The 57671-nt window shown below is 35.3% G+C and carries 46 protein-coding genes and 2 pseudogenes (1 of these 48 only partly in view); 22 read left to right on the top strand and 26 right to left on the bottom strand.

Annotated features, from left to right (window positions below; translation table 11 throughout):
* Together PSA_RS22750 and PSA_RS22745 are read left to right on the top strand one after the other, a co-directional pair.
* On the top strand, positions 1 to 2033 hold the 3' portion of the coding sequence (locus PSA_RS22750; RefSeq protein ID WP_042152361.1) for a TonB-dependent receptor domain-containing protein. Its footprint begins 160 nt before the window's first position; 2033 of the gene's 2193 nt are visible here — the last part of the coding sequence; the start codon falls outside the window, past its left edge; its stop codon occupies positions 2031 to 2033.
* A 125-nt stretch (positions 2034 to 2158) separates the two neighbouring features.
* Complete coding sequence (locus PSA_RS22745) at positions 2159 to 3109, top strand: sterol desaturase family protein (RefSeq protein WP_042152422.1); 951 nt, start codon at positions 2159 to 2161, stop codon at positions 3107 to 3109.
* On the opposite strand, the gene PSA_RS22740 is transcribed toward PSA_RS22745, so the two are convergent.
* On the bottom strand, positions 3110 to 3481 hold the full coding sequence (locus PSA_RS22740) for a response regulator (protein WP_042152359.1): 372 nt from the start codon (positions 3479 to 3481) through the stop codon (positions 3110 to 3112).
* A gap of 519 nt (positions 3482 to 4000) precedes the next feature.
* Between PSA_RS22740 and PSA_RS22735 the strand changes: the two genes are divergently transcribed.
* From PSA_RS22735 to PSA_RS22725, 3 genes and pseudogenes are all read left to right on the top strand, one after another.
* Positions 4001 to 4987 (top strand): SPFH domain-containing protein, encoded by a 987-nt coding sequence (locus tag PSA_RS22735; RefSeq protein ID WP_042152357.1) that lies wholly within the window; start codon positions 4001 to 4003, stop codon positions 4985 to 4987.
* Between the two features lie 15 nt (positions 4988 to 5002).
* Complete coding sequence (locus tag PSA_RS22730; RefSeq protein WP_042152354.1) at positions 5003 to 5464, top strand: NfeD family protein; 462 nt, start codon at positions 5003 to 5005, stop codon at positions 5462 to 5464.
* Positions 5465 to 5605: 141 nt separating this feature from the next.
* Positions 5606 to 6209, top strand: a pseudogene (locus tag PSA_RS22725) (IS6 family transposase).
* Positions 6210 to 6549: 340 nt separating this feature from the next.
* Here PSA_RS22725 and PSA_RS22720 read toward each other — a convergent pair.
* The 4 genes and pseudogenes from PSA_RS22720 to PSA_RS22705 all read right to left on the bottom strand — a co-directional run bounded on the left by PSA_RS22720 (position 6550) and on the right by PSA_RS22705 (position 23987).
* Positions 6550 to 13494 (bottom strand): leucine-rich repeat domain-containing protein, encoded by a 6945-nt coding sequence (locus PSA_RS22720; RefSeq protein WP_059365051.1) that lies wholly within the window; start codon positions 13492 to 13494, stop codon positions 6550 to 6552.
* A 235-nt stretch (positions 13495 to 13729) separates the two neighbouring features.
* Positions 13730 to 14013: pseudogene (locus PSA_RS26965) on the bottom strand (DDE-type integrase/transposase/recombinase); the annotation flags it as partial.
* 87 nt (positions 14014 to 14100) lie between these two features.
* Complete coding sequence (locus PSA_RS22710; RefSeq protein WP_042152987.1) at positions 14101 to 14781, bottom strand: outer membrane beta-barrel protein; 681 nt, start codon at positions 14779 to 14781, stop codon at positions 14101 to 14103.
* Positions 14781 to 23987, bottom strand: a complete 9207-nt coding sequence (locus PSA_RS22705; RefSeq protein WP_059365049.1) for an Ig-like domain-containing protein — start codon at positions 23985 to 23987, stop codon at positions 14781 to 14783. The genes PSA_RS22710 and PSA_RS22705 overlap by 1 nt, the downstream gene beginning before the upstream one ends.
* Before the next feature lie 608 nt (positions 23988 to 24595).
* Between PSA_RS22705 and PSA_RS22700 the strand changes: the two genes are divergently transcribed.
* The 4 genes from PSA_RS22700 (at position 24596) to PSA_RS22685 (ending at position 29424) form a co-directional block, all read left to right on the top strand.
* Complete coding sequence (locus PSA_RS22700; RefSeq protein WP_052380270.1) at positions 24596 to 26863, top strand: endonuclease; 2268 nt, start codon at positions 24596 to 24598, stop codon at positions 26861 to 26863.
* A 221-nt stretch (positions 26864 to 27084) separates the two neighbouring features.
* The gene (locus PSA_RS24945; RefSeq protein WP_082305875.1) at positions 27085 to 27483 is read left to right on the top strand and encodes a MerC domain-containing protein; all 399 of its coding nucleotides are present in this window, start codon (positions 27085 to 27087) and stop codon (positions 27481 to 27483) included.
* Between the two features lie 68 nt (positions 27484 to 27551).
* Positions 27552 to 28460, top strand: coding sequence for a GTP cyclohydrolase FolE2 (gene folE2, locus PSA_RS22690; protein WP_042152952.1), 909 nt, complete (start codon positions 27552 to 27554; stop codon positions 28458 to 28460).
* On the top strand, positions 28453 to 29424 hold the full coding sequence (locus PSA_RS22685; protein WP_052380269.1) for an endonuclease/exonuclease/phosphatase family protein: 972 nt from the start codon (positions 28453 to 28455) through the stop codon (positions 29422 to 29424). The genes folE2 and PSA_RS22685 overlap by 8 nt, the downstream gene beginning before the upstream one ends.
* Before the next feature lie 100 nt (positions 29425 to 29524).
* Here PSA_RS22685 and PSA_RS22680 read toward each other — a convergent pair whose 3' ends face one another.
* Positions 29525 to 29815, bottom strand: a complete 291-nt coding sequence (locus tag PSA_RS22680; protein ID WP_042152949.1) for a hypothetical protein — start codon at positions 29813 to 29815, stop codon at positions 29525 to 29527.
* Between the two features lie 434 nt (positions 29816 to 30249).
* Between PSA_RS22680 and PSA_RS22670 the strand changes: the two genes are divergently transcribed.
* From PSA_RS22670 to PSA_RS22655, 4 genes are all read left to right on the top strand, one after another.
* Positions 30250 to 30438 carry a hypothetical protein gene (locus PSA_RS22670; protein WP_042152942.1) on the top strand — a complete coding sequence of 63 codons (189 nt, stop codon included), beginning with the start codon at positions 30250 to 30252 and terminating at the stop codon, positions 30436 to 30438.
* A gap of 639 nt (positions 30439 to 31077) precedes the next feature.
* On the top strand, positions 31078 to 31443 hold the full coding sequence (locus PSA_RS22665) for a hypothetical protein (RefSeq protein WP_042152939.1): 366 nt from the start codon (positions 31078 to 31080) through the stop codon (positions 31441 to 31443).
* A 192-nt stretch (positions 31444 to 31635) separates the two neighbouring features.
* Positions 31636 to 32058, top strand: a complete 423-nt coding sequence (locus tag PSA_RS22660) for a rhodanese-like domain-containing protein (protein WP_042152936.1) — start codon at positions 31636 to 31638, stop codon at positions 32056 to 32058.
* 99 nt (positions 32059 to 32157) lie between these two features.
* Entirely contained in the window at positions 32158 to 32604 is a 447-nt protein-coding gene (locus PSA_RS22655) for a GNAT family N-acetyltransferase (protein ID WP_042152933.1), read from the top strand.
* A 572-nt stretch (positions 32605 to 33176) separates the two neighbouring features.
* On the opposite strand, the gene PSA_RS22650 is transcribed toward PSA_RS22655, so the two are convergent.
* The 3 genes from PSA_RS22650 to PSA_RS22640 all read right to left on the bottom strand — a co-directional run bounded on the left by PSA_RS22650 (position 33177) and on the right by PSA_RS22640 (position 35112).
* Positions 33177 to 33914, bottom strand: a complete 738-nt coding sequence (locus PSA_RS22650; protein WP_042152930.1) for a hypothetical protein — start codon at positions 33912 to 33914, stop codon at positions 33177 to 33179.
* Positions 33915 to 34158: 244 nt separating this feature from the next.
* On the bottom strand, positions 34159 to 34392 hold the full coding sequence (locus tag PSA_RS22645; RefSeq protein WP_042152928.1) for a hypothetical protein: 234 nt from the start codon (positions 34390 to 34392) through the stop codon (positions 34159 to 34161).
* A gap of 111 nt (positions 34393 to 34503) precedes the next feature.
* A complete protein-coding gene (locus PSA_RS22640) occupies positions 34504 to 35112 on the bottom strand; it encodes a hypothetical protein (RefSeq protein WP_042152924.1) in 609 nt (202 codons plus the stop codon).
* Between the two features lie 100 nt (positions 35113 to 35212).
* On the opposite strand from PSA_RS22640, the gene PSA_RS22635 reads away from it, so the two are divergent.
* Positions 35213 to 36238, top strand: a complete 1026-nt coding sequence (locus PSA_RS22635; protein WP_059364957.1) for an IS110 family transposase — start codon at positions 35213 to 35215, stop codon at positions 36236 to 36238.
* Positions 36239 to 36680: 442 nt separating this feature from the next.
* Positions 36681 to 37724, top strand: a complete 1044-nt coding sequence (locus PSA_RS22630; RefSeq protein ID WP_059365048.1) for an IS110 family transposase — start codon at positions 36681 to 36683, stop codon at positions 37722 to 37724.
* A 125-nt stretch (positions 37725 to 37849) separates the two neighbouring features.
* On the opposite strand, the gene PSA_RS25615 is transcribed toward PSA_RS22630, so the two are convergent.
* The 8 genes from PSA_RS25615 to PSA_RS22600 all read right to left on the bottom strand — a co-directional run bounded on the left by PSA_RS25615 (position 37850) and on the right by PSA_RS22600 (position 41725).
* Positions 37850 to 38008: a hypothetical protein gene (locus PSA_RS25615; RefSeq protein ID WP_157575823.1), complete on the bottom strand. Its 159-nt coding sequence runs from the start codon at positions 38006 to 38008 to the stop codon at positions 37850 to 37852.
* Positions 38009 to 38264: 256 nt separating this feature from the next.
* Positions 38265 to 38708: a hypothetical protein gene (locus PSA_RS22625; RefSeq protein ID WP_042148287.1), complete on the bottom strand. Its 444-nt coding sequence runs from the start codon at positions 38706 to 38708 to the stop codon at positions 38265 to 38267.
* A gap of 313 nt (positions 38709 to 39021) precedes the next feature.
* On the bottom strand, positions 39022 to 39189 hold the full coding sequence (locus PSA_RS25610; RefSeq protein ID WP_157575822.1) for a hypothetical protein: 168 nt from the start codon (positions 39187 to 39189) through the stop codon (positions 39022 to 39024).
* 481 nt (positions 39190 to 39670) lie between these two features.
* Entirely contained in the window at positions 39671 to 39946 is a 276-nt protein-coding gene (locus tag PSA_RS22620; RefSeq protein WP_042148291.1) for a hypothetical protein, read from the bottom strand.
* Positions 39947 to 40231: 285 nt separating this feature from the next.
* Positions 40232 to 40567: a type II toxin-antitoxin system RelE/ParE family toxin gene (locus PSA_RS22615; RefSeq protein ID WP_042148294.1), complete on the bottom strand. Its 336-nt coding sequence runs from the start codon at positions 40565 to 40567 to the stop codon at positions 40232 to 40234.
* A 12-nt stretch (positions 40568 to 40579) separates the two neighbouring features.
* A complete protein-coding gene (locus tag PSA_RS22610) occupies positions 40580 to 40816 on the bottom strand; it encodes a type II toxin-antitoxin system Phd/YefM family antitoxin (RefSeq protein ID WP_042148296.1) in 237 nt (78 codons plus the stop codon).
* 426 nt (positions 40817 to 41242) lie between these two features.
* Positions 41243 to 41470: a hypothetical protein gene (locus PSA_RS22605; protein ID WP_042148300.1), complete on the bottom strand. Its 228-nt coding sequence runs from the start codon at positions 41468 to 41470 to the stop codon at positions 41243 to 41245.
* A gap of 42 nt (positions 41471 to 41512) precedes the next feature.
* Positions 41513 to 41725 (bottom strand): hypothetical protein, encoded by a 213-nt coding sequence (locus PSA_RS22600; protein ID WP_231665494.1) that lies wholly within the window; start codon positions 41723 to 41725, stop codon positions 41513 to 41515.
* Between the two features lie 80 nt (positions 41726 to 41805).
* On the opposite strand from PSA_RS22600, the gene PSA_RS22595 reads away from it, so the two are divergent.
* Both PSA_RS22595 and PSA_RS25605 read left to right on the top strand, forming a co-directional pair.
* A complete protein-coding gene (locus PSA_RS22595; RefSeq protein ID WP_231665492.1) occupies positions 41806 to 42120 on the top strand; it encodes a disulfide bond formation protein B in 315 nt (104 codons plus the stop codon).
* A 446-nt stretch (positions 42121 to 42566) separates the two neighbouring features.
* Positions 42567 to 42728 (top strand): hypothetical protein, encoded by a 162-nt coding sequence (locus PSA_RS25605; protein WP_157575821.1) that lies wholly within the window; start codon positions 42567 to 42569, stop codon positions 42726 to 42728.
* A 63-nt stretch (positions 42729 to 42791) separates the two neighbouring features.
* Here the strand turns inward: PSA_RS25605 and PSA_RS22585 are convergent, their stop codons facing one another.
* Positions 42792 to 42989, bottom strand: coding sequence for a hypothetical protein (locus PSA_RS22585; protein ID WP_042148305.1), 198 nt, complete (start codon positions 42987 to 42989; stop codon positions 42792 to 42794).
* A gap of 170 nt (positions 42990 to 43159) precedes the next feature.
* Between PSA_RS22585 and sdhC the strand changes: the two genes are divergently transcribed.
* The 3 genes from sdhC (at position 43160) to PSA_RS22570 (ending at position 44824) form a co-directional block, all read left to right on the top strand.
* Positions 43160 to 43540 carry a succinate dehydrogenase, cytochrome b556 subunit gene (sdhC, locus tag PSA_RS22580; RefSeq protein WP_042148307.1) on the top strand — a complete coding sequence of 127 codons (381 nt, stop codon included), beginning with the start codon at positions 43160 to 43162 and terminating at the stop codon, positions 43538 to 43540.
* A gap of 2 nt (positions 43541 to 43542) precedes the next feature.
* Complete coding sequence (gene sdhD / locus PSA_RS22575) at positions 43543 to 43878, top strand: succinate dehydrogenase, hydrophobic membrane anchor protein (RefSeq protein WP_052380099.1); 336 nt, start codon at positions 43543 to 43545, stop codon at positions 43876 to 43878.
* Positions 43879 to 43984: 106 nt separating this feature from the next.
* Positions 43985 to 44824 (top strand): hypothetical protein, encoded by an 840-nt coding sequence (locus PSA_RS22570; RefSeq protein WP_042148313.1) that lies wholly within the window; start codon positions 43985 to 43987, stop codon positions 44822 to 44824.
* Positions 44825 to 44971: 147 nt separating this feature from the next.
* On the opposite strand, the gene PSA_RS22565 is transcribed toward PSA_RS22570, so the two are convergent.
* The 8 genes from PSA_RS22565 to PSA_RS22530 form a co-directional block, all read right to left on the bottom strand.
* Positions 44972 to 46111, bottom strand: a complete 1140-nt coding sequence (locus PSA_RS22565; protein WP_042148316.1) for a porin — start codon at positions 46109 to 46111, stop codon at positions 44972 to 44974.
* Positions 46112 to 46210: 99 nt separating this feature from the next.
* On the bottom strand, positions 46211 to 48082 hold the full coding sequence (locus PSA_RS22560; RefSeq protein WP_042148319.1) for a methyl-accepting chemotaxis protein: 1872 nt from the start codon (positions 48080 to 48082) through the stop codon (positions 46211 to 46213).
* A gap of 1212 nt (positions 48083 to 49294) precedes the next feature.
* Entirely contained in the window at positions 49295 to 49867 is a 573-nt protein-coding gene (locus PSA_RS22555; protein WP_052380100.1) for a LemA family protein, read from the bottom strand.
* Entirely contained in the window at positions 49868 to 50836 is a 969-nt protein-coding gene (locus tag PSA_RS22550; protein WP_052380101.1) for a hypothetical protein, read from the bottom strand. It lies immediately after the preceding gene.
* 159 nt (positions 50837 to 50995) lie between these two features.
* On the bottom strand, positions 50996 to 52375 hold the full coding sequence (locus PSA_RS22545; protein WP_042148321.1) for a hypothetical protein: 1380 nt from the start codon (positions 52373 to 52375) through the stop codon (positions 50996 to 50998).
* Complete coding sequence (locus PSA_RS22540; protein ID WP_042148324.1) at positions 52329 to 53246, bottom strand: AAA family ATPase; 918 nt, start codon at positions 53244 to 53246, stop codon at positions 52329 to 52331. The genes PSA_RS22545 and PSA_RS22540 overlap by 47 nt, the downstream gene beginning before the upstream one ends.
* Positions 53243 to 55309, bottom strand: coding sequence for a hypothetical protein (locus tag PSA_RS22535; protein WP_042148327.1), 2067 nt, complete (start codon positions 55307 to 55309; stop codon positions 53243 to 53245). Before PSA_RS22535 ends, PSA_RS22540 begins: the two co-directional genes overlap by 4 nt.
* Positions 55309 to 55911, bottom strand: a complete 603-nt coding sequence (locus PSA_RS22530; RefSeq protein WP_042148331.1) for a hypothetical protein — start codon at positions 55909 to 55911, stop codon at positions 55309 to 55311. The genes PSA_RS22535 and PSA_RS22530 overlap by 1 nt, the downstream gene beginning before the upstream one ends.
* Before the next feature lie 1052 nt (positions 55912 to 56963).
* Here PSA_RS22530 and PSA_RS26060 point away from each other — a divergent pair.
* On the top strand, positions 56964 to 57170 hold the full coding sequence (locus tag PSA_RS26060) for a hypothetical protein (protein WP_042148334.1): 207 nt from the start codon (positions 56964 to 56966) through the stop codon (positions 57168 to 57170).
* Positions 57171 to 57353: 183 nt separating this feature from the next.
* Positions 57354 to 57602, top strand: a complete 249-nt coding sequence (locus tag PSA_RS22520; protein ID WP_042148337.1) for a hypothetical protein — start codon at positions 57354 to 57356, stop codon at positions 57600 to 57602.
* The last annotated feature ends 69 nt before the right edge of the window (positions 57603 to 57671 follow it).

The raw sequence follows: 57671 nt of genomic DNA, 5'->3' as shown, positions 1-57671 counted from the left end.
TATTAACAGAGCTTGAACTTGAAAAACATGAGTATGATGATATCCATCGAATATTAGCATCAGTGCCAGGTGTAAATATTCGTGAAGAAGACGGTTTTGGTTTAAGACCTAATATAGGCTTTCGTGGTGTAAATCCGGAACGTAGTAAAAAAATTACAATACTAGAAGATGGTATTTTAATTGGCCCGGCGCCCTACTCAGCCCCTGCAGCTTATTACTTCCCAATTACGACCCGTATGACAGCGGTAGAAGTATTCAAAGGCCCATCTGCAATCAAACATGGTCCGCAAACTGTTGCGGGCACTTTAAATTTAGTGACCAGACAAATACCCATTCATAATGAAGGCGGATTAGATTTAGCTCTAGGTACTGAAGGTTATGCTAAGGCGCATGCCTACTTTGGTGAAACTCATGATAATTTAGGTACTTTATTTGAAGCCGTTCATTTAGAGGCTGATGGTTTTAAAGATTTAGATGGTGGTGGCAATACTGGTTTTGAAAAAAATGACTTTTTAGTCAAAGTTAATTACTTGATAGCGGGTAACAAGTTTGATCAAACGGTTGAGCTTAAATTATCTTACGCAGATGAAATATCAAATGAGACATACCTTGGTTTAACTGATGAAGATTTCGAAATAAATCCATATCGCAGATATGCAGCTAGTCAGCCAGCAAAAATGGATACAGAACATAAACAAATTATGTTTACTCATAATATTCATAATGATGACTTTAGTTTTACTACGCGAATTTACAGAAATGAATATCAAAGAGCATGGAAAAAGCTAAATGGTTTAACAAACACAAATATAAGTTTGTCTGAAATCCTAGCTAACCCAGATGATAATGAGCGTGAGTATAATGTAATATCAGGTCAAGAAAACTCTAATCAAAACGGCGGTGGTAACAATACGTTTTTAATTATGGGCACTAATGATAGATCTTATGTGTCACAAGGCATTCAACTTAACGCTGATTATGCTGTTAAACTTTTTGATTTAGAGCATGACATCTCTGTTGGTGTGCGTTTGCATGAAGATGAGATAAACCGTAGTCACTTTGAAGAAATCTACAGTATGCAAGATGGTACGGCAGTGTTTAATGAAGGTTCTGCTTATGATACTTCACATAATATTGAGTCAACAAAAGCCCTTTCTATTTATGTAGAAGATAGCATCACAATAGATAAGTTAACTTTATCTGCAGGTTTACGTAGTGAGTATATGGATATGCACTACAATGACAAAGTTAAAACAGATGATTGGCAAGACAAAACGACCAGTATTTTATTACCTGGATTAAGTGGTTTTTATAAACTATCTGAAAACGCAGGTTTGTTAGCGGGTGTTTATCAAGGATTTTCACCAAGTAGTCCTAAACAAGGAGCAGAAATAGAAGTTGAAAAAAGTATAAACTATGAATTCGGTGGTCGTTATAATAACAATAATACTCAATTAGAAGTTGTTGCTTTTTATAATGATTATGACAACCTTAAAGGCAGCTGTTCACAATCTAACTGTTCGGGTGAATTAGACCAAGAATTCAACGGTGGTAAAGCTGTTGTTTATGGATTAGAAAATCAGTTAAATCATTCATTCACTCTAAACTCTAGTATAGATATACCTGTAGGTTTAGTTTATACCTATACACAAAGTGAATTTAAGGAAGAGTTTGTTTCTGAGTTTGAGCCTTGGGGTCATGTTATGGTCGGTGATGAATTACCAGATTTGGCTGAGCACCAAGCAACTTTAAATATTGGACTTGATAATAGTAATTGGCAAGTAAATTTGGCAGTTAAATTTGTAGGTGAAATGTTATCAAGCGCTGGTGATAGAAGTGATGACACTGTTAACCGCACTGAAGGTACAACTATATTAGATTTATCTGCAAGTTATGAGTTAGGTGATTATGGTCGTATCTATGGTAAAATTGATAACTTAACAGATGAAGCTTCAATTGTGAGTCATAGACCTTATGGTGTTCGTCCTGGTAAACCAAGATTGATGTCTATTGGTTATAAATATCAGTTTTAGCTGATAATTTATAAAGCTGATAAATTAAAAAGGCAGCTTTCGCTGTCTTTTTAATTTAAATCATGCAAGTTTAAATTTTAATGTTGGACTTGGTTTGTTACTTATTCAATTTAATCGAGAAAGTTGTGTTAGATATCCTATCAAAAAGTTTATTGGAGCTACCTTTATATTTGACTGATGCAAATAAACGCATATTTGGTGTATATTTAATTTCAGCAATAGCATTATCACTTCCGGTCTTTATTAAAGTTTCTAATACAAAATCTTTACCTGCGTTTTTTAAATTTCTATTTCCAAAAAATATTTGGTTACACGATAGCGCAAAACAAGATTATAAACTTTGGGTTTTAAATAAAGTATTAAAAGCATTTTTATTTGGGCCTATAGTGTTAACTATGGTACCAATAGCACTGGGTTTATCTGGTTTTTTAGAAACAAGTTTCGGAAATTTTGAACCTTATGTTTTAGCACATTGGCAAATAGTCGCTATATTTACCACCGCTTTATTTTTAGTTGATGATTTCACGCGTTTTTTATTACATTGGATTTTGCATAAAGTGCCTTTTTTATGGGAATTTCACAAGGTACACCACTCTGCAAAAGTATTAACACCTTTTACGATATATCGTTCACACCCAGTCGAAAGCTATTTTTATGCTTGTAGAATGGCGATAGTTCAAGGAATAGTTGTTGGCGTAGGCTATTATTTATTTGGTGCTACATTAAGCATGTATGATGTTTTAGGTGCAAATTTATTTGTCTTTATTTTTAATTTCTTTGGTTCAAATTTACGTCATTCGCATGTTTGGTTAAGTTGGGGTGATACATTAGAATCTGTGTTCATCAGCCCTGCTCAACATCAAGTACATCATAGTAATAATCCAATTCATTTTGACAGAAATTTGGGTTCAGCACTTGCTATTTGGGATCGTTTATTTGGTACACTGATAAAAGCATCAGCTGCAGGAAAAATATCTATAGGCGTAGGTAAATATGATGCTGGTCACGACAGTATTATAGCTATTTATTTAAAACCTTTTTCTAAAGCATTTAAGTCTTTAAAAATAAAAAAATAATTAAACAATACACTTGTCAATCTTATGAATTTTCTTTTCTAATGTATTGTAATTAAATGGCTTTACAATAAAACCAGTAACTTTTGCTGCTATGATTTCTTTTATTTTACTACATTCATCTTCAGTTGATATCATTAATACAGGAATTTTTGATAATTCAGATTCCGAGCGGACTTTCTCAAGCAATTGTTTGCCATCTAATTTTGGCATATGTAAATCTGTGATCAGCAAGTCATAATGATTTTTATACAACAGCGATAAAGCTTGTAAACCATCAATAGCTTCATCACAATCTACATGACCTAAATCGCGCAGCATATGTAATATCACATGACGCATAGAAGCCATGTCATCAACAACTAAGATCTTCATATTCTACAAATCCTTTTGCGTACATAATTGCCATTAACTGTAGTTTAGTTATCTTTTTTTGCAAATTTATAATAGATTAAATAGGTATGGGTTAATTATGCTGTTTGAACACTAAAAGGTTCAGCCCTATCACCCATTTTATCTAGACATTAACAGCGCCCTAACTGATTGCAATAATTGATTTTCCGCTATAATATTTATTAGGTATGTTAACTCTACCATTATCAATTTGAGGAAAATAATACAGATAGCATTAATTTTTTATGCTGTTGTCTTATCTCCCCTAGCAATTTATACACGAGGTAAAAAATTTAAAAGTAAAGAAAATTAAAATTTTGATGTATTTCATAACAATTCTTAATTAAGTTTGAATAACAAATAAAGTATCATTTATTTTTTGTTTGAATTATGAGCAGCTAATAATCAATAATGCAGGAAGTTACATTTTAAAGTGACTGTCTTGACCCTTTTTATGATACTGTTTGACGATAATAATTATTAAATAGGAATTTACATATTATGGAAGCATTTATCCCTTTACTAGCCAATCCGGTTTTATGGATCACTATAGTTTTAATTTACACCTTAAAAAAAGGCATTTATTTTGTGCCTCAAAATAGAGGTTATGTAATTTATACACTAGGTAAATATGATAAAACCTTATCTGCAGGTTTAAATTTTATCATCCCTTTTATTCAATCAGTCGCAGCAGATCGTAACCTAAAAGAACAATCATTAGATATCTCTTCTCAATCGGCTATCACTAAAGATAATATCTCATTAGAGCTTGATGGTATTTTATTTATGAAAGTAACTGATGCTGCAGCTGCGACCAATAATGTCACTGATTATAAAATGTCTGTCACACAATTGGCGATGACAACAATGCGTAATGCTATTGGTTCTATGGAACTTGATGAGTGTTTTCAATCCAGAGATACCATAAACGCAACAATTTTAGCTGCTATGACAGAAGCGACAGCACCTTGGGGTGTGATGGTGACCCGTTACGAAATTAGAGACATCAGCCCACCGCAAAGTATTCGTGAAGATATGGAAAAGCAAATGACAGCAGAACGTGAAAAGCGCTCTGTTATACTGACAGCTGAAGGAGTCAAAACTGCAGCTATTACAGAGGCAGAAGGTTTAAAGGCAGCAAGAGTATTAGATGCAGAAGCGTCAAAAGCAGAACAAGTTCTTAATGCTGAAGCAGAAAAAGAAAAGCAAATTTTAGAAGCCACGGGTAAAGCTGAAGCGATCCGTTTAGTAGCTAACGCAGAAGCTTCAGCATTAACAACTGTAGGTAACGCAGCAGATACTCATGAAGGTCAAGCAGCTGTTACTTTAACACTTGCACAAGATACAATTGCAGCCCACAAAGCAATTGCAGCCGAAAGCACAGTTGTATTAACTGATGGTAAAACAGGTGAAAATATTGCGAATACAGTTGCACAAGCAATTGCAGTTTCAAGCTCACTAAAATTACTAAATTCAGAACAACAATAATTAAATAGGATACTTATGGATATCATTAATTATTTTACTACCCATCATGCTCAATTTTTTTATGTACTAGCAGGTATAAGCTTTATAGTTGAACTATCAGTGTTAGGTATGAGTGGTCCTTTGTTATTTTTTGCAATTGCCTGTTTAAAAACCGGTGTATTAGTTCACTTGGGTTTAATTTCAGGTTGGGAAACCGAAGTGTTAACAGTAGGTATCCTTAGCGTGTTAATTACATTAGTATTATGGAAACCTTTCAAGAATTTTCAAAACATAGGTGGCGGTCGAGACACGAGTAGTGACATGATAGGCAAAAAAGTATCAAGCGTTGGTAAAATCACGCATACAGCCGGTCATATCCGTTATTCGGGTATTGATTGGAATGCTAGATTAGACAGCGATGACCAAACGATTGAAGATAATACACAATGTATTATAACTGCCGTAGAAGGTAATACAATGTTAGTAAAACGTATTTAGCATCTTAATAAATAAACGCTTATCCATTATATAGCGTTTATTTTTGATAATTAACTCAATTCACTAAAATAGGTTCTGTCGCAAAAATTAAAGGTTTAAGTTATCATTTTATTATTTTCTAATTCAATATACCTAAATTAAATGTTTAACGGCTGCCATTTTCCTTTTGATGTTATTCTCGAAACTGTTCGATACTATCTCGCTTACAAGCTCAGTTATCGTGAAATTGAAGAAATTCAACTTGAACGAGGCGTGAAAGTCGATCATGCAACCATTAACCGATGGGTTATCAAATTCACGCCTATTTTGGAGCATACTCTACGACGTAAGAAAAAAGTGGTGTCAGGCTCATGGCGAATGGATGTAACCTACATCAAAGCCAAAGGTGATTGGCTTTATTACTGTCGACCCGTTGATAAATTTGGTGATGTGATTGATTATTATCTCAGTCATAAGCGAGATGAGGCAGCAGCCAAAGCCTTTTTAAATAAGGCGATAACTCAAAATGGGCTCCCTGAGAAAGTTGTGGTAGATGCGATGAATGTACAACTTTGGCTCACTGGCTATTTTATGCTGTCACTTATAGAGCTCATTGACGTAAAATATCTGAACAATATTGTGGAGCAGAGTCACCGATGGGTGAAACAAAAAACACGTCAAGCACTGGGTTGGAAGTAAGTTGAAGGAGCAAAAGCAAGTCTTCATGGTCGTGAAATGTGGACGATGCTCAAAAGAGGACAAATAGAGCTTGAAGGGGAGACTGCCTTTGAGCGTTTTTACGCGCTCTCAGAATAATTGTATTTAGCGTAAGGGCGTCTCTCGTATAAATATTAATTTGCGACAAACCCGTGGGTTTAACGTTCGGTTGATGTATGCTGACATTCTACGGTCATTCATGCATTCACCCTTTTCGTTAATCATTTCATGTTGTCCTGTTAACCATGCCCGATATAAATATTTAGGTTTGTCTGAAGTGTTATTGGTTGCTATAAGTGTTCTATCATTGGTTCGCTATATGTTTGTATATTCGCGTGGGGCAGTTTCCCCACGCGTTTATTTAAAATAACGCTCTTAAAATCAAAGTTTTATGGTCTTTTATTGCAAACACTGCCTTCACAATTAACATCTGATCCAATCAATAACTTTTCTATCTTTTGATTATAAGTTAAATCAATACTGGTCAGTTTGTTTTCTTGAATCCAAAGCCTAATTAACTCGGTGTTCCTGGAAACATCAATTCTGCTAAGTTCATTATCATTAAGGTCAAGATAAGTCAACTCGTTGTGCCTGGAAACATTAATACTGCTCAGTTCGTTCTTATGAAGGTCAAGATAAGTCAACTCGGAGTAGTCGCCCCTGGAAACCTTAATACTGCTCAGTTCGTTCTCATGAAGGTCAAGATAAGTCAACGCGGGGTTGAAAGAAACATCAATACTGCTCAGTTCGTTCTTATGAAGGTCAAGCTTAGTTAACGATTTTAGGCGACCAATTCCATAAATATTGGTCAGTTTGTTATTACTAAGGTTAAGTTCAGTTAACGATATTAGTAGTTCAAGACCCTCTGTGGACTTTATAGATTTATCTGTACAACTTAGTATTTTTAGGTCTACTGCATAAACTAAGTCATATTCTGAGCCTGTATTTAGCACACATTGCTTAAGAATAGCATCTGCAATGTCAATACTTTCGTCGAGTTTAACTTTAATAGGGCAAGGACTGCCTGTACAATCAACATCTGATCCTCCAATTAATAAGCCTTGTATCTTTTGATTATGAGTTAAATCAATACTGGTCAGTTTGTTTTCTTGAATGTTAAGCACAATTAACTCGATGTTCTTGGTAACATTAATAACGGTCAGTTCGTTCTTTTGAAGCCTAAGAAACATCAACTCTTTGTTATAGGATACATCAATACTGATCAGTTTGTTATCACTAAGGAAAAGATTAGTTAACGATTTTAGTTCTTTAATTCCAATAATTTCGGTCAGTTTGTTCTTTTCAAGGGCAATAAGAGTCAACTTGGTGTTCTTTGATACATCAATACAGCTCAGTTTGTTATCAATAATGTCAAGATAAGTCAACTCTTTGTTATTGGAAACATCAATACTGGTCAGTTCGTTCTTACTAAGTTCAAGCATAGTCAATATGGCTAGTTGATCAAGTCCAACAATACTGCTCGGTTTGTTTTTACAAAGGTTAAGTTCATTCAACGCGGTGTTATAGGACACATTAATATTATCAAATTTGTTTTTACTAAGGTTAAGTTCATTCAACGCGGTGTTATAGGACACATTAATATTATCAAGTTGGTTTCCACTAAGGTTAAGCTTAGTCAATATGGCTAGTTCGTTAAGTCCAACAATTCTGCTCAGTTTGTTATTACTAAGGTTAAGTTCATTCAACGCGGTGTTATAGGACACATCAATATTAGCAAGTTGGTTTCCACTAATGTCAAGATAAGTCAACCTGTGTAGTTGTTCAAGACCATCAATACTGCTCAGTTTGTTATCACCAATGTCAAGATAAGTCAACCTGTCTAGTTGTTCAAGACCATTAATACTGCTCAGTTCGTTATTACCAAGGTCAAGATAAGTCAACCTGTCTAGTTGTTCAAGACCATCAATACTGGTCAGTTTGTTACGATTAAGTTCAAGTGAAGTTAACGAGTATAGTTTTCCAAGACCCACAGTGGACTCTATAGATTTATCTGTACAACTTAGTATTTTTAGGTCTTCTACATAATATAAGTCATAATCTACGCGTGTTTTTTCCACACATTCTTGAAGATATTTATCATCAAAGGTAATACTTGTGAGTTTTAATCGATTTCCAGGAGGGCAAATATCGCCTCTACAAATAACATTTGATCCAATAAAAAAATAGTCTATATTTGTATTATCTCTTACATCAATTTTGGTCAGTTTGTTTCCAAGAACACCAAGCCGTTCCAACTTGGTGTTAAAGGAAACATCAATCTCGTTCAGTTCGTTATGATTAATGTCAAAATAGCTCAACTCTTTGTTATTGGATACATTAATATTTTTCAGTTTGTTATGACTAAGTTGAAGATCCTTCAACTTTTCGTTATTGGAAACATCAATAACCCCCAGTTCGTTCTCATGAAGGTAAAGACTAGTTAACTCTTTGTTCTTGGATACATTAATATTTTTCAGTTTGTTCTGATGAAGGCCAAGCCAAGTCAACTCTTTGTTATTGGAAACATTAATATCTTCCAGTTTGTTATCACCAAGGTCAAGAGTAGTCAACGCGGTGTTTTTGGATACATCAATATCTTTCAGTTGGTTTCCACTAAGGTAAAGTTCATTCAACGCGGTGTTTTTGGATACATCAATATCTTTCAGTTGGTTTCCACTAAGGTAAAGTTCATTCAACGCGGTTAGTTGTTTAAGACCATCAATACTGCTCAGTATGTTATCACTAAGGTTAAGATAAATTAACGATTTTAGTAGTTCAAGACCCCCTGTGGACTCTATAGATTTATCTATACAACTTAGTTTTTTTAGGTCTACTACATATACTATGCCTGTATTTTGCACACATTGTTTAAGATTATCATCTTTAAAGTTAATACTTGTGAGTTTAGTCTTTTTAAATTTAGCGTCAACAGAGCAAGTGGCGGTCACTGGGGCTGTTGTGTAAAGATTGCCTGATAGTTTACCCTTACACCCGCTCACTTCATCTATTTCAAACCCTTCATTAGCTTCCAGTGTAAAGGTTGTTGTTGCACCGTGTTCAACGGTTACATTAGGTGATGTGATACTGCCGTTACCATCGCTTTTAGCGGTTACTGTGTATCGGATTTTTTTAAATTTAGCGTCAACAGAGCAAGCGGTGGTCACTGGGGCTGTTGTGTAAAGATTGCCTGATAGTTTACCCTTACACCCGCTCACTTTATCTATTTCAAACCATTCATTAGCTTCCAGTGTAAAGGTTGTTGTTGCACCGTGTTCAACGGTTACATTAGGTGGTGTGATACTGCCGTTGCCATCGCTTTTAGCGGTTACTGTGTATCGGATTTTTTTAAATTTAGCGTCAACAGAGCAAGCGGTGGTCACTGGGACTGTTGTGTAAAGATTGCCTGATAGCTTACCCTTACACCCGCTCACTTTATCTATTTCAAATCCTTCATTAGCTTCCAGTGTAAAGGTTGTCGTTGCACCGTGTTCAACGGTTACATTAGGTGGTGTGATACTGCCGTTGCCATCGCTTTTAGCGGTTACTGTGTATCGGATTTTTTTAAATTTAGCGTCAACAGAGCAAGCGGCGGTCACTGGGACTGTTGTGTAAAGATTGCCTGATAGTTTACCCTTACACCCGCTCACTTCATCTATTTCAAATCCTTCATTAGCTTTCACTGTAAAGGTTGTTGTTGCACCGTGTTCAACGGTTACATTAGGTGGTGTGATACTGCCGTTGCCATCGCTTTTAGCGGTTACTGTGTATCGGATTTTTTTAAATTTAGCGTCAACAGAGCAAACGGTGGTCACTGGGGCTGTTGTGTAAAGATTGCCTGATAGTTTACCCTTACACCCGCTCACTTCATCTATTTCAAATCCTTCATTAGCTTCCAGTGTAAAGGTTGTCGTTGCACCGTGTTTAACGGTTACATTAGGTGGTGTGATATTGCCGTTGCCATCGCTTTTAGCGGTTACTGTGTATCGGATTTTTTTAAATTTAGCGTCAACAGAGCAAGTGGCGGTCATTGGAGCTGTTGTGTAAAGATTGCCTGATAGTTTACCCTTACACCCGCTCACTTCATCTATTTCAAACCCTTCATTAGCTTCCAGTGTAAAGGTCGTTGTTGCACCGTGTTCAACGGTTACATTAGGTGGTGTGATACTGCCGTTGCCATCGCTTTTAGCGGTTACTGTGTATCGGATTTTTTTAAATTTAGCGTCAACAGAGCAAGTGGCGGTCACTGGAGCTGTTGTGTAAAGATTGCCTGATAGTTTACCCTTACACCCGCTCACTCCATCTATTTCAAACCCTTCATTAGCTTCCAGTGTAAAGGTCGTTGTTGCACCGTGTTCAACGGTTACATTAGGTGGTGTGATACTGCCGTTGCCATCGCTTTTAGCGGTTACTGTGTATCGGATTTTTTTAAATTTAGCGTCAACAGAGCAAGTGGCGGTCACTGGGGCTGTTGTGTAAAGATTGCCTGATAGCTTACCCTTACACCCGCTCACTTTATCTATTTCAAATCCTTCATTAGCTTCCAGTGTAAAGGTTGTTGTTGCACCGTGTTCAACGGTTACATTAGGTGGTGTGATACTGCCGTTGCCATCGCTTTTAGCGGTTACTGTGTATCGGATTTTTTTAAATTTAGCGTCAACAGAGCAAGCGGCGGTCACTGGGACTGTTGTGTAAAGATTGCCTGATAGCTTACCCTTACACCCGCTCACTTTATCTATTTCAAATCCTTCATTAGCTTCCAGTGTAAAGGTTGTTGTTGCACCGTGTTCAACGGTTACATTAGGTGGTGTGATACTGCCGTTGCCATCGCTTTTAGCGGTTACTGTGTATCGGATTTTTTTAAATTTAGCGTCAACAGAGCAAGCGGCGGTCACTGGGACTGTTGTGTAAAGATTGCCTGATAGTTTACCCTTACACCCGCTCACTTCATCTATTTCAAACCCTTCATTAGCTTCCAGTGTAAAGGTCGTTGTTGCACCGTGTTCAACGGTTACATTAGGTGGTGTGATACTGCCGTTGCCATCGCTTTTAGCGGTTACTGTATATCGGATTTTTTTAAATTTAGCGTCAACAGAGCAAACGGTGGTCACTGGGGCTGTTGTGTAAAGATTGCCTGATAGTTTACCCTTACACCCGCTCACTTCATCTATTTCAAACCCTTCATTAGCTTCCAGTGTAAAGGTCGTTGTTTCACCTGGTTCAACTTTTACGGTTGCAGTTGCACTTGGTTCAATGGTTACATTAGATGGTGTGATATTGCCGTTGATATCACCTTTATAGGTTACCGTGTAATAATTGCAGTCCTCAATGCCGTTGCTTATGCAAGAACGAAGAGGGTTGTTTTGTACATAAATTTCCTCCAACGCGGTGTTATGGGATACATCAATACCGGTCAGATCGTTATCAATAAGGTAAAGAGTAGTCAACGCGGTGTTTTTGGATACATCAATATAAGCAAGTTGGTTATCACTAAGGTAAAGAGTAGTCAACGCGGTGTTTTTGGATACGTCAATACTGGTCAGTTGATTATCGTATAGGTAAAGCCTAGTCAACGCGGTGTTTTTGGATACATCAATATCGGTCAGATCGTTATCATTAAGGTAAAGAGTAGTCAACGCGGTGTTTTTGGATACGTCAATACTGGTTAGTTGATTATCGTATAGGTAAAGCCTAGTCAACGCGGTGTTTTTGGATACATCAATATCGATCAGTTGATTTTTAATAATGCTAAGCTCAGTCAACTTGGTTAGTTGTTCAAGACCATCAATACTGTTCAGTTCGTTATTATAACTCAGGGAAAGCCAAATCAACTCGGTGTTCTTGGAAACATCAATACTGGTCAGTTCGTTATCATTAAGGTAAAGAGTAGTCAACGCGGTGTTTTTGGATACGTCAATACTGGTTAGTTGATTATCGTATAGGTAAAGCCTAGTCAACGCGGTGTTTTTGGATACATCAATATCGATCAGTTGATTTTTAATAATGCTAAGCTCAGTCAACTTGGTTAGTTGTTCAAGACCATCAATACTGGTCAGTTCGTTATCATTAAGGTAAAGAGTAGTCAACACGGTGTTTTTGGATACATCAATATCAGCAAGTTGGTTATCACTAAGGTCAAGAGTAGTCAACGCGGTGTTTTTGGATACATCAATATCAGCAAGTTGGTTATCACTAAGGTCAAGAGTAGTCAACGCGGTTAGTTGCTCAATACCTACAGTGGACTCTATAAATTTATCTACACAACTTAGTTGTTTTAGGCCTACTATATATTCTAAGCCTGTATTTAGCACACATTGTTTAAGATTATCATCTTTAAAGTTAATACTTGTGAGTTTAGTCTTTTTAAATTTAGCGTCAACAGAGCAATCGGCGGTCACTGGAGCTGTTGTGTAACGATTGCCTGATAGTTTACCCTTACACCCGCTCACTTCATCTATTTCAAACCATTCATTAGCTTTAACTGTAAAGGTTGTTGTTTCACCGTGTTCAACGGTTACATTATCTAATGTGATACTGCCGTTGCCATCGCTTTTAGCGGTTACTGTGTATCGGATTTTTTTAAATTTAGCGTCAACAGAGCAAGCGGTGGTCACTGGGGCTGTTGTGTAACGATTGCCTGATAGTTCACCATTACACCCGCTCACTTTATCTATTTCAAACCCTTCATTAGCTTCCAGTGTAAAGGTTGTCGTTGCACCGTGTTCAACGGTTACATTAGGTGGTGTGATACTGCCGTTGCCATCGCTTTTAGCGGTTACTGTGTATCGGATTTTTTTAAATTTAGCGTCAACAGAGCAAGCGGTGGTCACTGGGGCTATTGTGTAACGATTGCCTGATAGTTTACCCTTACACCCGCTCACTTCATCTATTTCAAATCCTTCATTAGCTTCCAGTGTAACGGTCGTTGTTGCACCGTGTTCAACGGTTACATTAGGTGATGTGATACTGCCGTTACCATCGCTTTTAGCGGTTACTGTGTATCGGATTTTTTTAAATTTAGCGTCAACAGAGCAAGCTGTTGTCACTGGGGCTGTTGTGTAAAGATTGCCTGATAGCTTACCCTTACACCCGCTCACTTCATCTATTTCAAACCCTTCATTACCTTTCACTGTAAAGGTTGTCGTTGCACCGTGTTCAACGGTTACATTAGGTGGTGTGATACTGCCGTTGTTATCGCTTTGAGTGGTTACGTTGTATTCCTTTGTTTGATTGACTTTGTTGGTAATTGTTTTTTCATCAGAATCATCTCCACACCCCGAGAGGATAGATATGAATGATAAAATGATTAATAATTTTGATTTTGAAATACACCACATTTAAAAAAATTCCTTAATATTTATTAGACTTAGGGATAGGTTCTGTCGCAAATTAATATTTATACGAGAGACGCCCTTACGCTAGGTAAAATTATTCTGATATCGCGTAAAAACGCTCAAAGGCAGTCTCTCCTTCAAGCTCTATTTGCCCTCTTTTGAGCATCTTCCACATTTCACGACCATGAAGACTTGCTTTTGCTCCTTCAACTGACTTCCAACCCAGTACTTGACGTGTTTTTTGTTTCACCCATCGGTGACTCTGCTCCACAATATTGTTCGATATTTTACGTTAATGAGCTCTATAAGTGACAACATAAAATAGCAAGTGAGCCAAAGTTGTACATTCATCGCATCTATTGCTGCATGATTACTTTGACCCCCATCTACCACAACTTTTTCAGGGAGCCCATTTTGAGTTATCGCCTTATTTAAAAAGGCTTTGGCTGCTGCCTCATCTCGCTTATGACTGAGATAATAATCAATCGCATCACCAAATTTATCGACGGCTCGATAGTAATATTGCAGTATAAATTACTGATAACTCCTCGCCATGCTAGCCTTGTTAACCACCTTAAAAGTATTTTAAACAGGCACATATTCATTGATTTAAAACTGATATCTCGTACCAACTGACCACATTTGTGAAGTATCATTACCAAGTTTAAATTGTTGCCATGTTAATAATAAAGAAAAACTACTGGTTATTTTATAACCACCACTTAGACCGTAACTTAAATCAAGACCATTGCGATTATCAGAACTTAATGCTTTACCTTTTATCATGTCATACGTATTAAAATGGCTATACCATTTAAACAAACCAACACTGGCCGATAAATCATAGCTGTCATTAAAATCATATCGATATACTGTATCAATCGTAAAACCATTCGCAGAATGAGGGTGCACCGTTGCAGCATCTTTAATAAATAAATCAGGATCGGATACAACAGCAGTCAACTCTAACTTAACATCATTTAAATCTAAGTAGCCCAATTCAATAGCAAAACTATCATTAACTTCATAGCCTAAGTTCAGCTTAAAACCCATGCGGTTATTATCAATGTCAATATGAGTTACTGTAATATCATTTTTAGATAAATCTTTGCTGTATTGAGCCACAGAGCGGCTTCCAGATACGTTACCCAATCCAGCATTCAAATACCAATTTGTATCTTGATTAGCTTGTGCTACCGAAGATACGATACACATTAACACTGTTGTATAAACTGGAGTATTAGCCCACATCTTTGTATTAATAATTTTATTTTTTTGTATATTTTTCATTAGCATTCACCTTTAAACTCGGATTTTTGCCTGTAAAAGCGTCTAAGCAAATGAAGGAACCATAAAGCAATGATAAATTGCCAAAATAAAGTACCTCCACCAGATGTTTGAGTAGTGACTGTTGTGGTACTAGAGTCTACGGTAATTATAACCGTACCAGAACTTTGTGCTCCGAATACATCTTGGATACTGTATTTAACGATATCAACCCCTGTAAAATCTTTATTAGATTGATATCTCAAGGTATTGTCACTATTAATCATCACAGAACCATTTTCAGCTTCAGCAGTTTTTATACTGAGAGTATCATTTTCGGGATCACTGTCATTCGCTAAGACATCTATTGTGATCTCTTGACCTGATATAGCTTTAGCATTATCTTCCTCTGTTACAGGGGCTAAATTTTCTCGCGTTTTGACTGTTAATTTTGCAAATGCAACTCCGCCATGACCATCAGAAATACCATAAATAACGGTATCAGTACCAAAGAACCCTAGTGCAGGTTGATAATCCAAGCGATTATTATCGATAAGTACACTGCCAAAAATCGCATTGGCGGAATTAATAAACAGCTCATCACCATCGCTGTCACTGTCATTGACTAATACATCTATGATAATTTGTGTATCAATCCGTGTTTGGACTGTATCATCTAGCGCTATGGGTAAATGGTTGTTGTCTAACATAACAGCTACACCACCGGGATCAACTATAGTGCCATTTGCTTGACCATCATGATCATTAGGACCGCCGTCTGTGATCGTTAATTGGATACACCAACCGCCCTCCAGTAATCCTCGTTGCCAACGGCTGTCACCTGGAGGCGGACAGAAACCAAATTCTCCTTCTGCAGACCATACTTGCTCAGTGTCATTTTGAACAAAATCAGTCCATTTTCCCGTCTCCACTTTTTTTCGATAAATAGCTTGTGTTGGGATTGGCTGTACCTGGGGTATTACAATGCTATAGGCTTGCCCTTGTATTGGTAAAGGAGAAGCAATAAAATCAAATACGCCACCTATGTTCTTGGCACTAGTATCATCATTATCATTAAGAAGTAGACGTGCGCCATTTGAACCATGAAATAAAGCTTCGTTACCCAAACTTAAACATACACCAGGTTGACCCTCAAGTAAGAATGAGTCAGATACTCCGACTAATTGAGGAATCACATTACACTCAGTAATACTATCTTTGTAATCAACAATACCATTTTTATCAGTGTCAGATAGGCCTTCAACATTATCAGGTATGCCATCATTATCAATATCCGCATTACTTAGTACCGCTGCTGATTTATCTAACTTGAAAGTGACCTTTTTCTCTACTTGATATGTGGGGTCATCGAGATCTGTCACTTTAAGTAACGCATGATACAAGCCAGTTTCAAGATCAGTCGGTTCAAAACTAAAACGATCACTTGTTGGATCCTGATCACTCAAAATTTGTTGGTCACTTGACCATTCATAGCTGAATTTTTTATCGGGATTTGGGTGGTTGATTTGCGCTTTTATTACTACAAGTCCATCTTCTTGGTTGACTAATAAACGTGGTTCATTCATCTGTTCAACTAAGACTTCAACTGTTGGGCTTACATTGTCTTCACTGATAGTAATCGTCTGGCGATATTTACTCCCTAAATTAAGTGCGTTATCGAGCTCAATAATAATCGTTTCTGCATCTTCAGGTATATCATCAGCATAAATTTTGAAACGAATACTACCTTCAATACCTGATTTTATCAGCAAAGTACCATCTGTCAGGTTGTGGTCAACGCCAGCTTGCGCACTCCCTTTTATAGTATAAGGAATTGATATTGGGTAAGTTGGTGCGACCCCATTAAGATAAATATTGATTGAAGCAGTAAAGCCCTCTAGTGCCATTTCATCTTTTCCTAATGAAATCAGAGGATTAACTTTAACAGTTTGACTTGCTAACGCCGTGCGATGTTGACTGTCAGTAGCTTGCCATAGAACCGTATTGATCCCAGGTTTTAAAAAGGGACTACTGTTTGACAAAGCAACAGCTAGCGGATGACCATTTTTATCAACCGCTGTTGCGACACCTAAATCAACTTTAGTCAACAAAGCAGTCGCATTCACTTCAATATTACTAGGTAAAGTGATCACGGGTAAATCTGTATCGTCGATATTAATATCAATCAATACTAAGGCCCTTGACGATGCGCCCTTTATATCAGTAATAATATATTGGATCACATCTGAACCTTCAAATCCATCCTGAGGTGTATAACGTATTAACGTATCCGTCCACTCTACTGAACCATTATTCACAGTGGCACCTATAATACTGAGTTTATCACCATCAATATCGCGATCATTAGCCAATACATTAATATCTGTTGTATGCCAATGACGCATATTTAAAATATCATCTACAGCTATAGGGGCATCATTTTGGGCAATTACGCTAATATTGACTGCCACTGGTTCAGATCTGGACTTGCCATCATGTACAGAAAAAGTAAAACTGTCTTGACCATTAAAGTCAGCATTAGGGGTATACTGTAGCTCAGGCGCTTGACCACTTAATGTGCCATTTACTGGATCAGAAGTGATTTGATAACTTAAGCTGTCACCATCACTATCACTATCACTGCCATTTAACTTAAACTGTGTTGACTTGTCTTCCATCACTGTGACTGACATCGAATTTGCAATTGGTTGATCATTTTGAGCTAGCACGTTCAAATAAACCGTAGCAATAGCCGAATTCAGTGAACCGTCATTCGCCATAAAAGTAAAACTGTCTTGACCATTAAAGTCGGCATTAGGGGTATACTGTAGCTCGGGTGCTTGTCCACTTAATGTGCCATTTACTGGGGCAGAAGTGATTTGATAACTCAAGCTGTCACCATCACTATCACGGCCATTTAACTTAAACTGTGTTGGCTTGTCTTCCATCACTGTGACTGACATCGAATTTGCAATTGGTTGATCATTTTGAGCTAACACGTTCAAATAAACCGTAGCAATAGCCGAATTCAGTGAACCGTCATTCGCCATAAAAGTAAAACTGTCTTGACCATTAAAGTCGGCATTAGGGGTATACTGTAGCTCGGGTGCTTGACCACTTAATGTGCCATTTACTGGGGCAGAAGTGATTTGATAACTCAAGCTGTCACCATCACTATCACGACCATTTAACTTAAACTGTCTTGGCTTGTCTTCCATCACTGTGACTGACATCGAATCTGCAATTGGTTGATCATTTTGAGCTAACACGTTCAAATAAACCGTAGCAATAGCCGAATTGAGTGAACCGTCATTCGCCATAAAAGTAAAACTGTCTTGACCATTAAAGTTATTATTTGGCGTATATATTATTTCAGGAGGCTGACCAATCAGACTGCCATTATTGGGCTCGCTAACAATCTCAAAATCCAACTTATCATTGTCGACATCAGCTGCGAATAATAAAATCGAGACGGGTGTATCTTCAATCACCTCTACAGATTGATCTTCGCCTACGGGTCTATCATTGTGTGCTGTTATAACAAGATTGACTTTAGCAGGGTGTACTGCCTTAGCACCGAGGTTATCGGAAACTATATAAGTAAAGCTATCATTTCCAATGATATCTTTATCAGCAATATAAGTAACAGTGCCATCTAAATTAACACGCACAATACCGCGTGTCGGCTTAGTGACTAAAGTAACCTTAGTTTCATCTAACGTACCATCTATATCTTGGTCATTCTTTAGCACTGTGATACTGAGCTGACCATCTTCATTTAGCATAAAAGGGCCATCATCATTTGCAATTGGCTTTTCATTAAACGCTTCTGTCGTCAGGTCGACAAAGGCCTCATTTGATATTAAACCTGTGGCATCTTGTATTGTATAACTCAATCTATCAGTACCGTTAAAATTAACGCTTGGAGTGTATTCAATTTGACCCAATGGATTGACGATGGCAGTGCCACTGTGGGGTGTTAACACAATATCAAAGGATGTATTATCTAACTTGCTATCAACATCCGTATCATTACCCAATACATTGATGATATATACTGTGCCCTTGGTAATATCAGTTATTGTATCATCAACTGCAATCGGTGCGTCATTCACTGAATTTATCGTAATACTGACTAATACGTCATAAAAGGTGCTCTTTTCACTGTCAGTAATGATATAACTGAAACTATCAGTTCCATAAAAGTCACTATTGGGTGAATAAGTAACAGTTGCATCTGTATTTATTTTCACCTGTCCTGAAGTCGCTTGGTTGCTAATAATCATGTTTTCTGGATTAAATGCGATACCTAAATCACTGTGCACTAACTCAATGACGACTGGAGTATCTTCATTTGTCACTGCGACATCATTGACAACAACTGGTGTTTGATTGCTATCTAATACTGTAATAATGACTTTGGCGATATCAGAGCTTAACCCGTCATCATCTTTTACTGAGTAAGTAAAACTATCCGTGCCAAAATAGTCAGCATTTGGCACATAAAGTACTTTGCCATCGACCAAAGAAGCACTACCATTGGCAGGATAGCCTGTAATAGTCATGTCTCCTTTAGGTTTCAAGTCCTCTATATCTGTGTCATTAACAGTCAAATCTATGGTGATACTGTTATTTTTAACAGTCGTAATACTATCATTGTTTGCCAACGGCTGATCATTGATTGCTGTGATATCGATTTTCACTGTGGCTGGTTTGGATTTAATTCCCTGATTATCAATAACGGTATAAGTAAAGCTATCAGAACCATTAAAATGTGCGTTAGGGTTATAAGTTATCACGCCATTTGCAGTATTAATAGACACAGTGCCATTTGCTGGATTGGTATCTAACATCACACTTGTTTTTTGTATAAAACCATCGCTATCAGTATCATTGGCCAATACATTAATTTTGACTTTATTATCTTCATTTAATTGAGCGTAATCATCTTGCACGACAGGCAGATCATTGACTGCTGTAATCGTTATTTTCACTGTGGCGAGTGTGGATTTTTGACCTAAAATATCTGTTACAATAAAAGTGAAACTATCTTGGCCATTAAAGTTATGATTGGGTGTATATTCTAGTTTAGGAGCGCGACCACTGAGGTTGCCATTTTTGGGGTTACTGACAATCGTAAAGCTTAAATTATCACCGTCGATATCAGATCCAAAGAGTAAAATGGACTTGGGAATGTCCTCAACACCCTGCACGACCTGTGATTGAGCAATTGGCGCATTATTAAAATCGATAACCGTTATATTAAATGGTGCTAAATTGACACTATACTCACCATCAGAGACCGTAATCACGATACCTGATGTAGTACCGATATTTTCATTAGTGGGAATACCCCTTAAAGCTCCCGTATCTAAATCAAAATTAGCCCAAATGGGTTTATTAGTGATACTAAAATAGAACTTGTTGTTATCCACATCCCTTACTTTAGGAGAAAATAGATACTCATTATTTTCATTAACAGTGGTCGCTGGGTCACCAAAAACTTCTGGCGGATCATTGACATTTGTGACTGTTAAATCAAAAGCATCTAATAAAGAGTACAATCCACTACTATCGGTTACTGAGATCACAATATGCTCTGTTGTACCAACATCGTCATTTCCTGGAGTACCTAATAAAGACCCATCATTTGTGTTAAAGTCTAACCAGCTAGGTTTGTTTTCAATATTAAAAGTCAGCACATCGCCATACGCTAAGTCATCATCTGATGCAGAGGGTACAAAGCTGTATACTTTGTCTTCAAAAACCTGCTGTTCTGGGTTACCATAAATATATGGCCCATCATTGGTATTTTTAACTTCTATGGTAAACTCTTGGTTTTCTTGCATGCCATCGTTTATTAACAGTATTTTTACCGCGTGCGAGCCTACATCATTATTTCGAGGCACGCCTGATAAATACGTCGTATTTGTAATACGAAGGATATCTTTTGCTGTTGCCACAAAAACGTGACCCTCAGCTGAGACGTGTAATTGTTGAAAAAAAGCTTCAGAAGCTGTGTCTGATTGTGACACGCTATGAAAAGTACTGTTTGCATTTATATTAGCATCTATGCGATATAGACTATTATCGAAACTAAAATTAACCGCTCCTTGGTTTGTGATTACAGCATCAAATTGTGCTATTTCTTTTAAGGTAGCGTGCTTTAATACCCATTCGCTTATTTCACCTGTGTTTGACGTTATCTCGATGGTGAGGGTATTTCCATTTAAGCCAAAAAAGTATAAATCACCATTTGAATTAACATCTAAGCTAACTAAATTACCGTACTTTTCTACACTTAAATTTTTTGTTTCTGCGATTTTGTTATCAAACAGATCGTATTTTTTTAGCAAATGATTATTATTTTCATCAGCAGTTTCAATGAAATATAAGTAACCACCTGCATAAGCCATTTCTCTTGGCAAATTAAGGTTATCCAGATAAATCGCTTCGTTTGTCATGTTATTGACATCAAGTTTAGTGATCTTGCCAGCATCTTCATAAGCGATATATAAATCCGAACCTATTATCAATAAATCCGTATTTAATAAATCCGTATTTTGCATTTCATCAATTGTAAAATCTGATGGATAATTTGCTGTTAAGTCTTTTAATAAGGTTAACTCACCATCAAGTGATGATTTATACAAGCCATAATGATCATTATCTGGATGCCAATAAATAATGTAAAAATGACCAGAATGATCGCTTGTGAACGCCAATGGCTTTAATTTTGTTTTATTAAGAAATGAAGTGGTTTTTTGTCCATTAATCATTTTTAACCAAGATGGTAAAGTAGGAGTGTGCAAACTAAAGGTGTTTTTATCAGAATCAACATGATTAATCATATAAGTGTATAAATGGTCTTCAAACACCGAAACAAGAGGCGAACTGGTTATCATCCGTTTTACTGTCAAGGAAAAAGGAGCAAGGCTCGAATGTGCCCCTTGTTTATCAGTTACTTTAATAATAATGTTGGCAGTCATGTTATCAACATCATCTTCAGTTGGCGTACCACTTAAAATACCTGTTACTTCATCAAAGCTTGCCCAGCTCGGTAGAATATTAATACTAAAGTTGAGTGTATCGCCTATATCACTATCATTAGCATCCGGTTTAAAAGTGTAAAGCTGATTTATAAAAACACGTGATTTAGGAGTACCTTGAATACTGGGCGTGTCATTGACATTGGTGACAGTTAAGTTAAAGGCCTCTAAGCTAAGTTCATATTCAACATCATATTGCTTAGCATACAGTGTGATAACAATATTTTGTGTTGTACCAACATCTTGATTACTAGGTGTACCGGATAACACTCCCGTCTCGGGATCAAAAGTTGCCCAACTAGGTTTATTGTCAATACTAATTTTTTGAATAACGGTTTTATCATCTGCACTTACATCTGGTTTAAATTCGTAATGCGTATCTTCAGCAATGTTTTTGTCTGGCGTACCACTAATTTTTGGTTTCTCATATACAGTCAAGGAAAAGGGGGCCAATTCAGCGTCGAGTATCTCATCATGCACCGAAATAATAATCCCGTCTGTGGTGCCAACATTAGAATGATTAGGCGTACCGCTTAAAGTACCAGTCTTAACATCAAAATTGGCCCATTTAGGTATATTTTTAATCTCATATCTCAAAGTATCAAACTTATCGATGTCATTACCTATTGGTTTAAAGTCGTATTTTTCGCCTACAACAATTAATTTTATCGGAGAGCCACTGATAGTTGGTGTATCATTTACATTGATTACGGCATATTCAACTAATAACTCCCCCTCACCACCTTTATCACCTGAAACGTGTATAGTATATGATAATGGGTCATTTTCTACTATTCCTTCATGAGTGACATCTTCATTCCTGGGCGTGCCACTCACAGTACCTTTTTTATCAATACTTGCCCATTTTGGCAATCCAGTACTAGAGAAAGTAAAAATCTCATCAATATACTGTTTATTACCTAATTCTAGTTTAAGACCATATTCCCTATCTTCGAAAGTCCATTCACCAATAATATTGTTACCCGTAATTGTAAGTGGATATGCTACATATTTAACTTCAATTTCAAAATCCTGCTCAATGTGCTCATTGCCAACATCCAACATCAACTTAACCTTATGTATCCCTCTATCATCGTCGGTAGGTATACCAGCCAAATAATTAGAAATTCTTTGCAAAAGCTTTATTGAATTATTCTCATCTATTGAATCTAATAAAAATAATTGTTGATTAGCAGACAATGCTATTAATAAAGTGTTGTCTGTAAATAAAGACGAACAAGATTTTAAATCAGCTGATAAGCGCATAACTCCAAAAATACCAGAGAGATACATATCACCTGTATCTTTGATTTTAATATCGCTAACAGCTTTTTCTTCTTCTTTGATTGAACATATGTCATTTAAGTCAGATACCGTTTTCAATTCACCGGAATCATCATCATAAATTGATAAACCATTTTCACCAGATAAATATAATTCACCTTCTGAAAATGCTAAACCCGTTGTTAGGTTTATATCTTTAATATTCGACCCAATATCAGTAATCTCACCTTCCCGTGATATTTTTTTAATACCTTTATCAGTAACAACATAAATATCTCCCTGATTTTCAGTCACGGCCTTGGCACTGTAACCGCCTAATGTAACAAAGTCATTGAACATGTTTGTATTAAGATCATACTTACCGATCTTTAATTTTTTTCCTTCTTCAGACCAACCTGCTTGGTACACTATATATAACTGTGATTCAATCAAGAGTATTTTAATTTGTTCAGGATTAATAATAAGACCGTCACTGAAATCGAAATATTCATTAAAATCAAAATCAAAAAGGTGAATAATTTCTCCATCTGTTGCGTACTTATATAAAAATATTTGACGAACACCTATAGGGAATGAAGGAGGTTCAAAATGCACACCATAAACGTTTCCGATATCATCAGCAGCCATAGATATCAATGATAACGGCGGGGATTTAACATTAAAAGACTTAGGTACAGCGCTATACTCGTATTGTAGATACAACCAACTCGGTAAAGTGTCTACACTCCAATTGGTAGAAAGATTGCCATTGTAATCTGATTTAAATTCATAAATATATTGCTTATTTACTACAGCAGTAGGGGTCGCTTCACTAGTAATTAATATTGATGCGAACACTAACTTTGTATTGGCAAAAAATAATATTATCAATATCGAAATTAATTGTATCTTATTCACTTATCATATCCCTCTGAAGTACCTATAAAATAGATGTTATTGTTGTCATATAAAATGGACAAGTACTGACTGATAATGACATTAGCCATATATCAACAATGCCTCACAATATTGCTTATATTTGTCTTAAAATAAGACAAAAATTTTATAGAGATCACTTACTTGACGTTTCCAAAACTAAGACAGCGCTGTCATTAATGTTAATAACCTAAGTTAAAATTTGACATAAAACAATAAAAATAGGTGTTTATGCGATAAACGACAAAAATACACGCTAGATGTTTTATGGAATCAAAATATGTAGTCATATCAGGAACATACATGCAACCAATCCATAAAATCACATGTGTTCAATTTAGAAATACCTCAAACAAACTACAAACCGTATATATACGGACATTTTATTTACAGTGTCCTCACATTTTTACAGCCGCCAAAAAAAATAGACCAATTATTAAACAAATATAAGTATATGATTTAAATATATATAATTTATTTTTTTATTGTCATAAAACCTTAACAATTCCCTTATATGATTTGTACCCATTTTAACTCAAATTTAAAGTTTAAATCGTTAAAACAAAACTTTAAAAATATCTAGGTCGAATATGAAACTCACGCAAATAAATCATATTTTAGGATCTGTCACAGGTCTTATATTATCAACGAGTGCATTAGCCACTGTCCCTGCAGATTATTACAACACTGCAGATACCTCTTCAGCTATCGCACTGAGAAACTCACTCCATGCCATAATAGATGATCATACTCGATTCCCGTATACATCTTCGCAAACCGATACATGGGACATTTTAGAAACAGCTGATCAAGATCCAAATAATGCTGCGAATGTAATTACAATATACAGAAATGCGAGCTATAAAAAAGAAGGCGGTGGTAACTCATTTTATAACAGAGAGCACTCATGGCCTAAATCATATGGTTTTCCAGACGATGGCTCTAGTAACTACGCTTATACCGACGCACACCATTTGTTTATTGCAGATAGTAGTTATAATTCTAGTCGTTCAAATAAGCCTTACGCTAACTGTGATTCTGGCTGTAGCGAAAAAACAACTCAGGAGAATAACGATAGAGGTGGTGTAAATTCGAATTGGACTGACGGTTCATATTCAGCTGGTAGCTGGGAAACATGGGATGCTAGAAAAGGCGATGTTGCCAGAGCAATGATGTACATGGCCATCCGTTATGAAGGCGGTACGCACAATGTGACAGGTGTTTCTGAACCAGACTTAATCTTAACTGATGATAGAAACTTAATAGACGCATCTAATACGGGTTCAAATCAATCAGTTGCTTATATGGGCTTAAAATCAACTCTGATCCAATGGCATAAGCAAGATCCTGTAGATGATTTTGAAAGACGTCACACTGAAGCTGTTTTTAGTTTTCAAGGTAATAGAAACCCATTTGTAGATCATCCTGAATATGCTGAATGTATTTTTGAATCTATCTGTAATGGTGAAGCTGATTTAATTGCACCCGATGCGCCAATTAATTTATCAAGTATCGGTAGAGCAGGTAAAGTTTCATTAAACTGGAGTGCAAATACTGAATCTGATTTAAACGGCTATAATATCTACAGAAGTGATACCGCTGAAGGTTCATTCACAAAAATCAATGCAAGTGTGATCCGAAGTGACGTTTTTGATGATGAAAGCTTACAAGCTAACATTGAATACTTTTACAAAATAACAGCCGTTGATTTTTCAAATAATGAATCACAGCTAAGTAGCCATACATCAGCAACAGCGAGTGAAGTTATAATAAAAACCAGCGATGCATGGGTAAATGAATTCCATTACGACAATGCCAGCTCTGATGTTGACGAATTTATTGAAATAGCAGGCAAAGCAGAAACTGATTTATCTGGTTGGTCAATAGAATTATACAATGGTAACGGCGGCGCACTTTATAATACACAATCATTAAGCGGCGTAATTAATGATCAGCAAAATGGTTTTGGTGCAATTGCATTTTTAATCTCGGGCATTCAAAATGGCGGACCAGATGGCTTTGCGTTAATAAACCCTGCAAACGAAGTTGTTCAATTTTTAAGTTATGAAGGGAGCTTTACTGCTACAGGCGGAACAGCTGATGGCATGGAGTCTACAGATGTTGGAGTAGCAGAAACGAGCTCTACTACAGCTGGACATTCATTACAATTATCAGGAGATGGAAGCAAATATAGCGAATTCACTTGGCAAGCACCTGCTCAAAATACTAAAGATGCAGTAAATACCAATCAAACTTTCCCGGCAGAAAATATTTTACCAACAGCAAGTTTTACTTATTCTTGTACTAATTTAACTTGTCAGTTCGATGCATCACAAAGTATCGATACAGATGGCACTATTTCGCAATATACGTGGGTATTTGCAAGTAATGAACAAGCGAATTCTGAACTTGTTACGCATACTTTTTCACAAGAAGGTACGTATTCAGTTTCATTAATGGTTGTTGATAACAATGGTGGTGAACATATTGTTAACCAAGAAGTTACAGTATCAAATGAAGCACAATCTTATTATGAGAACACACATGTAAAACCAATTTTAGATAAAAAACGTACTGTAAGTAAAATTACAGTAGCAGATCCTGATTATAGCCCAACAGCACAAGTGTATGTTGATATTACACACACTTACCTAGGTGATTTAAAAATCAAATTAAAATCTCCTAATGGTGATGTATATCTATTAAAAGCGAAAGACAAATATGATGATGCGCAAAATTTGCAAGAATTCTATTTAATTGATCTACCTGCAAATGTCACAGGTACTTGGAAACTTATCATCAAAGATAAAGTTAAAAAAGATGAGGGCCAATTAAATGCTTGGTCTATTCAATTTTAAAAATCAGCTTTAACCATTTATAAATCATACTGACGGTGAGACCCCTTTCTTAGCGTCAGTTTTTTAATATTTACATCTATAAAAACTAACAAACCCCATAAATAAGTATCTTCTGCCCCACCATTTTTACAACAGAAATCACAGCGACCAATCACAAATCAATATTGATTGAAAATCTCAGTATGTTATATTATAACAATTAAGAAAAACTGGAAGACATCATGAAAATACAACGCATAAGTGACAATACAGCAATAGGACTATCAATGTTGTGTATTGCCCATTGTTTGTTAATACCAATACTCATCGTGCTTGTTCCCTCAATCTCAAGCGTATTATCAGCTAATAATGAGGTATTTCACCAACAGTTACTTTACGGTGTTGTCGCTTTTAGTTTAGTTGCATTGTCTATTGGCATTTTTAACCATAAAAAAATATCGATTTTCTTATTAGGTTGTTTCGGTTTATTTATATTAGTCTCGGCTGTGATCACCAAGATCCAGTTTTTTGGCTCATTCACTGAAATAGTTTTAACAGTTGCAGGCTCTTGTATTGTGGCTTTCACACATGTTAAAAATTATAGGTTCAGGCACCAGCAGTGTAATCAAATAGCAAACTAACATTTTTAATACATATATAAAAAGGCGAACAACGCCTTCTCAGTAAAGAGAAATTGGACAAAAAATACATGAATATAAATTTACCTGACGTTACTTCTGGCCAACGGGCGCTAACACAACTACCTCTTCGATGGGTTGGTATGGAGGCAATCGCACTTCCAATATCCGTACCGCATTTAGATTCAACCTCGCCTGTTACTGCTAAAGCAGATATTTTTGTAAGTTTAGATAAACCTGAAGCGAAAGGCATTCATATGTCTAGGTTGTATTTAAAGTTAAAAGATAAACTCACGTCACATCACTTAACAGGTGAAACACTATCACGTTTACTTCATGAAATTATTCAATCACAAGAAGGTCTTAGTGAATCTGCAAAAATTAATCTTTCATTTGAATTAACCATCCAAAAACCTGCTTTATTGAGTAACGAATTTGGTTATCAAAGCTATCCAATTGCTATTTCACGAGCGTATGTTCAAGGTCAAATGCAAACCCAATTATCCTTGACCATTCCTTATTCTAGTACTTGTCCGTGTTCATCAGCATTATCTAGACAAGCTTTAAGCGATAAATTGTCAGAAAATTTCACCTCCCAATCAATAGATAAAGATGCGTTGCTTGAATGGATTATTTCAGAAAAAAATACAGCAGCAACAGCTCATAGCCAACGTTCATATGCTTATTTAAAATTAGCATTGAAAAACGAGCAATTACCAGATTTAAATCAGCTTATACTTGATTTTGAAAAAGTGATTGGCACGCCTGTGCAAACAGCAGTGAAAAGAGAAGATGAACAAGCATTTGCTAAATTAAACGCTGAAAATCTAATGTTTTGTGAAGATGCTGCAAGAAGATTGAAACAATCTCTTGAAAGTAATAGTAATTTTAGTGGGTATTGGTTTAAAGTAGAGCATCAAGAAAGTCTACATGCACACAATGCTGTAGTAATTGATCACAATGAGCAACCTTATGAATAAAGTATTAAAAGCCTTTGCTATTCCAGCATTTATGTCTGCGCTATCAGGATGTGAACATCCTCAACATGCACATCCTCAACATGCACATCCTCAACATGCACATCCTCAACATGAGCATGCTGAATCAGCTTCTGATCTTGCGCATCATGCACCTCTGACAGTTGCAACATGGAATATTGAGCACTTAGCTTTTCCAAGTAACACAGGCTGTAAGCCAAGAAGCCAACAAGATATCGAAAAACTTCGCAGCTACGCCAATAGTCTAGATGCAAATATTGTCGCATTACAAGAAGTCGCTTCAAAGGAAGCATTAAAAGCTGTATTTCCTGAAAATAACTGGCAAATCATTATGTCAGAACGTGAAGATAGTCCAATTTACGATTGCAGAGAAAGTAACTATAAATCAACGCAACAAAAAGTCGCCTTCGCAGTGCATAAATCAATTGATATCGTTGATATAACACATAACAATCAATTTAATTTAGATATGCCAGGTCTTAGAAATGGTTTAGCTATTACTGTTAATACCACTCTGGGTAATACAGAAATTTTAAACGTCCACCTAAAAAGTGGCTGTTTTGTTGATGATTTTTCAAACAGCGATAAAAGAGCGTGTCAGGTATTAGAGAAACAAGCGCCTATTTTAGATTCTTGGCTTGAGCAACGAGAGTCAGCGAATACACCTTTTATCATGTTAGGAGATTTTAACCACAGGTTAGCAACTGGACAAAACAAACTTTTTGAAGTGTTAAGCAATAATACAAATAACCAAAGTTCAACATTGCACCTGAGCACAAAAAATATGATTGGTTGTCACCCAAGATACCCTGCACCTATAGATCATATTATCATTGGTGGTTCTAAAGCTAATTACGCAGATAAGAAGGCTGTTATTCATAATTTTGAAAATATGAAAGAAGATGAGATGCTAAGCGATCATTGCGCGGTTTCAATTACCCTTTAATATAGTCGGTCATCCTTAAGTATCTAGGATGACCTATCTTCCACATATATTAACACCAATAAGTCTCTTAATATTTTAAAGCATAGAGTCTTTTAATAAACTACCCCATCAAATAACTTTCATATTTTTTAATCACAACTGCAAATGCATCATCAAAAGCACCTCGGTTTATCGCACCTTTTAAGTCTTCTATTACATTATATACTTGATCTTTTTTAACTTTTAGAACAGTTGTACCTGGCTCTAAAACATCAAGTGGTACCACACTATCCCCGAGATTTAGAGATAAAGATATTTCACCCGAAGCATTACTTTTATCTTTATTTTTTATAACGACATGTTTACGCGCTTGTTCAGGGGTTAATTGAGATAATAACTGATTCATTTTCATCTTAACCTATCCTTTCATAATGGAAACTTTTATTCCAAGATACAGATGTTTTATGACAATTTAACAATCATTTTTAATAAAAAAAGGCACTCATAAGTGCCATTTATTACAACTTTTAATTATAAAATGTCACTTGCAATGTATTATTTAAAATATTGAAACTAGGTTCAACACCACAAATCGCATTACCACTAAATTGTTTTTCATTTAGAGAATTTAGTGTTGTAGATTTTAAAATTGTGTATGTCTTATTAAACTCAAAGCCGCCAGCGTCTTTTTTCCAAAATGAAAATGAAGTGATCTTAGAATTTAATTTAAAATCACCATTTATCTTTAATGCGATTACATCATTTCCAAGTTGAGTGCTTATAATTCCTTTATTAACTTCTAAAGAGTGAATAGTGAGATCATTAACATGATCGCCAATATTAAGTGTGCCATTTCCGTTTAATTCAATTGATGCATTATCAGCTGATGAATTATCACCAAAACTTATTTCACCGCCAACAGTACTAGGTTCTGTAGGCTTACCAGCACCAGTCCAGGCAAAAAATTGTGCGGTTCCTGCAACTGAAGTATCACAAAAACGAATAACACCACCTCCTTTAACATGTTTACTTTAAGGACCTGCAATATAAACAACGCCTTTGTCACCAGCAGATGCTGAATTTAAAAACATAAGTTGAGGTGCTTCATATCCAGTAGTTTCACAGGCAACAATAAAATTTTGATTTTTTATTGAATTATTCTTAACGCCTGAGCCTGAAATTGTTAATGCTGCACTTTTTGAAGTTGAGAAATTAAATGTAAATGAAGATGCATCTTCTAAAAACTCAATCGAATTAACCTTGGCTTCGCTTTGAGATATAAAGTTGATGTCAGTTATTGCCGAAGATTTAAAAATAGCACAAGTTTGTGGTACCTCATTAGGTTCCTAATTCAGATCATTGTTCCATATATTAGAACTCGGGTCATTTTCCCAGCTAGCGGTTGCCATATAAATTTCCTTATTAAAAAGTGAATTTTAAGAAATAATTAATGTCGAACGACATTACATTAACCAGTAATAAATATTACCGCAAACCAATTTATAACTTAACCAGATAATTTTATTTATAATACCCTGGTTGTGATTCGACTGATTATTTCTAAAAACCACAAAATATTAAACATTCAGTTATGTCTGATCAAGATGATTTAACTAAAAAATTTAACTAAGTTCAAATGATGAAATAGCACAATTGTTTAACGCGCTAGGAAATATGGTCAAAAAACTTAATGTTACAGTGGGTCAAATTTCAGGAGCTATTATCGGCGTTTCCAGCTCTTCTGAACAGCTATCAACTGTTACAGAACAAAGTAGCTTAGGTGAAAAAGAACAAAAAATCAGTAATCTCGCACTAGGTGTTTACGAACAAGAGTCCAATCTATTTTTTAAAGACATGAGCGATAAAATAATTGATGATGATATATTCCAACGTTTACTCACTTTTCCTAATGTGTTGATCACAGGTCATCAAGGGTTTTTTACAGAACAAGCAATGCAAGAAATTGTACAAACCACTTTGATAAACATTTCTCAATTTAATCAAGGCGATATTTTAACCAATCAAGTAGTCAACTCATAGATTGCATATGAGTTATATAAATTAAGGGGAGAAAATCATTCCCCTCATCATTCATTTAATATCAACAAATCACACTACTGTTCATATAAGTTGAATATAGTCTTCAGAAATCGTGAATTTTACTACCTCTCAAATCACGTTAAATTAGTTTCATCCAAAAAGATTGACTGCATATTTAAATAGGAAAAAATTATGACTTTTCAAAGTAATGCATTTAGTTACCCCGTGGCATCTAAGCAACAAGCTGGTGAGTTTTTTTCAAACAAACTCGCAAATGAAACTGATTGCTCAGATGTATATGCCGATATAAAAGACAAGACTAACAATTATCTTTTGTTAGATGTCCGCTCAGAGCAAGCATTTGATAAAAGCCACGCTATCACTGCTTTAAATATTCCTCATAGCCAAATCAATGAAAAATCATTTGAAAGATATCCTAAAGATACTTTATTTGTAGTTTACTGCTGGGGCCCTGGTTGTAATGGTGCAACAAAAGCTGCATTAAAAATTTCCAAATTAGGCTTTGCTGTAAAGGAAATGATAGGTGGAATTCATTACTGGGAAGACTTTGAGCGCTACCCTGTAAAACGTCGGAACACAGAGGTTCAAAGTTAGCTAATATTTTTAAATTAATAAACCACATCAAGCTATAAAATGTGATGTGGTAAACATGCTATCCAATTAACCTTAATTAGATATAAGTGAGTAATACATATGAAGTATCAGATCAGGTTAGCTAGCAAGCAGGACAATAAATCTATAATAAAGTTAATGGAAGCACATGCTGAATTTGAAGGACAGCCATTAAAACTCACCATAAAACATGACAGTTTAATTGATCTTAATTCGCTACCGATTACACTTTTTTTAGTTGAATCTGGCAATGAAATATTGGGCTATATGTCTGTTGTTAAACAGTTTTCAACATGGGATATGGATTGGTATTTATACTTAGATTGCTTATATTTAGTCGATAAAATAAGAGGTTATGGGCTTGGAAAGGATTTAATGCAACAAGTTAAAATTTTTGCTAAAAAACAAAAAATTAGTAAAGTTGAATGGCAAACACCAAAAAGTAATTTTCCTGCCATTTCATTTTATAAAAAGCTTGGTGCGCTAAGTAAAGAAAAACAGCGATTCTTTTGGCATGTACCAAGTTAAATTAATATGTAACAAATTAATATGTAGTAACTCATATCTGATCTTACAGTCTTGATGAATAGGTTCATTTTCACCTACAGGCAGTTATGAGCGAATAGCTGCCGTTGGCATTTGTCTCGTTAACGATTGCTATTCCTACAAAGCGGTCTGTCGTGATATTAATTTTATCTCTAATGAAATTATATTATTATTTTAATTGTCATTTAAAAAATTACTAAGTAATGCATCACTTTGATCCAACCACCTACAAAGTGGTTCATTAATTTCCTGATATTGTGAACAGCTATAATTGATATATAAGGCTTTTATTTACGCCATTTTCAGGAATGAATCAAAACATATATGTTTTGCACGGTTTTAGCCTCTAAATTACTTTATCTAAAACCAAAGAATTCGGCCTACAGAGCCGCACTTTTAGGAACGTGAATCAAAACATAGAGGGTTTTGCATCACTTTGGGGTATTTTTATTCAACTGATGAATCTATGCATGTGTTAATCTTAATTAACATAGTTTGGTTAAGGATACACACTCTAACATGACAAAATGATTTACTGAAAACTTTTATTTGAATCAGTCTCTATAGCAAATAACGTTAGTTACCATTTCATCTTCAGTTCCTGTGTAGGTAACTTTACATGTAGTGCCACCCCCTTTAAAACCACCCCAATTATTTACTATTTTAACCCCCTCTCCAAAAGAAGTAGTTCCAGTCCATGAGTGATTACCATTTTTATCTGTCGTTAAACGAACATTTGTCATTAGTTTTCCGTCATTAATGTAACCACTTCCTAGAGGTCTGCTAGCCTCATCTGTTATAATAATTAAAGGGCTATCAGCATTGGAAGCACTGGCTTTATTGGATAATACGTTTTTAGACCAGTCAGCGGTTAAGCTACCTGATGCACCAACGAAAATATCGCGAACAAGACTACTTACGAAACCAGTAGCTCCTTTAGGCTTTGTTTTTATTTCTCCACTATTAGCAGCACTCGTTAATCCATCAATTGCATTTTGAATTGCAGGACTTATAGATATTTCAGTGCTTTTCACTCTGATTGCTGATGTAACATGGTGATCTACAACAGATCCCCCCATTTTAGCCTGTTTAATTGAGAACTCTACAACTCCATTATTCGATGATGAATATTGAACATCAATGCGAGGATAAGAAAATCCATTATTAAGACAAGTTGTATACATATTATTAAAAGTATTCAATGAGCTACAAGTTTGGATTATTTCATCAAATCCTGCAGCTGAAGAAAATACTGGTGCCAAAAAGATACAACCTAAAATAAGCTTTTTCATAAAACTATAATTCCCTTTATTTACATGCCTTATAAGTTAACATGAAAATATGAGCAATTTAAATACATTTATTTAACATTTATATTAAGTTCAAAAATATTGGCAATAAATAGATGAGTTTATGTTTTGCTCGGTTAAACCGAGCTGACTTAGTTATTTTGATGCAGATAGCCGCATCAGTCTGGGGTATTTTGTACGGTTCACTTTTACCACATTTCGGCCTTACAGTGATTTGTTAGTTTGTTTATTCACCGCCGCCACTGCTATCACCGCTATCCGAGTTACTCCAGTTGATATGTGAACTACTGGTCCAGTCGCCACCTTTTTTATTGGATTTGAAATTCACTGAAGTTAATAGCGAAATTGCACCAAAAACTATTGAAGAAACCGCTATTAAAAGATTATCTGGAGAAACTTTCAATTCAAGAATACCAAATATAATAAGTCCTGCTCCCAAGAGAATTTTTAAAGTTTTCAATTGACCTCCATGACAAACTAACGCCCTCGTTAATGGGCAAATAATTGTTGGCTAAAATAAGCGACGCAGGAGCAAAAAGCCAACTGTTATTTGCCCTGATTTAACAGCTTGTTAAGTGCCCGTTTTCCATAAACTGTATTGTTTATTTCTATCAGTTAATTTTGCCATTACCTCAAGTCTGGATTGAATTTCAGCCAGAGTTGGGATGCCACACAATTTTCTTTGTTCATCAGGACGAGCATTTTTATTGAAATTTTCTAAATAGTAAATTTCATGTGTTCCTTCAGCATTCATTTTTCTATCTAATTGAGTTCCCCATACTTGAGGTTTACCAACTTTTAGAAGATATCTATCCTCAGCAGCACAAGATAACCAATTAGCGTTTTTATTATTTGGATCAAGCGAAGCTGATTTTTTTGAAAGCTCCATTGCCATTTTGTAATGCTTTGGTTCTGAGCCATGCTGCATTATCATAGCCGCTGCAAAGTATTCTTCAGAGGATAAACTATCAGTGCCATTTAGTAAGTTTTCGACCTGAGAAAGTCGAGCTTTATCTCCTGGGAGCATAACCTCAGTTATATATTTTCTAACTTCATTTTTAGGAAGCGACCGTAGATGAGTACGGACTTCTTGATCTTCTTTATATAAAGCAATCACATCAATTGCATTTACTTGAGAAACAAAAAATGCTGACGTTACAAAAATCCATTTTAAATTCACCAAAACCTCCTAGGGCATTTAACGAATGATATGGACTCCCCATCCAATTGGCATTTGTGCCATATTGAAAGTGTAAACAGTCAAAAAATGGAGAGCCCATATGTCTTTAATTAAAGTTGTTGGCATTGATTTAGCCAAATTAGTTTTTAGTATCCACGGTGTTGATAAGCATGACAAGTGTAAATTAAGAAAAACTATCAAAAGAAACAAGCTATTAGAGGAAATAACACAACTTCCACCCTGTATTATTGCAATGGAAGCTTGCTCCGGTGCCCACTATTGGGCAAGGGAATTTATCAAACTCGGTCATGATGTGCGTATTATGGCGTCTAAATTTGTTATTCCCTATCGCCAAAATGAAAAGAATGACGCCAATGATGCTGAAGCTATTTGCGAAGCAGCTACAAGACCAAAAACACGTTTTGTCAGTATTAAAAGCGAAGAACAACAAGCCGTGCTGTGTTTACACCGCATCAGACAAGGTGCAATTAAAGACAGAACCGCACGTATAAACCGATTACGCGGTTTACTCGCTGAGTTCGGTATCATCATGCCAAAAGGTCGATACCCTGCACAAAATGCCATTAACGGTATTCTTGAAGATGCTGAAAATAACCTACCTTTTCTTGCGCGTGAATTGCTCAATGATTTATGGCAAAGTATTAAATCTTTAAATGCAGAAATACTCAAATACGATAGAAAACTGTACAAACTCGCCAACCAAATGAAAGACGCCAAAAGGCTTATGAGTATTCCAGGTATTGGCGAGGTCACTGCAACAGCCGTAGTCGCCACAGTAAATGATGCTAAACATTTTGATACCAGTCGTTCTTTTGCTGCATGGATTGGTTTAGTACCAAGGCAATATTCAACTGGTGGGGTTGCGCGATTAGGCCGTATCAGTAAACGAGGTGAAAAACATATTCGCACTTGCCTGATACATGGTGCTCGAGCAGTAATCGCAAACTGCAAAAATAAAACAGACCGAACGAGTCTGTGGGTCAAAGACCTCATTGAACGACGCGGTTTTAAACGTGCAACGGTTGCATTAGCTGCAAAGAATGCCCGCTTAATTTGGGCACTGTTACATTCAGAAAAAGAATATCAAATTGATTATGTAAAATAAGTTTTAAAGTAACAAAGTTAAATAAAAAAGAGTTTAACTCACCGAGTCTGTGCATTAGCAATTGACGATAACACGGTCAGACCGAGAGCAAGAAAGCCTGTTTAGTCGGGAAGAATAATTCTTTATAAAAGAAGATTCTGTTTAACGAATGAGGCATTGCTCAAGCGCAAATCATCAGGGCGATAGCGTAACAAAGCTAAAAAACGCCGAATGTAGAGCTGCTGTCAGATCTTCTTGTTATCAAAAAGTGTTATTGCTTGACAACGGGGAGTCCATGTAGCTTTACTAATGGGCGCATAAATGCTTGGCTAAAATTAGCGACGAAGGAGCGCAAGCCAAGCGTTTTGCGTCCTTTTGAGTAACTTGATAATCATTGAGCCTCCTCCAAAGTATCGCGTTTATACGTAATACTTTAGTGACCAAACAAAAAGGAGAAAGCTCAATGAACTTTTACAATAACATGCATCCATACTATTGTGGTATCGATTTACATGCCAGGTTACTCTACGTCTGTATCATTGATAATACAGGACTTATTCTTGTTCACAAGAAAATTAAAGATGACCCCTCCGCCTTGCTTAAGTTGTTACAGCCCTACATTGGTAACATTGTGGTGGGTGTTGAATGTATGCATTGCTGGTATTGGGTCGCTGATTTTTGTAAAGCGCATGATATCGATTTTATTCTCGGTCATGCCCTTTATATGAAAGCCATTCATGGTGGTAAAGCTAAAAACGATAAAATAGATTCATATAAAATCGCTAAACTGATCCGTGGCGGTAATTTTCCCCTTGCTTATGTCTATGAAAAAGAGATGCGTGCTACGCGCGACTTATTACGTCGCAGAACCAAAATCGTTCGTCATGGTGCTGATTTGAAAGCCCATGTCGCAAACACTGCAAGTCAGTACAATCTACCTGCCCACAATGTCAATTTAAAAAATGTATGTGATAGAGAAAAAATGCGCTATTACTTTCCCGACCCAGTTGTACAACGCTCTATTAATCTCGATATGGGCATACTTGACTGCTTTCAAAAAGAGCTCAAGCCTTTAGAGCATTATATTGAACAGATGGCCAAGCAACATAACCCCGTTCATCTAAATATCTTGCAAACCATTAATGGCATCGGTCGTATTCTCGCGCTGACAATTATTTACGAGATTGGTGATATTAATCGCTTCCCGAGTGTTCAAAAGTTTGCTTCTTATTGCAGACTCGTAAAATGTAAAGCTGAATCAGCAGGCAAAACCTATGGCACACAGGGCAATAAAATTGGTAATGCGCATTTAAAATGGGCTTTCTCTGAAGCGGCTGTATTGTTATTACGCCATAACCATAATGCCACTCAATACCTTGAAAAATTACAAAAAAGAATGAGCAAAGCAAAAGCACTTTCAGCGCTGGCGCATAAGCTCGGTCGTTGCGTTTATTATATGCTTAAAAAAGAGACTGTATTCGATGAAACCCGATTTTTAAAGCGTTAGTCACGGTACTGAGTGAGCTGAACGTCTAACTGGATATAAGGTTGAGCATCAATCAATTGGGTGAGTTAATAGCCATTAAGCTTTAGCCTGATTATATGCCTAAATACCTAAGCCTCTTGGCTTGATTAGACACTCAGTACGCGTGCATTAATACAATAAGCAAAGTCGCTTACACCTGACTTGAGCCTGAAACTAACTGGTGCACATTGATGCAACCAACATGCTTGAATAGTGCCTTGATCAGGTAAACCGATGAATGTCTCGATTCTGGCATCCTGCTTCATTCTACCTCCTAAATCCATTTAGTCGTAGTGCCCCTTGCTATGTTATAAGGATATGAACTAAAGCAGGCAGCGATGAGATCGCAATAAGAGAGCCTCTATATGTGTTTGCCGTAAGCTACTTGCTTAACAGCCGCATCGACATACGAAGTAAACGGGTTTGTTTATTGATTTACATTTGACCGTCACTGCAAAAAACGGTCAAAAAGAACACTATTGCCTATTGACAGAGTTAAGGCTCATATGTGTTATACACACTTTACTTGTTAATGGGAGGTGCAACAGGCGGAGGTGGAATTACCTCTTTTGCCTTTTCCTTACTTAATAGTTGTTTGATTGAAGTCTTAACAACATTACCTCCACACATAACTAAACCACCATCTTTTGTTGTAGAATAGTTGAAATATATTTCATATTCATCAACCAGCTTTGCACTTACATCAATAAACGCCTGTTGATGATAAGGGTACCTAAATGCAGGCTGAAAGTCCAAGCTAGTATATAACTCGTCTTTTTTATGAAGATAGATAGTTGTTAGAAAATATTCACCGGCTTTTTTCGGCGCAAATATTTCATAATTAGCTAAGTTAGCTGAATTCCCATTGATATTGGCGAATGGAGTATGCTCGATTTTATGTTCATCTCCGCAAGCCTGTATATATGGAGATAGAAAAAGGAGTATAGAAATTAGAAAAAGTCGCATGATTGGCCTGTGTGAATAACAGCTTAATAGGCGGATTTATTCCGTGTTTAAACACAGACTTTTTCCGTCTATCATGATTTTTAATTTTGATAAAATACTCTTTTTTTCTCATTTTATCAAAGACTTTGATATATATTACAAGATTTCTTTTTGTGTGATAGACGGAAAAAGTCCGTCTATCAAAGACACATTTACAATCTTGCATTCAATGGTGGGGGTTTTAAAAATTTTATATTTTGCTCGGCAAAACCGAGCAGACTTAGTTATTTTGACACAGTAAAAGCATAAATATTTTTACTGTGCCAATTAAGTTTTATTGCTCACTGGCATTTTTAACGACACAACCATCAATCACAACTTTAAATAACTGCGGTTTATTTTTATGCCAGTTGATCAAGGTTTGCTTTGATACTCCTGTTTTATCCTCAACTTCTTTTAGTCCAGATAATCCCGCTTTTTTCGCTTGTTGTGAAGCTGTCATATTTATAATCACCTGAAAAAAGCAAAGTACACTGTTACTAGTAATATAGTGACTACAATTGTGCCACCTAATATCATTTTGCTATATTTGCTGTCTGTCGTCATTGTGTTATCCTTTGAAATAAGGGGGCTGCAACCCCCTTGCTTTTAAATGCTAAGTAGCTTGTCTATGCCTACTGTCAGCGCTATTGTAACTAGAGGTATTTGAATTACGAGTTTAAGTATCTCTAGTTTCAATTTTAGTTTTTCAAGTTCTTCTTTTTCCATATTTTTCCTTTTTGTTTGTTAAGTCCCTTTGCCTTAACTTCAAAACAATTATAGTAAAACTATTTGACCAAATCAATAGAAAAAGTAAAATTATTTTACTTTTTGGTGTTTGCAATAATTAATAAACAATTACCGCGTAATACTTGCTAAAGTGATACAAAAAAAGCGCAGTGAAGCGCTTTATGTTTTGTTTTGCTCGGTAAAACCGAGCAGACTTAGTTATTTTGCTCAGTTATAAATGGCTCTGGTAATTCAAAATCATTTATATCTGGATTGCTATTTGATGTGCATGACCACTGAATAGAACCGTTTTTACCATGCACAATTATATATCTTCTTGAACCTACTTCCGCATCTACGAGAATACCTTTCCATATAACTTTGATTATTGACTTAGCAGATGCAAAAGCGTCATGTGTCTGATTAAAACATGTTGTTGCATCATCTACACCGCTAAGACCAACTTCAATTTTGTAAAAAGGTGATTTCATAATAATGTCCTGTTTATTTATTAGAAACATATACTATACACAAATATTTAACCTTGAAATTCAGATTGAAAAAAAAGCTTAACCAGTTTTGATAAGGCCTACTTTATACTTATAAGTATGGGGATATCCAAACGCGGAAAAAACAAAATTCTGCATGCAGAATTTGAGAACTTATATTTTGCTCGGCAAAACCGAGCAGACTTAGTTATTTTGATGCGGATAACCGCATCAATCTGGGGTGTTTTGCACGTGTAATAAAGCTCGCACATTTAGCGAGCTTATAATCTACTTTGTATACTCATCAACTTGAGCAAGTATTGTTTGAAAATTCATACGAGTATGGCAAAAAATTATTATTGTTATTAGGTAATCACTTTGCTTTGGCTCGATTTTATATACGAATCGATATTGGCCTATAAAAAGCTCTCTATAGCGCTCATCATCAAAATGCTGGCATTTTTGTCCGCATTCAGGAAGGGTTTTTAGTTGATCCTTAAAATCATCAAAACGCCCCTTAATGACATCTCTTGCAGTGCTTTTATCAGATGTTTTTTTTAGCCACTCAATAGCTAATCTTGTGTGTTTCTGTGCTGTTTTAGTAACTTTAAATTTTATAGGCATATATTCCGCTATTTAAATTTCAGATAAAAAATCATCCAGGTCAGCCACTTCGCCTTGTTTGATTTCTTGTTCAGATTTTATTAATAACTCCATGAAAGCCATTTTCTCCAATTGAGACTTGTACGCTTCAGATGTTTGCACAACCAAAGAGTCCACACCATTTTGTGTGACATACATAGGTTCAAAACCTATTTCCTCGCTTAGATTCGCGGCATTAGCTTTCATGTAGCTTATTGGTTTAATGATCATATTTCTCACTCACCTTAGTTTTACTTTAATTGTCCAGATTAAAGTTTAACTTTAGTTTTACTCAGATATTAATTTTACCTGAGTGCCTCTTATAGTTAGTGTCCTTGGAATAATTCCAATTACTTTTGTACTGGAGCCTAACTTTTGCTAATAAACAAAAGCCTCACCTTAGACTATATTAAAACCAGTGGTCTAAATATAGTCCAATTAAATTGGTAAGTCAATTTTGTTATGATTTTTATATGCGTACTGTGAATTTATGATATGAGCGCTTTAACCGAGCAGAACTCACTAAAGTGATGCAAAAAATTGCTGTTAAGCGCTTTAATTGGAGAAAATTTAGTTACTTTTACTGCTGTTTGACAGGTGAAATAAGTTTCAAGGTAAAGGTTTTATTTGTATCACAAATAGATCATGCCAAGATAACTAGCTTAAGACAAAGTAATCAACATTAAAATCTAATACGCCTTCGCCCACAGCAACTTCTATTGGTGTAACATCGCGGCCTTTAATTGTTTCTTTATATTTTTCATAAGCGGCAACATGAATGATAATATCGCCGTTATCATCTATTTGTAATACTTCTTCGCTAGTAACATCACGTTGAATCTTTTTCTTTTGTGAATTTGAAAGTGCGATTTCTTGGATCTTCATTGTATTCCTGACTATCTAAATAAATATTAGCGCTATTATAACTTAAACAAGCAAGATAAAAATAATTACATCGGTTAAACTAGCCTGCCCTACTGCCGTTGGGCATTTATTTTCAGCCATAGCTAAACAGGGATTAATTTTATCTTCATAACCGATATCAAATAACATACCTTGAGATAATTCTCCCGCCATTTTCCTTTCAGGTAAATTAACAACAAATAAGGCTTGCATTGAGTATGAGAAAAAAATACCCATATAACTAAAAGAAATAAGTTATAGCTTTTACTTAATTTGTTATATCATTACGTTGTAAGTCATTGGAAAAACTAAATTTCATGAAAAACTTTGAAATCAAAACTATTATAGAAAAACGCCACTGGATAGGATTTTTGGCAATTGTGATTTGCATAATTGCTTGGACTATGGAATTAATTGGCAGCGTTTATATTTGCCCTTATTGTCGGGTGCAAAGAACTGTTATCGGTATATTAGGTGTCATATTACTCTTGCCTTTTGCATCTCATTGGCTGGTAAAGTATATAGCTACTATATTTGGATTTTTTGCTGCAGTTGTTGCTTCAAACCAGCATTTCATGGGTTGGAAAAAATATCATCTGGAAACTTCCAATTTAATGACAACATATTTATAGACCCATTTTTGTTATCGGGTTTTGCCTTGAGTGCTATCATCGCAATGACTTGCATAATAATAAAACTACCAAATAACAAGCCAGAATCATGATTACTGTATCTCAGTACAAAATTTTTAGCTATTTATGCTTTATATTATCATTAATTATGTGGTCATTGGCTGTTTCATTTGGCTTATGTCAATGATGCTTTTTTTGATTTCGGTTCCTGCTTTATCACTTTTAAAGTCAAAGGGGCAGTAATATGGCGCGTTTATCACAAGATGAAAAAATTCAGCCTCATTGGTGGCGCAAATCTCATTGCATACACATTATTTTTAACTTTAAGGTTGACCCTATGAAAATCCGAGCTGATGTAGTAAGAACTTATCAAAAAGTGTATGCTTGGACTGTTATTATTGCTGGGCTATTTTTTATTTATAGGCTTTTATGCTGGTTCGCTTACAATGTTCAAACCAGCAATTGAAAAATGGGCTGTGCCAAAATCCCAAATTATAGCGCAAACTCCTATTGATGAAATTGATCAACTTATTATAAAAGCCACCCACAAATTCGAAAAAGCAAAACAAGGTTTCATAATCGAATTTAATGAACAGGTACAGCACTAGATAAAACAACGATGTTTGGAATATCAGCAACTGTGCTACTGATACTAATATGCTGTAAACTTTTTAAAACTTTTCTGTGATCACAGAAACTGAAGATGCCGTATCTTTAAGTTTTCGATTGGCTTTTTTACCGTATACAGCGATTGTTTCTAATGAGTCATCTTCTGGACTTGTAGCGAGTTCATATGCAGCAGCCCCTTGAGTTGTAATTCCTAAAATAGCACTGGCAATTGCAGTAAAACGTACTTTTTTATTTAACATCGTTTTCCCTAGTTTTATCAATTATTAAAGTATTAATTTCTAAAAATATTATTTTTCGCGAATTAAACTTAACACTCTATAAATATCAACCTAAATGATAACCATTTGCATTATTTTTAATATATGTATAATACAAATAAAATTAATTACTTATAATCAGGAAAATATACATGACAAAAAATCGACCAAAGAACTTAGATTTAAGCACCATGGCATTGCCAGTAATGGGCGTTGCTTCAATTCTTCATAGGATAAGTGCTGTTGTTATCTGGGTAGGAATGGCTTTATTATTACCAGCTTTATATTTTTCCTTAAAATCACCTGAAGGCTTCGATGAAGTAAAAACACTACTAACAGAAAGATTTGTCGCTCAATTTTTTATCTGGGGTTTCCTCACTGCATTAGGTTATTACATTTTGGGAAGCCTCAAACATATCATACAAGAATTCGGTTATTTTGAAAGTTTAGAAGGCGGACGTGCAATTTCCCAAGTAGCTATTGGTTTCGGAATAATACTAAGTGTATTCATTGGATATTGGTTGTGGAGCTAACAATGAAAAGAAATGGCACACGGGAATGGATATTTCAGCGCTTCAGCACAATAATAATTACACTATACACATTAGTTTATTTAGGATTATTTTTATCTATTCAAACGTATGATTACACGGCTTGGACAGCTATTCATAGCCCAGTTTGGTTTAAAGTTTACTCAACCATTACACTCATTATATTAATGGCAAATTCACTGTTAGCAGGCTGGCAGATTGGTACTGATTACACACAAAAAGTACCTTTACCAGGTTTTAGCACTGTGTTTCATAGTTTTTATACTTTAATAACTATTGGAATGTTTATCTTTAGTCTCTATATCATATGGTTACTATAAATTGCTATATTAAGGTCTATCAGTTTTAGACCTTTTATTAATTCTAAATAAACTATTACTGATTTTTATTTAGCTCGCCGTATGCTCACAAATAATCGAATTTTATATGCTATTTGCTGAAGTTAATGCGGAGTTTTATGCTAAAGGTCTAGGGCCTTATGAATTCGTTCCACAACCAAAAGGTTTAGTATTCATCCCTTTCGGCGGGCAGGGAGCAGAAGAATTTAGAGTTAAATCTGAGCAATGGAATTCTTCCGAAAGTCAAAATATAGTTAAAGGAATAGGTGGTTTTAAAACTCGACAATACCAAATAGTCACTTGGACACATAATGAAATAAAACCTTCGATCAGGGATTTTAGAAATACTAATTCAGAAATTTTTATTCGAGGTCATGGCTCACCAGGCGCAACCCATATCTCTACCAGAAACAATATTCTAAATAAAAGTGTTACCGATGCTGTGAGTGTAATTGATGTTTGTAAACGTTTGATTAGCAGTGGTCTAGATAAGAGCTACGCTGGAAACATTAATTTTTATACATGTTACAGTGGTGTAGATGCCCTACCAGCTGATATTAAATATAAACACAATAAACAAAAGCAAACTATAGCAAGCGGCGGAAAAGTAAGAGATGAACTACTAGTAGGTTCAAAATCTATCGCACGAATTGGTGCTGATTATATGCGTAGTAATGGTTATAGCAAAGCACGCTACTTTGGTTACCTTGGCCCTTTAATTTCTCTATACTCAAAATCTGATTTTGATTCACAGACTGAAAGTCAGCCTATTGATAAACGAGAAATCGATGAATTTATGCATCGTTATGTAGATATTAGCCCTCAAGGATACAAAGTTGAATACACGGGTTATGCTGGCGGTACTATCATACCGAATAAGAGTATTTCAAAAAAGTATAAGGCTAGAGTCGGCAATCGAGAAGTTTAAAAATAATTAGCGCTGTATAAACTTGTTTGCTAACTTTCTTTGCAGCAAACAAGTTTCAAGTTAATACATTTAAATCGCTTATTTGTACTTGATAAATTAATACAATGCGAGAGTCAAACTTAAAACCAAATTTTCTACTAAAAATATTTAGTTAAATTCCCATTTTTTAGACAAATCATATCTAAAGCCTAGTGAGTATGAGCTAAAATCAGGTTTTACATCGAAGTCTTTATACAAATATTCTAAATGAAACCTCAGTCCATCAGCTGGCAACCACTCAAAAGTAATATTAGCACCTTGGTAATCTTGGCTAGTAATATCAGATATACCGTCTTCGAAATCAAAGTAACCTGTTTTAAATTTAAAATATTTATTTATAGGGTAAGCTAACACCATATCAAATGTATGTCCTTGCCTATCTTTGAGATTAAAATATTCGTAATCTATATTTTGATAGCCAGCAGCTAGGTATAAATCATTATCAAATGTGTATGCAATTGAGCCTGCATATATTAAATTACTTCCTGTATTATTGTTTTCAATAAAACGATCTTTTTTAGAATAAGTTAATCCTAAGTGAAACCCCGATGAGTCATAACTGACACCCGCATTAAAAAAGTCACTGTCATCATTTGCATTTCCACCATCAAATTGACTGGCTAACATCCAAGTAAACGCATTAATCTGCTTTTTATAAGTAAGTAAATTATTCACAAAGAAAGGACTTTCGGGGTCATAAGCAAAAGGGCTCAAGCTATGATTAAATATATCAACATATTCAGCAATAAACGAATATTGAACTGGTCTCTGCTTACCGATCCCTACCTGCCCATATGGGCTATCTAAGGCTACATATACTTGTCGAGCTTTACCAAAGTCGCCATTATTTGAAAGATCTACTCCCCATTCTCCATGCAAAATAGCTTTCCAATTAGAGCTAAATTCAAATGTAGATTTAATACCAGCATTTGATAAAGCATCTCTTACATCCCAGAATTCATTATCTCCTTCATCAATACGGCCAAATGTGGGCCTTAATGATACATAGAGATCGACATTTTTTGTCGATGAATTATTTGCTTCATTGGCACTCACGCCAATTGCCTTATTTATTTTGGGATCTGATATTTTTTGTGTGTTATTTGCCTTTTCTAATTCGAGGATGCGTTTTTGAAGTTGCATGAGTTGTGTTTTTAGCAGTTCAATTTCACTTCCTAAATTGTTTGCACTAACACTGGTAGCCAATAATATACTCGTAATGACAAAGAAAATTTTAGACTGTTGCACCTTTCACTCCTTAATCAATACAGCGATTTTAATGCCGTATTAAAATCACTGTATTGAAATAAATCAGTTTTTAAGTTTCAATCTTACTTTTCATGTTCACTAAACTTTGAATTTTTCTAATATATCATTTTGCTCTCTGACACCTGCTGTTTGCAATTGAATAGCATCAACAGTTTTATGATTTTGATCTGACACAGAAATAGATAAATCTTTAATTCTCACCGTATTTGTATTAATTTCTTCTGCAACTGTACTTTGCTCATTAGCTGCTGAAGCAATTTGTAGGTTCATATCATTAATCAGTTTTATTGCATTATAGATGCTATGAAGTGCTTCATCGGTCTGACTTGCTTTTTCAACCGTATTACTTGCTGCTGATTGGCTTGATTTCATCGCTTGAGATACAGTTGTCGTTCCTGCTTGCAATTTGTCAATCATATTTCTGATTTCAGTCGTTGACTCTTGAGTTCTTGAAGCTAAAGTTCTGACTTCATCAGCAACAACAGCAAACCCCCTTCCTTGCTCTCCTGCCCTTGCAGCCTCAATTGCAGCATTTAAAGCAAGTAAATTAGTTTGTTCTGCAATATCATTTATCACTTGTAACACTGTTTCAATACTATGTGCGGCTTCCTCTAAAACGACAACATCTTTTACAGCTTGTTCAATTTGATGAGATAAGGCCTCTATTGATGTGGTTGTTGATTTAACAATGTCAGAACCTTTTTGAGTAGAATCTTCTGCTTTTTGTGCGGCGGAGGCCGCATTGCGTGCATTTGTAGCAACGTCAGTGGCTGTTGTTGCCATTTGGTGCATGGCAGTTGCAAGTAGCTCAATTTCTTGAAGTTGAGTAGACATCGCTTCGTCAGAGGAGAGCGCGCCTTGCTCCATAACTTCAGTACCGTTAAGAATATCTTTCCCGGTCGCTTTTAATCTGGTCACCTGTGCTTGTAAATTACTGGTAAAGGTATTAAATCCACCAGCGAGTTCAGCAAATTCTTTATCTGTATCTGTTTGCAACCTTTTAGTTAAATCGCCATTACCCGATGCAACATCTTTAATTGCTTCATTTAAACAATCTAACGGTTTTAGTAATTTTTTCATTAACAATGGCAATAGTAAAAAACTTACAATCAATGCTATAAAACCATACACTATAGCGTTATTTCTCATACTATATACTGACTGGTAAGCAATTTTGTCATTTAATACAACACCAACATACCAATCTTGCTCAGAAATTTTTACAAATTTTAAATCATATTCTATGTCGTCTATCATGACATGTTGAATTTGGTTACTCTTGATATTACCACTTGGTAAAAAATTAGACATATTTTTACCATTATATTGTCCTTCAGGATGAGCAATAACAGTTCCTTTTTCAGTCACAATAAAAACATAACCTGCATCAAAAAGTTTCACGCTGTTTACTAAATCAGACAGACTTGAAAGACTTAAATCAAAGAAAATGGCTCCAATAAAATTGCTAGCTTGCATAATTGGTGTTGCCACTGAAATTAGGATCTCTCCGGTAGCAGAGTCCGCATAAGGGTCTGTAATAATTAAGTCGCTTTCTTGTTTGGCATCTATGTACCAAGGTCTTTCTCTTGGTTCCCAACCATTACCTGGATTCCAACTTGGATCACTTTTAAAATGAGAACCATCTGACTCATAACCGCCTCCAATTAATAAAAAAGCTTCTTTTATATGGGGTTGGCTAATTACATTGGTAATATGGTCGTGAGTTGGGTTTTCTCCTACCATGTTAGTGGCATATTTTGCTAAAGATTTTTTGCCGGCAAGTTCTGATGACACCGTATTTTTAACACCATTAACTATATCAATAATGCTTTCTTCGATTGTCAGCTCTAATTGTGCTTTTACATTCAGATATTGCGTAATATTCAATAAAAGAATTGTGATAAACAATAAAGCTGAGGAAGCGCCAGCAATCTTATGTACAAACTTCATATACACCTCATAAATAATAATGAATGATCAAATTTAATTAACTTAAAACTGTTGAACATGGCTTAATCAAAATCCATCTGTGCTTATTTATATCTCTTACAAAGTATAGTGTAGTTGTGTAGTTTATTTTCAGCGAAGGATTAATTACTGATTAGCATAGATAAATTTTTATATTATTACATTGATTCACGATACTTATTTGTACTTTAGGCCTAGCTGTAGTTAAGAAATATTAATTACATAAACTGTATTTTATTACCAGATGTTTTTTAAATAATATTCTGATTAAACACCTTAAGGATGTTTCATCGTTATATTGAAATTTACGCCTAGATTAATCCTTAAGCACTCGTTAATCTATTCTACACATCTATGATGCACAAACCGGCGTAGCGTTTCAACTTTAATCTAGATTGCTGTTTCTATACTCATTTGGTTAAAAACTCAGTTAAACGTAACAAGCGATGAAAAAACATTCTCTAAAACAATCACTAAAATGCTCCATTCAAAAAACTATGCAAACTGAATGATGTTTAAAGACGAATTGTAATACTGCATTAATGACACTACGTCTAAACTTCATACTGACAATAAAGATGACTATTGAACAAATATCAAACAAATAGTATTTACTTATAATATAAATCAAGAGCATTATTAATTTGTTGCAAAAATCAGCAAGTTAAGTCCACCCTTTCACATCAGTTAGAGCCTAGAGCTTTTTACTCTGCTAGATTTGAAAACATAATGTAAAAGTTATATTTAAAAGTATAAATTCCGAACTCAGATTCCACTAAAAACTTTTGAATATTCCCAATTCTGTAAATATTCATTGATAGCCAGAATCTTGTTCTTTAGCTTATTTTATCTATCAGGGAGTTAACTTTTGGTGGGTTTTTGAAATATTCATTCGTCTCTGGATATTTTTATACATGTTCATTCATTTCCATAATGTATTTGCCATTTTTGAGGCATTGAGAAACCTCAAAAATCAGCAACGCGCAAGTTTACAGATTAAGTATGGTCAAAGGTAGGAAAATTTGCGAAAAGGTTTAAGTGTGAACTAGAGAGTATTTTCTTGAATCAGTTATTGTTCATAGGTCGAAGGCTTGTTAGATGCTACTTAGCGATTCACTTTAAAATTTAGTTTGTTACCGTGCATAAAATGAACAACAAGAGAAATCCTATTGTTCATTATCTTAAATACCTCAACTAAGAGAAATCAGGTTTATAATCATAACTCTCGACGGTATTTGACTGATGAAAACAAGTTAATTTCGATTTATTTACAAATATTGCATTCACTATATTAAGCGGCACCATTTCAATTGAGTTGTTAAATTGTTCAACTCCACGATTATATATAGTTATTGCAGCTGCTACATTTTCATTTTTTTCAGCAACTTGAGCCATTAAATCTCTTACGATATTAGCAGACTCTAATTCAGGGTAATTTTCAGCTGTAGCTTTTAAAGATGAAAATACATTTTTCGATAGCTCTTCCGTCTCCTTTAATGCATTCACATCAATAACATTATTATTCAAACCTGAAACAGCCTCCCTTAACTTTGTAATTCTTTCAACAAATTCTGTTTCAAATTCCTTAAAGTCTTCTGTCAATTTATGTAGCTCAGGTAATACATCATGTTTTAATTTTTCATAGGTGATTACATCAGACCATGCTCGTTTAGCTCGATTCATTCTAGTTATAATCATGTTATACATGATAAATATTGATAATAAAACAAAACCAATAACTACATAAATTCCCATAGATTCATTCATTTAAACAGCTTCCTTTAATTTTCTATTAGTTTTTTTATAGATTAAGTCTATAACTTCTTTAGCTTGTGTTACTACTTCTAATTCAATTGGGCTTTCTAATTGATGAATAAACTCATCTGTTTTTTTAATTGACTTAACTCTCATATTTGATGGAAGGATTTTGCTATCAAATTCCAAACATATATCACCAAAGTCTTTGAAATCTAATGATAGAAGACCTGTATATCTATCTTCAAATGCTAGAACAGTTGAAGGAGTAAAAAATTTAGCCGCTAATATTTCATTTGCACATTTAATTTTAAATCTTTTATTGAAGTGCTTACTGGCTGAACTCCACTTATTTTTATAACCACTTGTATTTATTGTAAATCCACTAAAGTTATCTACTTTTGTGAGTGCCCCTGTAATTGAATGTGTTGTCCTTTCTTCTTTAGTTGTTTTATTTCCATCAGAATCTTCTTCTTCAACTTCTCTAACATCAACATATTGAAATTCAAATATCTGAAACTCGACCCCCTGATCCGTAGTACCCAGTAATAATTCTGTGATTTCTTGACTTTCGTCACCACAATTAAATAATGAAAATTTACTTTTTAAATCTCGCCAAAGATCTTTTCCATTTATAGACTGTTTAACTAAACCATTTTTTATTTCAACTGATTTAACAACTAAGTTGCTTGCAATATCGGCTTTTTTTCCACCCCTATGCATTAGTATTACACCAAATATCATTGACGAAATAGAAGAGGCAATTATTGTAGTTTCATTTTCAGATAAAAAACTTACCAATAAGGCTGCTAAGCTCAAGAAAAAGAAAGTTAATATATATGGTTGTTGATATGAATACCCATAACCATTTTTAAAGTCTTTTATTTTTTTGGATATTTCAAGTATATCCTCATGTGTTTTTGCTTTAGAAGATAAATCTTTTAGCTCATTAAAATGGGTATTTAAGGGGCTATCGCTCATTACAATTCCTTTTATTATTTTTTAGAATCTTGCTTAGAAATTCATTAACAAACTGTTAATCAAACCAACATTTCAACATGTATCATATTGAAATTCAAATATAAAAGTAATTTATGAATAAAGGACGTATCAAGTAACACGTTAATGACTCTCAATTCTTTACTGGTAATTAAAAATGTAATTTCTTGAATCAGCTATACCTTTAAAGGTCGAAAGACTTGTTGGATGGTACTTAGCATTAATCCCAAGTGACATTTTGATAACTCTAAAAGCTTCATCATCAACATCAAACACCTTCACAAAATCATCTAGTGACAACTTGGTTTCATCATGTGTTTGTAGCCAACTTTTACAAAATTTTATTAATCCATGCTTATCAACAAGTAATGATGACATTAAGTCCATTTTTGGGTGGTAACAGAATCTTATTTTTGATTGCAGCATTGCTATGATCAGCGCATGCATTGGTGTGCGATAGCATTCAAACTCTGGTTTGAGTTCTTCTAAGCTTTTCAAACTGCTTGTTGTTGACTGACTTGAGCTGACTAATGATTGGAATAATGGGGAGATATCGAGTGTTGTTTGTGGATAGTTATTTTTATTGTAGTTGTTGTATTTCAGTATTTTAGCTTGGTGCAATGCCTTTAAGTCGGTATGAGTTAATCCACATGTTTGGCGTAGTAACCTTGCCTGTATTACAAGAGGTGGGCATTCACAATTTCCCTTTTGATTACTTAAACGTTTTTGATATATCGCACTGAGCAAGCGAGATATCGGCCAATCAGATTGTAACTGACTGATTATCTGATATAGTTTCAGCAACTTAATTTTAGCTGGATAAGCCGACTGATTAACCCTATGGGTGATCAAAGGTTCTATGATTTTACTTTGAAATACCTTTTTATCATTTAGTGCTTTATAGCCCACCAATAGTGCCTGATTAAAATCCTTAACTTCACAGTGGCATGATTTCTTAGGATTAAACTCATTTCTGCCATTAATGTATTGTGCTACTAACAAACAATCATCTATTTCTTGTGGGCTTATGTTTGGTGGTATTGAAAGCGCCATTTCTACTAAAGGCTGTAAACACCTTGTGTTAGTACATCGCCCGATTAATAAAGGGAAACCCCACTCTAAAGGCGCTTTACAGCTGTGGCACTGTGTTATCAGCTGAGTATGATGAATATCACATTTCAGTTTATGTATATTTTGCCAGTGGTCTTGATGTATGTGTCTTTCTTTTAAACATTGAATACACACTTTAGGATTGGTTAATCTATTGAATTTATATAAAGGATGGTTGAAAAGCTTTAGTTGTGTGTTTGTATAGGCCACTTCTTTTTTAAGTATATTTCTCAGCCAATAGTAGTCTATTTCAGATAATGACCCTTTGCTAAAGCGGTTTATTTGGCTGGGACTAAATAAGTCTTTTAGCGAAAACAACCCGTTCGCCTGGGCTAATCTAATACTAAAGCCAATTAAGGACTCTTTATCTTTTGTATTTAACCTTACTGTGAGTGAAGTATATTCTTTCAATGTTTTGCGCCTTTTTCTTAATGGCAGCATAGGTGTAGTCAGTTAGATTAAATGGGTTGGCTTCACCTGTGGTATCAGACAATTCATACGCATCATGAAATACTTGGTTTAAATCAGAAAATGTATCGAAGCTTGCGAATGAAAATAACTTTTCAATCAATCCGATACGTCCATACGTTGCTACATATAATCTATCTAGTAGTTCAACATCATTTCTGTTCAACTTTCTTATTCCATGCTTTTCGGTAAAAAAGTTAATAGCCTTCATCCAAGAATCACAATGACTTAAAAAAATATTTAATTTGCATGGTGCAATAAAGCGACGTGAAAGTTGCTCTTCTCGTGATATGCCACTTGTATCTGCTAGGTATTCTAACTTTAGTATTCGAGTCAGCGCTGGTGTACCAATCAACACAAGAGGAACTTTGCATTTATCAATAATAGCTACAAACGCTTTTGCCATTGCTTGTGCTCGTATGCCATCTGAATCTGGTAAACACTCTTGTACTTCATCTAAAATAATCAACTCGGTTTTACAAGCTTTCAATAGGTAATTTAACTGGTAAACAAGCCCTTCCAAGCTTTGGCGCTTTGCTGTAGTGCAAGTGCCCAAAGCGTGAATGATTTGTTCAACCAAATTAACGGGACTGCTTGGTTTGGTCAGATGCACATTCAAAACCCTTTTAAGTGTCACCTCAGACGTATCTACCTCTGGAAATTGCTCAGCATACCAATCAGCTAACGTTGACTTCCCTGTACCAGACACTCCCGTGACAACTAATGAGAACTTTACTCGGCCACTTTGCTTATGTACTAACTGCATACGACTTACCACATTCGTAAACAGGGTATGCTGTAATATAGGCATCATTTTTCAGGCCACTGGTTTAAATCCGTATCTGGACTTTCATCTTCGTTCGAGCATCCTCTCAAATCTTCTTTATTCAATAAGCCTAGATTAGTATCAGGTAATTTTTCTTTTTTGTAACGACGCTTTTTCGGAGTGTAATCAACTGATGATTCGGTTGGCATTTGTGTATTAAAAGCTGCGTTACTCTGTTTTATAACTTCACTCAGGTTTGGTGGTATTTGATTATCTAAATCAAAAGTAGCCACCTTTCGTGTATGTAAATCGTAATCTTCATCTTTTTCTTTTTTGTCATCTTTTTTAGGCGTCCTCTTCGTTTTAACTAACGGAGCATCTATTTCAGTCGGAAAATGATATGTACGCTCTATCTTAGGTGGTTTATCTGTACCATGCGCAATTTCAACATCCATATCCGCATTAGTGCAGCGCCCAGGGTATGTGACAACAGACCCTACTCCATTAGGATTTTGTGCTATAACTTTAACTTGCCTTACATCAAATCGACTATGGCAAATATCGACTTTAACCTCTGACATTCCTTTGTTGCATAACTCATCATGTAATTGTTTAAGGTCTTCATTTTGATAATATGCATTATCAAAATACACCCGACCATCAGGGTAAAGTTTTTGGGTTACAGCGGTGTCTGTCACCATAAAAGCGTAATTCATATTATCAACAGTAAGCCTAGGTAGATTTTGGGCTGCATTACATTCATTCCAAACCTGTTGTGGTGTTTTGCCTCCCAAACTTTTTTTAGCGGTATTCACGTATTGATGAAGGTAAATATCAAGCACTCTAAAAAATTCACTGGCCTTCATTGAAGCTCTGGCTTTCTTCGTTGGGTGTTGTCTGTAATCCTCCTTATCAGATAGGTATCCTGGTATTCCTCTACCTTCAACTTTTTCCCCTTGTTTATTGGTATACCAATATTTAAACCCTTGTAAAAAGCCTGTTTCAAATATCCGAAAAAAACCTTCAATATATCCCTTTCCCCACGGCATATGGGGCGGTAAAGTGTGGTATTTAACTTCAGCGTTTTTATAGACCTCTCGTGTTACAGAGCTATTAGCGCCGCCACTATTATCCCCAACAATCATGTATGGGATACCATTAGCTTTTAATCCAGAACGCGTACCAGTGATTATTTCCCTAAACAGAGCTTGGTAATCAGCAGAGCTTTCACCCTTACCAAACTTCACTTTAATACCTAATGGGTATTCCGATTTACAATCAACAGCAGCAAAAATTTGTACACCTTCTGTCGGTGTGCCATCGTCAAACAAGAGAGATAAGTTATATCTAGACGCATCCTGCTCTACGCGTTCTAATATCCTATCTATTTTCAATTTTCCTTTATATCTCTTCGCAGCAGCAAGCTTTTCCTCTGGTGTCCCCGTCGCCATTATTTCGACTATTTCTAGGATCTCTTTTCGTCTTCGATTAAATGTAGAATATGACACTGGTTTTTCTTTTAATGCTGCAACTTCTGGATCATGTTTAAAGTCTTCATGGGCATCAATTAAACTTTTACCACCATTATTTTTGGTTAAAAAGGCAATTTCCAGATGTTTAAAAATTAGTTTTTCTTGGTCTTCAGATATCCGTTTACTCGCAACTGGATCAACTCCAATAGAACGTGCGATATCCCAATTTGCACGCCGATAGTCACACCACCAACCACACAAAGTAGAAAAGCCTGGTACTTTGCAACTATCACCATACTCCTCCTTCATACGTAGTTTAAATTCTTTGTATGTATCCTTTGAAGCAGGTTTGTAATCTAAATTATCCAACACTTCCATCATCAACAAAGAGTTTTTACGCTTTTTAATATGACGCTTCACTCTTGGCGTTATTTGGTACTCATCATTTGCAGCAGGCTTTGACAGTACAACATCATCGTTTAAGTCTGCGATAAATGTTTCCCGCTTAACATAAAAGCCATTAAAAGGGTTTGCCACTTCTTCAAAACCTATCTTGCCATTTTTTTCCTGAATAACACGGCATAGACCTTTTTCTGGTATCTCAAACTCACGCATTAGCAGTGAAGTTGCAGCCCCCATTACATCACCGCCCTAGTTATTTGCGTGTGTTCATCAATTTTTTTGTACCAATCAAAATCATATAATCCTAGTAACATCAATACACGAATAGAAAAGCCACTTCCCATTTGTTCTTTTAGGTACTGCTCAGCTTCAGCTAGACGCAATTTCTCAGGTAAATACCAAGCATATCTGATGATTTTATTTATATCGGTTTCAGTGAGACGACTATATTGAAATAAATGTTCAATATTACGAACATATGTCTGGTCAATTTCATCATTGAATATCAAATCAAATTCAGCACCAAATTTCTCATCAACTGCCTTTTCAAATGATTCTATTCGCTCTTCAAATTCTTCACTTTGATATTTTCGAGAGTGCACCTCAATAAATTTTTTCCTTCCATCATGATATTCAACTAAAAAGTCAGGTTGATAAGTCTGCCCATTAAATTTAAATTTTGCAGGTTGGGTAGCGAAGGTTTTAATTTCTGGGTCATTATCTAGCATTAAAGCATAAGCAGCTTCAGGTGGAGTTTGTGTCCACATTCTCCCAACTTTTTGACACGACACATCAATGCGGCTTTTACCGCTGCAATATGAATATTTTTTATCGCCCATTTTGCTCACCATTTATTTTTTCTCATACCTTTATTAACTAGACTATTTTTCATACAATTAAAAGTTGCGCTTTTGTAAAAGCACATTGCACGCTGAAAAGACTAAAACCTTACCCTTCTACAGACAATTGTAACCGCCTAAATCAACGACAGTTTTTTAGGTTAACGCAAAAAATTAACGATTAAAACATCTAAAATGAGGGCGATATCCTCCACCTTTTAGTTTCTATTTCAGAATCAATGACATCCCAAATAAAAAAACTTAAAATTATTTTTAACACCTTGTATTTTAGAAATAAAACGCCAAACGCAGTTCGAAATAAGCATGTTGTAATTCGCTAAACAAAGCTCGAAACAAGCATATTAAATAGTGATTTTACATTTGTTTAAATATCGATATTGTCCGCGAAACTTTACGGGGAAAATGGGAGCTATAAAGTCTGTAAAATCGCGTGAAAGAGCATAATTATTTGCTGTGAACATTTTAAAAATAAACTGTATTTACAGAGATAAAAAAGTGAATATAGCAGGCACCCAAAAGTTTGAATTCAAGTCATAAATTAGCGTTTTAAAAACCAAATAATCTATCAATATCTTGCAATCGTGATAATCAAGCAAACCTGCACAAACACAAAAAATTGGTTTTAAAAATGCATTGTACTTTTAAAATAAAACCCATAAAAAACAACCAAAACAGCACTTTTTTTATTTTCATCTGATAGCTATAAAAATGAATTTTAGTCGTCATAATGGACAAATTAATAGGGAGGCGACCTTGCAAAATTACAAAATAATAAGACTCACGGTCAGTTTTGTAAACGTAAATTAACCATTAAATTGGCGGTAATATTCCGCTTCTAATATGAGTCAATTGTATTTACGAGTCATACAAAAATACTTTATCAGCCGTTTAGCTAGGGGTATCAATAAATGAGTGTTTTAGCCTATATCCTCATTTCAATCGTTAGCTTTGTCATAACTATGAGTTTGATATTCAGACTTATGTTTAGCAAATCAGCAGTTAAGAATGATAGAAATAGTAAGGCAAAATTGATGAAAGATGATGGAGAGTTCAATAAAACTTTAGCGCATGCAGAGCAACTAGCTTGTGAAACTGCAACTGCTCACGTTATTCAAATTGCTTTAATCCATAAAACTATGATTGCAGTTGGTAAATCTGGAAAAGTTTGTCTTTTAGATGCCAAAACCCTTAAATCAAACTATGACTCTGAATTAAATAAAAGTAATTTAAAGTCATAAAGTTACCTATGTAAAATAATCTATCTAACTGAAAGTTTTGAATATATTCATAGGATATCTATTTATAAAGTTAGTCTTACTGATTTCCAAAAAAAGCGAATCCCATTTGCCTAAAGATTTTTGGATTCACATAATGACGCTACTTGAAACGGCTATTGCCACCAATTTTAAAGAGAACCCGAAATGAATTTAACTATTGCAAACAAACTGAAAAACATAATGCAATTGAATAGCTTAGAGGTTGAGATTCACCCTAGTTATTCAGCCAGATTCAATTATGGTGAAAAAACAGTAGGACTTATTGGTCAATTTACTGCCAACTGTATTTGGAAAATCATTATTGATAATCGAGATGAAATAGAGCAAATAATGCCGCTTGAGAAAATAGACATTCATAGTGACACGTTTGGCCTAGATACAATTGTTTATTAAACTCTAACTGTCTGAACTTCCTGCAATAAATATGTACTAGTTATTGCAGGCCCTGAAAAACCCAAAGCC

Origin of the sequence: Pseudoalteromonas sp. '520P1 No. 423' (genome assembly GCF_001269985.1) — a bacterium.
Lineage (GTDB): Bacteria > Pseudomonadota > Gammaproteobacteria > Enterobacterales > Alteromonadaceae > Pseudoalteromonas.
The sequence above is the reverse complement of the archived record's forward strand: the minus strand, read 5'-3'. Positions and strand labels throughout refer to the sequence as shown.

Bases quoted from the DNA above. Each gene is read 5' to 3' on its own strand.
- PSA_RS22620 (WP_042148291.1), bottom strand. From the start codon at position 39,946: ATGAAATCACCTTTTTACAAAATTGAAGTTGGTCTTAGCGGTGTAGAT.
- PSA_RS22730 (WP_042152354.1), top strand. From the start codon at position 5,003: ATGGATATCATTAATTATTTTACTACCCATCATGCTCAATTTTTTTAT.
- PSA_RS22600 (WP_231665494.1), bottom strand. From the start codon at position 41,725: ATGGGTATTTTTTTCTCATACTCAATGCAAGCCTTATTTGTTGTTAAT.
- PSA_RS22735 (WP_042152357.1), top strand. From the start codon at position 4,001: ATGGAAGCATTTATCCCTTTACTAGCCAATCCGGTTTTATGGATCACT.
- PSA_RS22630 (WP_059365048.1), top strand. From the start codon at position 36,681: ATGAACTTTTACAATAACATGCATCCATACTATTGTGGTATCGATTTA.
- PSA_RS22625 (WP_042148287.1), bottom strand. From the start codon at position 38,708: ATGCGACTTTTTCTAATTTCTATACTCCTTTTTCTATCTCCATATATA.
- PSA_RS22680 (WP_042152949.1), bottom strand. From the start codon at position 29,815: ATGAAAATGAATCAGTTATTATCTCAATTAACCCCTGAACAAGCGCGT.
- PSA_RS22550 (WP_052380101.1), bottom strand. From the start codon at position 50,836: ATGAGCGATAGCCCCTTAAATACCCATTTTAATGAGCTAAAAGATTTA.
- PSA_RS26060 (WP_042148334.1), top strand. From the start codon at position 56,964: ATGAAAGATGATGGAGAGTTCAATAAAACTTTAGCGCATGCAGAGCAA.
- PSA_RS22570 (WP_042148313.1), top strand. From the start codon at position 43,985: ATGCTATTTGCTGAAGTTAATGCGGAGTTTTATGCTAAAGGTCTAGGG.
- PSA_RS22555 (WP_052380100.1), bottom strand. From the start codon at position 49,867: ATGAATGAATCTATGGGAATTTATGTAGTTATTGGTTTTGTTTTATTA.
- PSA_RS22655 (WP_042152933.1), top strand. From the start codon at position 32,158: ATGAAGTATCAGATCAGGTTAGCTAGCAAGCAGGACAATAAATCTATA.
- PSA_RS22535 (WP_042148327.1), bottom strand. From the start codon at position 55,309: ATGGGGGCTGCAACTTCACTGCTAATGCGTGAGTTTGAGATACCAGAA.
- PSA_RS22610 (WP_042148296.1), bottom strand. From the start codon at position 40,816: ATGATCATTAAACCAATAAGCTACATGAAAGCTAATGCCGCGAATCTA.
- PSA_RS22650 (WP_042152930.1), bottom strand. From the start codon at position 33,914: ATGAAAAAGCTTATTTTAGGTTGTATCTTTTTGGCACCAGTATTTTCT.
- PSA_RS22605 (WP_042148300.1), bottom strand. From the start codon at position 41,470: ATGAAGATCCAAGAAATCGCACTTTCAAATTCACAAAAGAAAAAGATT.
- PSA_RS22665 (WP_042152939.1), top strand. From the start codon at position 31,078: ATGGTCAAAAAACTTAATGTTACAGTGGGTCAAATTTCAGGAGCTATT.
- PSA_RS22740 (WP_042152359.1), bottom strand. From the start codon at position 3,481: ATGAAGATCTTAGTTGTTGATGACATGGCTTCTATGCGTCATGTGATA.
- PSA_RS25605 (WP_157575821.1), top strand. From the start codon at position 42,567: ATGTTCAAACCAGCAATTGAAAAATGGGCTGTGCCAAAATCCCAAATT.
- PSA_RS22530 (WP_042148331.1), bottom strand. From the start codon at position 55,911: ATGGGCGATAAAAAATATTCATATTGCAGCGGTAAAAGCCGCATTGAT.
- PSA_RS22720 (WP_059365051.1), bottom strand. From the start codon at position 13,494: ATGTGGTGTATTTCAAAATCAAAATTATTAATCATTTTATCATTCATA.
- sdhD (WP_052380099.1), top strand. From the start codon at position 43,543: ATGAAAAGAAATGGCACACGGGAATGGATATTTCAGCGCTTCAGCACA.
- PSA_RS22700 (WP_052380270.1), top strand. From the start codon at position 24,596: ATGAAACTCACGCAAATAAATCATATTTTAGGATCTGTCACAGGTCTT.
- PSA_RS22615 (WP_042148294.1), bottom strand. From the start codon at position 40,567: ATGCCTATAAAATTTAAAGTTACTAAAACAGCACAGAAACACACAAGA.
- PSA_RS25615 (WP_157575823.1), bottom strand. From the start codon at position 38,008: ATGAAGCAGGATGCCAGAATCGAGACATTCATCGGTTTACCTGATCAA.
- folE2 (WP_042152952.1), top strand. From the start codon at position 27,552: ATGAATATAAATTTACCTGACGTTACTTCTGGCCAACGGGCGCTAACA.
- PSA_RS22560 (WP_042148319.1), bottom strand. From the start codon at position 48,082: ATGAAGTTTGTACATAAGATTGCTGGCGCTTCCTCAGCTTTATTGTTT.
- PSA_RS22635 (WP_059364957.1), top strand. From the start codon at position 35,213: ATGTCTTTAATTAAAGTTGTTGGCATTGATTTAGCCAAATTAGTTTTT.
- PSA_RS24945 (WP_082305875.1), top strand. From the start codon at position 27,085: ATGAAAATACAACGCATAAGTGACAATACAGCAATAGGACTATCAATG.
- PSA_RS22660 (WP_042152936.1), top strand. From the start codon at position 31,636: ATGACTTTTCAAAGTAATGCATTTAGTTACCCCGTGGCATCTAAGCAA.
- PSA_RS25610 (WP_157575822.1), bottom strand. From the start codon at position 39,189: ATGACAGCTTCACAACAAGCGAAAAAAGCGGGATTATCTGGACTAAAA.
- PSA_RS22710 (WP_042152987.1), bottom strand. From the start codon at position 14,781: ATGAAAAATATACAAAAAAATAAAATTATTAATACAAAGATGTGGGCT.
- PSA_RS22685 (WP_052380269.1), top strand. From the start codon at position 28,453: ATGAATAAAGTATTAAAAGCCTTTGCTATTCCAGCATTTATGTCTGCG.
- PSA_RS22595 (WP_231665492.1), top strand. From the start codon at position 41,806: ATGAAAAACTTTGAAATCAAAACTATTATAGAAAAACGCCACTGGATA.
- PSA_RS22585 (WP_042148305.1), bottom strand. From the start codon at position 42,989: ATGTTAAATAAAAAAGTACGTTTTACTGCAATTGCCAGTGCTATTTTA.
- PSA_RS22540 (WP_042148324.1), bottom strand. From the start codon at position 53,246: ATGATGCCTATATTACAGCATACCCTGTTTACGAATGTGGTAAGTCGT.
- PSA_RS22520 (WP_042148337.1), top strand. From the start codon at position 57,354: ATGAATTTAACTATTGCAAACAAACTGAAAAACATAATGCAATTGAAT.
- sdhC (WP_042148307.1), top strand. From the start codon at position 43,160: ATGACAAAAAATCGACCAAAGAACTTAGATTTAAGCACCATGGCATTG.